Here is a 56,779-nt window from a genome sequence, read left to right as displayed (position 1 = left end):
ACATGCGGGCAGTCATATCGGCCCTTTCCAAGGAGCGGCCGAGCACCATGAACAACCAGCTCTCGTCGTGGCTGACCGTAGTGTCCGCGAGACCGCGGACCATGGCGGTCCGCTCCAAAACCCAGTTGCAGAAACGGTAGGTTCCCACAACGTCCTTGCGGTGTTGGTTGAGGCCGTAATACGTGGTGTTGAGGCTTTCCCAGAGGGACTGGGAGACAGTTTCGCGCGCCCGTCGTGCATTCTCGCGGGCTGCACCCAATGAACCTGCTATGGATGACGCGCTGTGCTTGTCATAGGCCAGGGCGTGCAGGAGCTCGGGAAGGCCGAAGTCTTCGCTTTGCGGCTTGGCGCCCATCACGGCGAGGAGCTCCCGGGCGACGCTGCGCTGTTCCTCCAGGGGCAGGTGGTTCAGGCGTTCAAGGTGCACATCCAAAATCCTGGAAGTACCGTCGGCGCGCTCTACGTAGCGTCCAATCCAGAAGAGTGACTCAGCAATGCGGCTCAGCATGGAACTGCCTCCTTCGCGTGGTGCATGTCGAAGTTCAAGTGTTGGTGGAGCGCGTTCACTGCTGCTGCTCCGTTTGGCGGTCCCGCCAGTTGCTTTCAACCGGCCACACGGATACTTGCTCGCGGACCGTCACGGATTGGCGTGGAATTACTTCGGCCGGCAGTTGCGGGGAATCGGCCAAAACCCAGGTGTCCTTGGAACCGCCGCCTTGGCTGGAGTTCACTATCAACGACCCTTCCTTGAGCGCCACCCGGGTGAGGCCTCCGGGCAGGACCCAGACGTCGTCGCCGTCGTTGACTGCGAAAGGACGCAGGTCCACGTGGCGGGGGCCAAACTTGTCTCCGGAGAGTGTCGGCACCGTGGAGAGCTGCAGGACCGGCTGTGCGATCCATCCGCGGGGATCGGCGATGACCCGTTTGCGCAGGGCGTCGAGTTCGTCCTTCGTGGCGTCCGGCCCGATGACCAATCCCTTACCTCCCGACCCGTCCACGGGCTTGACCACCAGCTCGTCGAGGCGGTCCAGAACATGCTCCCGGGCTTCCTTTTCCTCAAGCCGGAAAGTGTCGACGTTGGCGATGATCGGCTCTTCGTGGAGGTAGTACCGGATGAGGTCAGGCACGTAGCTGTACACGAGCTTGTCGTCGGCTACGCCGTTGCCCACAGCGTTGGCGATGGTCACTCCCCCGGCACGGGCGGCGTTAACCAATCCCGGGCAGCCGAGCATGGAGTCCGAACGGAACTGCAGTGGATCCAGGAAGTCGTCATCGATGCGTTTGTAGATGACATCCACGCGCTGTTCACCCGCTGTGGTTCGCATGTACACGCGGTTGCCACGGCAGATGAGGTCCCGGCCTTCCACCAACTCCACGCCCATGAGCCCTGCAAGGAGTGTGTGCTCAAAGTAAGCGCTGTTGAAGACGCCCGGGGTCAGGACAACAACGGTGGGATCGTCCACGCCTGAGGGAGCGGTCTTGCGCAGTGCAGAGAGGAGCCGGCGGGGGTACTCCTCCACCGGCCGGATGTGCTGCTGGCCGAATGCCTCAGGCAAACCCTTGGCCATGGCCCGGCGGTTCTCCAAAACGTAGCTGACACCAGAAGGTACGCGGACGTTGTCCTCCAGCACGCGGAAGGTTCCAGCTGCATCCCGGACGACGTCAATGCCCGAAACATGGACACGAACACCACCTGAGGGCTCGAAGCCGTGGACCGCGCGGTGGAAATGTGCACTGGTGGTCACAAGCTGCCGCGGAATCACGCCATCGGTGACTACGGCCATCCGCCCATAGACATCGTTCAGGAATGCTTCAAGGGCTTTGACGCGCTGGGCAACGCCGCGTTCCAGTACATCCCACTCGTCGGCGGGAATGACGCGCGGGACAATGTCCAGGGGAAATGGCCGCTCCTCCCCCGCGTAGTCGAACGTCACGCCGCGGTCCAGGAAGGTTCGGGCCATGGAATCCGCCCGGGCGGTGACATCCGCCAGGGAAAGCTCGCGGAGAGCCCCGGAAACCTGACCATAGGATCTTCTGGCAACGTGGCCCTGGGCAAACATCTCGTCATAGGCACCGCTGCGCGCGGCGGCCTCGGAGTAATCCTGAAATAGGTCAGACATGGGATTCAGGTAATCACCTTTTTGAGTCGAGCGCATTTCGCGCTGGTTGTGTGGCCGTTTCCGGGCACTCCCGGTTCGCCTTCCGTGCCCCCATCCGGCAGGGTTGAGGCATGCCCTTCAACAGTCTTGCGCCCCAGTTGTCCCGGCTGGGGCCCGGGTTGCTCCTGAGCATCGTCGCAACGGGTCTTGCCTTCGCCATCCACACTGTCTTTCCGGTGGTTCCGGCCATGACACTTGCTGTTGCCTTGGGCCTGCTTTCAGCCAATATACCGGGCACGGCCGTGTTGACCGCGGGGCGCGCCCGGCCAGGCCTGGACTTCGCTGGAAAGCACCTCATGCGTGCCGGCATCGTGCTTTTGGGCCTCAAGGTCAGCATCGGCGACGTCCTTGGCCTGGGTTGGTTATCCCTGCTGCTGATCGCAGGTGTTGTCCTGGTGAGCTTCGCGGGAACTTATGGGCTGGCGCGTCTGTTGCGCCTCCCCGGAGAAGCCGCCCTCCTTATCGCCACGGGCTTTTCCATCTGCGGAGCCTCCGCGATTGGCGCAATGGCAGCTGTGCGCCGTATCAAGCATCAAGACACCGTGCTCCCCGTAGCGCTGGTGACACTGTGCGGAACCCTTGCCATTGGTGTACTCCCACTTCTCATGCACCCGTTGAACCTTAATCCCGAACAGTTCGGGGCCTGGACCGGCGCATCAGTGCATGACGTCGGCCAGGTGGTGGCCACGGCACAAACCGCAGGTACATCGGCGCTGGCGATCGCCGTCGTCGTGAAATTGACCCGGGTGGTTCTGCTGGCGCCTGTTGCAGCAGCAGCCGGGGTGCACCAGCGAATTCTCCAAGTGAGGGAACGCAGCAACGGTACGCGCGGGGCCGCCAACGGCGTTGACGGGCGGTTCCCGCCGATTGTCCCGCTGTTCGTCATCGGCTTCCTGTCCATGGTGGCCCTCCGATCCTTGGGTTGGGCGCCGGCGGCGGGACTGGAGATCGCTGCGGCTGTTCAGGACATCCTCTTGGCGACGGCGCTGTTCGGGCTTGGTTCGGCGGTGCGGGTCCGCACCCTGATTCACACGGGAGGGCGAGCAATTCTGGTGGCCTTGGGGTCCTGGCTCCTCATCGCATCGTTGGGCCTGGGGGCCGCGTGGATCATGATTAGATAGCTGTGTGTCGAATCACAATCTGTCGCGCGATGAAGCCGCTACCCGTTCAGCCCTGATCACCACCCACAGCTACGACGTCACCCTCGATGTCCGCGACGCAGCAGATCCTGCCGTCGCCGGATACGCGAGCACCAGTACCATCACCTTCTCAGCGGACTCCGGCTCCGCCACTTTCCTGGATTTCATCAGCGGCGGCGTCGATTCCGTGGTGTTGAACGGCCGGTCGCTCGACGTTGGATCAGTGGTGGACCGCGACAGGATCATCCTGGAAGGTCTCGAAGCCGAAAACACGGTGACTGTGACCGGGACGGCGCTCTACAGCCGCTCCGGGGAAGGCATGCACCGCTTTGTGGATCCCGCCGATGGTGAATGCTATCTCTACACGCAATATGAACCGGCGGACAGCCGCCGCGTCTTCGCCAATTTCGAACAGCCCGACCTCAAAGCTGAATTTACGTTCCACGTGATCGCCCCCGCTGCCTGGGAAGTCGCCTCCAACGGAGTGGAAGAGGCCCGCACACCTGTACCGGGCGATCCCCGTGCCGCGCAATGGGATTTCGCCACCACTAAGCGAATGTCCACTTACATCACTACTGTGCTCGCCGGCCCTTACTTCAAGGCCGAAGATCACTGGAGAGCAAAGCTCGACGACGGCACCCGCCTTGACGTCCCGCTGGCACTTTTCTGCCGGGCCTCCTTGGCAGGCTCATTCGACGCCGACGAGTTGTTCCGACTGACCAAGAGTGGACTGGCATTCTTCAACGAGCTCTTCGCCTATCCCTACCCCTGGGGCAAGTATGATCAGGCGTTTGTACCTGAATACAACCTCGGGGCCATGGAGAATCCCGGGCTGGTGACGTTCACGGAGAAGTACGTCTACGCTTCCCGCGCTACGGATGCCCAGTATCAAGCCCGAGCCAATACGCTGATGCACGAGATGGCCCACATGTGGTTCGGCGACCTCGTGACCATGAACTGGTGGGATGATCTCTGGCTCAAGGAGTCATTCGCGGACTACATGGGAACCCTGGGTGTAGACCGGGCTACGGATTGGGACACTGCATGGGTGAATTTCGCCAGCAAGCGCAAAGCCTGGGCTTATGTGCAGGACCAACTGCCTACAACGCACCCGATCGTCGCGGACATCCCTGACCTCGAGGCCGCCAAGCAGAACTTTGACGGCATCACCTATGCCAAGGGCGCCTCTGTTTTGAAACAGTTGGTCGCCTATGTTGGTTTTGATGCTTTCATTGCGGGGTCCCGTCAGTATTTTCGGGATCACGAATTTGCCAATACATCCCTCCAGGACCTCCTCCAGGCGCTCAGCGTTGCCTCGGGCAGGGACCTCGCCCACTGGGCACGCCAATGGTTGCAGACATCGGGCATCTCCACTGTTGCCGCCGAGATCGTGGAAGACGATGGGGTCCTCGGTGCCGTCACCCTCCAACAAGAGGCCATCGATCCCCTGACCGGCCATCAGGAACTCCGTCCGCACCGCATGCGGTTGGGCTTGTATGACACCGACTCCACCGGTGCCTTGGTGAGGACTGAAAGCATCGACGTGGACGTTGCCGGCCCAAGCACGCTGGTGACTGCTTTGAACGGAAAGCGCCAGCCAGCGCTGCTGCTGGTCAATGATGACGATCTGAGCTACGTCAAAGTGCGGCTGGACTCCGGGTCCGAACACACAGTGCGGACGTCCCTGGATAAGATTTCGGATCCCATGGCCCGCGCCCTCTGCTGGACCGCGCTCTGGGATTCGGCCCGGGACGGAGTTACCCCAGCGGCCCGCTACGTGTCCGCCGTCGAGCAGTTCGCGACTTCCGAAACGGGCATAGGTGTCCTGCTGAACGTGTTGGGCAATGCTGCCAGCGCCATCGAGCGTTATGTAGCCTCGGAGACTCGCGAAGCCGTGCGTAAAGAGTTCCTGGCGGTGGCCGCTGAGCAGTTGATGGCTGCTGCTCCCGGCTCAGACTCCCAGCTCGCATGGGCCCGGACCTTGGCCGACGTCTCCAGGCATGGTGATAGCCAGCTGACCCTCGTTCGGGGACTCCTGGAGGGCAGCACCGTGGTGGAGGGCCTTGCCGTGGACGCCGAACTACGATGGAGCCTCTGGCAGGCGCTGGCGGCCCACGGGCAAGCGACCCTGGCCGAGCTGGACCACGAGCTTGAGGCTGATAAGACAGCATCGGGCAGGGAGGGGCATGCCCTTGCCTCAGCAGCCCGACCGGACGCATCAGTCAAGGCAGCTGCCTGGGATTCCGCGGTCAACAGCACAGGCCTTTCCAACGAGATCCTCAGTGCCACGATCGCCGGCTTTGTTACGGCTCCCGGAGACCTGCTGGAACGCTACGTCGAGCCCTACTTCGAGTGCCTTGAGCGTGTTTGGTCCGAACGCAGTATTGAAATCGCGGGCCGGATTGTCCGTGGCCTCTTCCCCGGAGCCCAGGACCTGCCAGAAGGCGTGCGGCCTGCTGATCACCCGGTAGTGGTGCGTGCCGACCATTGGCTTCGTGACCACGATGGAGCTCCCCGCGCCCTGCGCCGCATCGTCGTCGAGCAACGGAGCCATGTGTTGCGGGCGTTGACGGCGCAAGCGGCCGGCTGACCGCGAAGGACTTAGGGAACCCGGTTCAACCATTCCCCGGTGCCGAACTTCGCGTCCACGCGCCGCCTTGCTTCGGCGAGTTCGTTGTCCGTAAGCCGGGTTTCCACAGCTCCGTAACGTTCTGTGAAGACGTCCTGCATGGCCTGGAGGATTGCCGAGCGCGCAAGGCCTGTCTGGCGCCGCAACGGGTCCACGCGCTTCTTGGCACTCCGGGTTCCCTTGTCAGAGAGTTTCTCCTTGCCGATGCGCAGGACCTCTACCATCTTGTCCGCGTCAATGTCGTAGCTCATGGTGACGTGATGGAGCATGCCGCCACTTGCGAGCCGCTTTTGTGCTGCACCACCGATCTTGCCCTGATCGGTGGCAATGTCATTGAGGGGCACGTAGAAGGCGGTAATGCCCAGCTTCTCGAGCGCGGCCATGACCCAGGCATCCAGGAATGCGTATGAGTCAGCGAAGCTGATTCCATCCACCAGCGTCTGCGGGAGGTAGAGCGAATAGGTGATGCAGTTGCCTGCTTCCATGAACATGGCGCCGCCACCACTGATGCGGCGCACCACCGTGATGCCGTGCTTGGAGACGCCGTCCGGGTCCACCTCGTTTCGTACCGACTGGAAACTGCCAATGACAACGGACGGCTCTTCCCAATCCCAGAACCGCAAGGTGGGATTGCGCCGCCCTGCTCCCACTGCCTCCGTGAGGACCTCATCCAACGCCACGTTCACCTGCGTGGGCAGTACCGAAGGTGGAATGACTTCCCATTGGTGGTCCGCCCAGCCCGTCGCCTTGGAGAGCGCACGGCGGACGGTTACAGCCACCGCCTCTGCGGAGAACCCGAACAGTACGGCTTCCGGGGGCAATCCGGCATTGACGGCTGCGGCGATGTCTGCCGCTGTTGAATTCTCCTGGAGGCCGGTGAGTGCCCGATTGATGTCCTCAAGGGCTTCGTCGGGCTCCAGGAAAAAGTCGCCGCTCAGGGATACGTTGGAAAACCGGCCATTGGCCACTTCCAGGTCCACCACCACAAGTTTGCCGCCGGGGACTTTATATTCGCCGTGAAGTCGCGCGTCGTCGTCTTGGGTGTGCGGTTCCTGAGCCGGGTGGGTAGTCATGGTGTCCATCTTGCCGGAAAACACAAAGGCCCGCATTGCCGGAAATCCAGCAATACGGGCCTCGAAAAGCCTTGGGGTGAAGTGGGTTACTTCTTGCCGCCGAAGCCCTTGAAGCGAGCGTTGAAGCGCTCGACGCGGCCAGCGGAGTCCATGATGCGCTGCTTGCCCGTGTAGAACGGGTGGGACTCCGAAGAGATTTCGACGTCGATAACCGGGTAGGTGTTTCCGTCTTCCCACTCGATGGTCTTCGAGGAAGACACGGTGGACTTGGTCAGGAACTGCGTACCGGAAGCCAGGTCGTTGAAAACAACAGCTTCGTACTTCGGGTGGATATCAGACTTCATAATGGGACCTTTTGTTCGCGCAACTGGATTTTGCCAGCTACCAGGTATGAATGGAGGTGGACCTTTGCTGCAATGCGAACATTCCAGCGGCCGGGCCAACAACCAATCATAGCCGAAACGGCCATCCCGTACGAACTCCGCTCAATCGCGTGGGCGGAGTTCCCAAAACGCCACTGCCGAGGCCGCTGCGACGTTGAGTGAATCGACGCCTGCACGCATGGGAATCTTGACGGCGAGATCGACGGCGGTCAACGTCTCCAGACTCATGCCTGCCCCTTCGGTTCCAAGAACCAGAGCCAGTTTGGGGATGTTCCGTGCCGCGAGATCGTCCAGGTCCAAGGCATCATCGGTCAGCTCCATGGCCGCCACTGTGAAGCCCTGTTCCTTCAGTTGCGCCAGGTCGCCCGGCCAGCTCTCCAGGCGCGCCCATGGAACCTGGAACACCGTGCCCATGCTGACGCGGACACTGCGCCTGTACAGCGGGTCCCCGCACCGTGGCGACACGAGGACCGCGTCCACTCCAAGTGCAGCGGCCGAGCGGAAGATGGCACCCACGTTGGTATGGTCCACGATGTCCTCCAGGACGGCGATCCGCTGCGCGTTTGCCAAGAGGTCCGACAACGGGACGGGAGCCGGCCGGTGCATTGCAGCCATGGCTCCGCGGTGCAGGTGGAACCCCGTGATTTCTTCCAGCAAGGAGGCCTTGCCAATGAAGACCGGAACATCAGGATGAGCCCGGAAGACGTCGTCGAGGTCCTCCAGCCACTTCTCAGCAAGGAAGAAGGAACGTGGCTGGTGGCCTGCAGCGAGTGCCCTGCGGAGGACCTTGGAGGATTCGGCGATGTACATGCCCTCCCGGGGCTCGCGCAGCTTCCTCAGGTGTACATCGGTGAGCGTGGTGTAGTCCGTGACGCGGGGATCGTTGGCGGACTCAAGATAATGGAATGTCACCGGGTGATTATTTCAGCAGGTTGGCGACCATGAAGCCCAAGGCCACGATACCGAGGGTGAAGATCACTGCCCGGAGGACCTTGGGAGAGAGCTTCCGGCCTACCTTGGAACCGACGAGTCCGCCAATGGTGGAGCTGACTGCGATGAGCAGGACAACCAGCCAGTTGATGCGGTCGAAGGCGAAGATCAGGTAGGAGATTGCCGCCACCATGTTGACGCCCAGTACCAGGATGTTCTTCATGGCATTGGCATTTTGCATGGTTCCGCTGAGGAATACCCCGAGGATGCCTACCAGGAGAATTCCCTGCGCAGCGACGAAGTAGCCGCCGTACACACCCGCCAAGTACACAAGGACCACCAGCAGGAATCCGTGGCTGCGGTCCCGGATGGCATGTTCCGGATTTTCTTCCCTGCTGCGGACCCATGCCTGCAGTTTGGGCTGGAACACCACCATGAGGAGGGCAAGGACCAGAAGGACGGGGGCTACGTAGTGGAAGACTTTCTCCGGCAGGTGCAGCAGCAGCCACGCGCCGGTGATTCCACCGAGCAAGGAGGCCGGCAGGAGTTTCATCAGCTGCCTGCCACGGCCTGCCAGTTCGCGTCGGTAGCCCCAGGCACCCGCGGCCGTGCCGGCCACGAGTCCCATCGCGTTGCTCATGGAAGCGACCACCGGTGTGACGCCAAGGGCTATGAGCACGGGGAAGGTTACCAGCGTGCCGGAACCGACTACCGCGTTGATGGTGCCGGCCCACAGGCCCGCGAAAAAGACCAGGATGCTGCTAAGGATCTCCATTGTTGACTACGCGACCGGGCTAGCGGCGGGCCGTGGCCGTGTAGCGGCCGGCGTTTTCCGAAACGTCCAGCGCCAGGCCGAAGGTTTTGCTGAGGTGTTCGTCCGTAAGGACTTCCTTGATGGGACCAGCAGCCACCACTCCGCCTTCGCGGAGCAGCATGGCGTGCGTGAATCCAGGCGGTACTTCCTCAAGGTGATGAGTGACAAGGACCATTGCCGGAGCGGCTTCGTCGCTGGCGAGCTTGCCGAGCTTGTGGACCAGTTCTTCACGCCCGCCGAGGTCAAGGCCTGCGGCAGGCTCGTCGAGCAGCAGCAGTTCAGGGTCGGTCATCAGCGCACGGGCAATTTGGACGCGCTTGCGCTCCCCCTCGGAAAGGGTGGCAAAGGTGCGGTTCAACAACGGACCCATCCCCCAGTCATTGAGCAAGCCGAAGGCGCGGCGTTCGTCGTCGCGTTCGTATCCCTCACGCCAACGGCCGGTAACGCCATAAGCTGCCGTGACCACGACGTTCAGGACGTTCTCGTGTTCTGGAATCTGGGTAGCGAGTGCTGCCGAAGAAAGGCCGATGCGGGGACGGAGTTCAAAAACATCAACGCGCCCCAAGGTTTCGTCCAGGATCCCGGCCTTGCCGCTGCTTGGGTGCATGCGGGCGGCAGCTATCTGGAGCAGGGTGGTCTTGCCCGCGCCGTTCGGTCCCAGGATGACCCAGCGTTCGCCTTCGTTGACTTCCCAGTCGACCTTGTCCAGCAGGGTCTTCTTGCCTCGGACAACGCTGACGGAAGCCAATTCCAGAACATCACTCATAGCAGTAGACACTAGGACAAAAGTAGGTGTGACTGATAACCGGGGTATCTCCTGGTTTACGAGGGGAAACGAATTCGGATGGATGTAGCGCCCTCAGTAGGATTGAGGCCATGACTTCGAACTTGGCTGCAGTCAGCTACGGCGTGAACTTGTCCCCCGAATCGCTGGAAAATGTGCTCAAAGTTCTGGCTGACGCCGGAGCCTCAGTGTCGTCGGAATCACAGGGCGGCGACGAGCGCTTCGGTGTGCACACGGCCGATCTTGTGGTGGACGCCGACGCGGAAGCGGGCCTTTTGACAGTGAGGCGGTTGGTGGCCGAAGCTGCCGAGGCAGGAGTGGACACAGCCATTGTTTCCGGGAGCCTGCGCCAAGCCCCCCGGAAGTTCCTGATCATGGATGTGGATTCAACCCTGATCCAGCAGGAGGTCATTGAGCTGCTGGCAGCGCACGCCGGCAAACGGGAGGAAGTCGCTGCCGTCACAGAGGCTGCCATGCGCGGTGAATTGGACTTCGCCCAGAGCTTGCACGCCCGCGTTGCCGTCCTCGCCGGACTTCCTGCCGCCGTCGTTGATGCTGTTCGCCAAGAGGTGCGCCTAAGCCTTGGTGCGGCAGAACTGGTGGCCGCATTCAAGGAGGCGGGGCATGTGGTGGCTGTTGTATCCGGAGGATTCAACCAGATTTTGGGGCCCATTGCTGAAGAGCTTGGCTTGGACTATTGGATTGCCAATGAGCTCGAGATCGTCGACGGCGTGTTGACCGGCAAGGTTCTCGGCTCAGTCATCGATCGGGCTGCAAAGGAGAAGTACTTGCGTGAGTGGGCGGCCGCGGAAGGCATCAGTCTTGAGCACACCATAGCGGTGGGCGACGGCGCCAACGACCTGGACATGCTGAGTGCGGCCGGCCTCGGCGTCGCCTTCAACGCCAAACCAGCAGTGCGCGCAGTGGCGGACGCTGTCATCACCATGCCGTACCTTGACGCAGTTCGGCATATCGCCAACGTCTGAAGGCTGGGAGTCGCTTGCGCGACGCCGTTTCGTGTGACCCTGACCCGGCACCGGTGGAGTTTCTCCACCGGTGCTTTAGTTTGCCCGGAAAGGCACGCTTGAAGGATAAGCGCGACAGTCGAGAAGAAGCATTCGGAGCGAAACAGCAAAACCAATTTCGTGACGCAGAAAACGTCACTATTTATCAAACTGTCATTCTGGCGCGTAATCAATAGCACTTTTCGGTTAATGCGTAAATCTTGTGCTTTGGTGCATAAGTTTTTGTGTAAAGTGAAGACTTCCATCAATATCTCCGCAAAGCAGGCGGCAGGCTGGAACGAGGAAAGTGCGGGGGCAGGAAGTGAACCGTTCGGAGCGCACGTGGAAGTGGTGGAAACGCGACTACGTATTCGAATTGAGTGAACCTGACGACAAAGTTCCGGACGAGCGTTTAACACCCCTCCACGAGATTTTGCAGGCGAATCACTACGACGTCAACGTCACCCGAACTACCAACTTCATGGGCACTGCCGATGACACAACAGAACAGGAACAACCCGATATGAGCACACTTGATGAATCCATAAAGCAACTGCTGGCTATCGAAGGAGCCACTGGCGCGGCCGTGGTGGACTATTCCAGTGGAATGGCCTTGGCCCAGGGTGGGAACCCGGGCTTCGACCTCGGCGTTGCTGCTGCGGGGAACTCAAATGTGGTGAGCGCCAAACTGCGCACTATGGCTGAGCTAAGCGTTGACGGCGACATTGAAGACATCCTCATCACGCTCGGGACCCAGTACCACCTGATCAACGTCCTGAATTCAAGCGGTTCCAGGGGCCTCTTCGTCTACCTCGTACTCGATCGCACGTACGCGAACCTGGCACTGGCCAGGCACAAGCTCAAAAACCTGGCCAAGGACATCACCATCTGATTTCCGGCGGAAGACGAAGGGGACGGTGGCGCATGCGGCACCGTCCCCTTTCGTTGTCTTACACTTCGGATCGTTCTTTCGCAGAAGGAAGAAACAGCGTCAATTTCTCACACGGCGTGCGTCGCCGCCACCGGATTCAAACTTCACACCCAGCATGTGGTGTACCAAAACATCCTCATTGGTGTTGGCATTGGCCTCGATAGTCACAAGTTCGCCGTCCCGCATCACGCCCACCCGGTGGCACCAGCCGATCAGTTCGGACAAGTCGGAAGACAAGAGGATAATGGCAACCCCTGTTTGGCTGAGCTCGCTCAGCATCTTGTAGACCGTCTCCTTGGCGCCAATGTCGATGCCACGGCTGGGATGGCTAAGGATCAGCACATCACAGTCCGAGCCGATCCATTTGGCGAGTTGAATCTTCTGCCTGTCCCCGCCGGAGAGGGTGGCGATGTTGCCGTGGATGTTCGTCGTGCTGATGCGCATACGTCGAATGACCTCAGTTACACCACGGAGCTGCGAAATCTCGTCCCGTAGATTCGCCTCGCCCGCCTCCGGGACAGGCTGAAGGCCGTCCACGATGCTGCCCGTCTCCTCACCACTCTCCGCGGCATCGGACAAGTAGCCGATTTTTAAGCGGGAGGCATCCTGGACTCCTCGGATCTGAACCGGTTGACCGTGCAAAAGGATGTGTCCCGAGGTGCTGGGGTGAACTCCCGCCAGCGCTTCGACCAACTCGTAGACACCTGACCGATGAGTTCCGACCAAGCCAAAAATCTCGCCTTTGGATACATTGAAGGTGACCTCCCGAACCTTGTCTCCCATGCTGAGGTTCACCACCCGCAGTGCCTCTTCACCCGCTGCCGGGTCAGTGGGCCTCGTGCCGTCTTCGAGTTCCTGCTGAAGCAACAGAAAGGCCAATTCGTCGACGTCGGTATGACTGGCTTCAAGTATTTTGTGCACCCGGCCTTCCCGGAGGACGGCTATACGGTCTGCAATGGATCGGACCTCATCCAGTCGATGCGTGATGTAGATGATTGCGCGTCCTTGCCGGACCAGCATTCGCAACACCTGATGCAGGACAGCGACATCGTGATCCGGCAGCGAAGCTGCAACCTCGTCCATGATGACCAACTGGGCTTCTTCGGCAACCATCCGCAGCACCTCCACAAGGGCCTGCTCAGCACGAATCAGCGTTCCGACCTTCATGTCGGGATCCAAGTTGATGCCGATGTCGCGTATTAACTTTCCTGCTTGATCCCGGAGTTCGTGATGAGGCTTATCTGCTTGGAAAGTACCCCGGAAAATGGCCCTTGCAATGGTTAGTTGGGGATCGATCCGGAAGTTCTGCGGGATGAGACCAACCCCGCAGGCCTGCGCTTCCTCTATGGAGTCGGGCACATACTTTTCTCCGGCCAGCGTCATCATTCCGGTGTCGTGCCTATGGGATCCGGCCAGTACGCCCATTAGTGTGGTTTTTCCCGCACCGTTGGTGCCGATCAACCCCAGTATCTCGCCACGTTGTACCGAAAGTCCGACGCCTTTAAGGATGCGCCGATGATCGTACGAGGCATGAATATCATCAGCATGCAGTAACAGGTCCAAAGAAAGCTCCTAAACAAAGGGACAACGGCCGCCCCTGTGAGTCAACCGCGAAGTTTCCACTTGATGTCTGAGTGCGTGAATTGGCATAGAGCCGCCAACCGGGTTCATGCGGCCTGCTTACAAACAAGGACGAGGGCGCCTTGGAGAGTCAATCAGATAAATTCGTTTATTGCAAAGCTAAAGTGGCGAAACAACAATTGCTATTTCGTGACGCGAAATGCTGAATTATTTATTGAACTGTTATTTGCAGAGAGGGGCAGCTGTTAAACAGCAGCGGCCCGGGACGTTGGTCCCGGGCCGCTGACGATTTGCTGCGCTGGCTATTCGGCAGTCTTACCGAAGTAGTCTGCACCACCCACGTATTCGGTATGGCCGGATTCCACATCGGCGGTCACCATCTTCGCAACCTCGGCCGCGAACTCCTCTACGGAGTACAGCTTGCCGGCTTCCGCTCGACGGGCTTCAATGGCTCCCGGGTTGGAACGATCCAGCAAGGTGGCAGTCACGGTGCCTTCGATCATGTCGCCGGATACGACCACAAGTGAGATGCCCTTGTCCGCAAGGTTGGGCAGGAGGGCGCGCAGGGCGTCCTCACCGGCACGCTTGCTCTTGGCAACGGGCTCGTACTCGGGCATGGTGGGCACGGTTTCCACAAAGTGCGCCTGATGGCTGGTGACGAAAACCACGCGCGAACCCTCGGGCATAAGTGGAACGGCTGCGTTGAGCATATTCACCTGGGCATCGCGGTTCAGCTTGAGTGCGTACCCCTCTTCCATGCCCGATTCCATGCCGCCGGAGGCGTTAAGTACCAAGACATCGAGGGAACCGAACTCCTCCATGGCGCTGCTTGCCAGTGCGTGCACGCCTTCGTCAGTGGTGAGGTCTGCCCCAACTGCAGCCGCGCGTCCGCCTGCTGCCTGGATCTCTGCCACTACCTTGTTGGCACGCGGCGCCTTCTGACGGTAGTTGACGACGACGGCGGCACCCTCACCCGCGAGGATCTTGGCAACTTCGGCGCCGATTCCCCGGGAAGACCCCGTGACGATGGCGGTCTTGTTATCCAGCGTTCCCATTCGTGCTCCTTTTGTTCACTTCATCCAAATTCCGTGGGTTCGGATTCCATCATGCCAGCGGCACGAAGGAAATCCGTTGTTGACCCCGGACAAAAACAGCCGTGCAGGCTAGTTTCCTAGTGGCCCATCCCGAGGCCGCCATCAACCGGGATCACGGCGCCGGAGATGTACGCGGCTTCGTCGCTGGCAACCCACCGCACCACGTTGGCTACCTCGGACGCCTCGGCGAAGCGTCCCGCAGGAACGTTGGACAAGTAGGACTTCTGGGTGTCTTCGGGCAGTTCGGCCGTCATATCGGTGTTGATGAAGCCGGGCGCAACAACATTCGCGGTAATGCCGCGGCTGCCAAGTTCGCGGGTCAGGGAGCGTGCGATGCCCACCATGCCGGCCTTGGAAGCGGAGTAGTTGATTTGGCCAGGTGCGCCGTAGAGGCCCGACACCGAGGAGATGAGCACAACGCGGCCCTTCCGCAGGCGGATCATGCCCTTGGACGCCCTCTTGATCACACGGAAGGCTCCGGTCAGGTTGGTGTCGAGAACTGACGTGAAGTCTTCCTCGCTCATCCGCAGCAGTAGCGTGTCCTTGGTGATTCCGGCATTGGCTACCAGCACTTCCACAGGTCCGTGCGCCTCTTCGACGATCTTGAAGGCAGCGTCGATTGATATCTCGTCCGTGACGTCGGCCTTGACGCCCAGGATGCCCTCAGGCAGTTCTGTTTCACTGCGGTAGGTGACGGCCACCTTGTCACCGTTGGCAAGGAACGATTCGGCGATGGCGAGGCCGATGCCCCGGTTGCCGCCGGTAATGAGGACACTGCGGCCGGTGGATACTGCTTCAGACATGCTTTCGCTCCAGGTTCCGCGGCATTCTTTTGCCGCTATGAAGAGGGATTTTCCTGATTCGATCCTATCCGCAGCCCGCTGCAACCCGCGGGTAACCGGCAACCAGCGCGGTTTGGGCGGTTACAGCCTTGGTGAGAGAATTGAGAGAGGCCTTTGGAGCGTGATGATTCAGTTGTGACACGAGAAAACAGTCCCCTGCAGCAAGTGCCCGGGGAACCGGACGCTGTTTCCAGCGACCCCGAGGTCCACAGCATCACCGATGCCGCGGCCGCACACTCCGAAGACATGCGTGACCGCATGATTAAGTATGCGGTGGCCATGGGCATCCGCATGGTCTGTATCATCCTGATTTTCGTGGTTGACGGCTGGTTCAAGATCATCGCCATCGCTGGTGCCGTGTTCCTGCCTTGGATTGCTGTGGTCATAGCAAATGGCAACGACAAAGCGGAGGACCACAGCGAGTCCCTGCTGGATTACGTGGCCGTTCCTGAGATCGAACGTTCCCCGGAGCCGGAAGAAGCTCCTGCGGACGGGCCGACAGTGCTTCAAGGAGAACTGGTGGACGACGAACCACCAAGCAAACAAGCGGGCCCCGCAACGGGCCATGCAAGCGAGGCCGGGCATCCCGGCGACGAACGGGCGGCTTCATGAATATCTTTAATCTTGGCGGCCCGGGTGGGGCCAGCCAGGAGTCCGAACGTGCCACGGGTCCGGCTTTGTGCTCCCGTAAAGGCTGCAGAGCCGGCGCCCAATGGCAACTCCTTTGGAACAATCCCCGTATCCACACGCCGGATCGACGCAAGGTGTGGTTATCGTGCGGTGACCACCGGGACTGGCTGGAGGACTACCTGCAGACGCGTGGCCTGTGGAAAGAAACTGTGCCGTTCACGGCCAGTCAAGAAGCAGCAAATGGGGCCGGCTGAATGTATCGTTTCCTCTTCTCCAGCAAGTGGCTGGGATACTTCGTGCTGGCTGTCATCTTCGCCACAGCCTGCGTTTTCCTGGGCCGCTGGCAGATGGACCGCAGGGCTGAAACGCTGGCCGAGATCAATCGCGTGGTGAGCAACTACTCGGCAACTCCCATTCCCTACATGGAGATTAAAGAGCAGTTCGACGCCCTGGACCCCGAGCGGGAATGGACCCAGGTTGAATTGCGTGGGAGCTACGACGTCGATGGTCAGCGGGTTGTGCGGAACCGGCCGCTGAACGGCCAGCCAGGTTACGACGTCGTGGTTCCTTTTCGGCTGACCACAGGCGAAGCCGTGGTGATCGACCGGGGTTGGCTGCCGATCGGAAACAACACGCCAGGCCGTCCTGACGTCATTCCGGCTCCTCCCACTGGCGAGGTGACAGTGGTAGCGCGGCTAAAGCCCGCCGAACCCAAGCTGGATCGGGGCGCGGTGGACGGTCAGCTGGCCTCTATTGACCTCGCCGGATTCGCCAGTGAACTTCCCTACCCCATCGCCACCGGGGCGTACGGGCAACTGGCCAGCGAAGCCCCCGCAGTGCAGCCGATGCCCACGCCCTTCCCCAAACCTGCCACCGAAGAAGGAACGCACCTTTCCTACTCTTTGCAGTGGTTCGCCTTTGGCGTGCTGATGTTTATCGGGTTCGGATACGCTGCGCGGCAACAAGCCCGGAATGCGGCAATCGATGCTGAAGAGGAAGAGGACGAACAAATCCTCGCCGCCGGTGGCACACCCAAGCAGCGCACCCCTGCTCCCCGTAAAAACAGGCGGCGCACGTCCGAAGAAGAGGAAGACGCCATCCTGGATGCACAAGGCTACTGAGTGATTCCGGATCCCGTACTCAACGTAAAGTCAGCCCTGACCGCGGCCGGCGCTCAGGACACGGTTCGGATTTTCGAGGACAAGGTCCCGACGGCGGCCGCCGCTGCATTGGTCCTGGGATGCGAGGTGGCCGCGATCACCAACAGCCTGGTCTTCGAGCTCAACGGCGCACCTTTGCTCATCCTTGCCAGTGGTGCGGCGAGGGTGGACACGGGGCTCGTGGCGGATCAGTTGGGCACAGGCAAGATCCGTCGCGCCGCACCGGATTTCGTGCTGGCGCACACCGGCCAGGAAGTAGGCGGAGTCGCGCCCGTGGGCCACCCGAAGAAGCTCCGCACAATCCTGGACGTCTCACTCCAAACGCGCCCGGTCCTCTGGGCCGGCGCAGGAGATCACAACTCGATGTTCTCCATCACCTACGAAGAGCTGGCACGCATCACCGCAGCGGAACCCCTGCAGGTCCGCTAGGCAGCGCGAAGGCCCCTTGTCGCCCCAGGGCTTACGCCAGGGTAATGAGGTCCAGGTAGTCTTCGTTCCAGTGGTCTTCAACGCCGTCGGGGAGCAACACAACGCGCTCCGGGTTCAGTGCCGACACGGCACCTTCGTCGTGACTGACCATGACGACGGCGCCGCTATAGTTCTTGAGCGCCCCCAGGATTTCGGCGCGGCTGGCAGGGTCCAGGTTGTTGGTGGGCTCATCAAGGAGCAGCACATTCGCGCTGGAGGCCACGATTGTGGCCAAGGCCAAGCGGGTCTTCTCACCGCCGGAAAGTACGCCTGCGGGCTTGTCGACGTCGTCGCCGGAGAACAGGAATGAACCCAGGATGCCTCGGACTTCGGCGTCTTTCATGTCCGGGGCTGAAGACCGCATATTTTCCAGGACCGTGCGGTCGACGTCGAGCGTTTCATGCTCCTGGGCGTAGTAGCCCACCTTGAGGCCGTGCCCGGGGATGATGTCGCCAGTGTCGGGCTTGTCAACACCGGCCAGCATGCGCAGAAGGGTGGTCTTGCCGGCACCGTTAAGGCCAAGGATGACCACCTTGGAACCGCGGTCAATGGCCAGGTCCACATCCGTGAAAATTTCCAATGAGCCATAGGACTTGCTCAGCCCCTCCGCCGTCAGCGGGGTTTTGCCGCATGGTGAGGGATCCGGGAAACGCAAGGCGGCCACGCGGTCGTTTTCCCGCACGGCCTCCAATCCACTAAGGAGCCTCTCGGCGCGCTTGGCCATGTTCTGGGCGGCCACGGCCTTGGTGGCCTTGGCGCGCATCTTGTTGGCTTGGTCGATCAGGACCTGCGCCTTCTTTTCGGCATTGGCGCGTTCGCGCTTCCGGGCGCGCTCATCCGTTTCGCGCTGCAGCAAGTAGCGCTTCCAGTCCATGTTGTAGAAGTCGATCTGTGCGCGGTTGGCATCCAACAGGAAGACCTTGTTCACCGTTGCTTCGAGCAGGTCCGTGTCGTGACTGATCACGATCAAGCCACCTTGGTGATTCTTCAGGAAGTCGCGCAGCCAAGTAATGGAGTCGGCGTCAAGGTGGTTGGTGGGCTCGTCGAGGAGCAGGGTTTCCGCGTCCGAGTAAAGGATGCGTGCCAACTCGACACGGCGCCGCTGGCCACCTGAGAGGGTCTTCAACGGCTGGTTGAGGAGCCGATCCGGCAGGGCGAGGTTGGAGGAGATCGCAGCGGCTTCGGCTTCAGCAGCGTAGCCGCCACCCGAGAGGAACTCAGCTTCGAGGCGATCGTAGCGGTTCATGGCTTTGCGCTGCACGGCCGCATCATCGCTTGCCATGTCCTCATGGGCCTTCTTGAGCTTGCCTACCACGACGTCCAAGCCGCGGGCGGAAAGGATACGGTCCCGGGCAAGCTGCTCCATGTCCGGCGTCCGCGGGTCCTGCGGCAGGTAGCCGATCTCACCGCTGCGGGTGACTTTGCCGCCTGCCGGAAGGCCTTCGCCGGCAAGGACCCGGGTGAGGGTTGTCTTGCCGGCGCCGTTGCGTCCGACGAGACCAATCTTGTCCCCTTTGTCCACCCTGAAGTTGACCTGGTCCATGAGCAGGCGTGCGCCGGCGCGGAGTTCGAGGTCCTGGACGGTAATCAATTCGGGTGATGCCTTTCAATGGGGAACGCTCGCGGGGACCGGTGGGTCCGATAAGTGCGGCGGGATGTGGCCGTGAGAACAGCCTGTTCAAGTCTACCGGTACCCCGGCCGCAGGCTGACATCGGCCCTCGAAAGAGAAAACTGTGCCAGCGGCCAAACAATTCCCGAAAGACTTTGTGGGAAGGCTCCAAAATACCGCCCCCCGTCCCTCCGTACCCTCGACATCAGGGGAAACAACTTTCATTGCACCGCACCCGATAGGACCGTCATGAGCCAGACCCAACCTGACACTGCTGCCACTTCCGACGCAACAGTGCAACGCACCGCATCCTCCCGTAAACGCTGGACCGCCACCGACCTCGGCCTCATCGCCGTTTTCGCTGCCCTCGTCGCCGCCTCCGCGATCGTCCCCGGCATTCCGGTAGGCGCCCTTGGCGTTCCCATCACCTTGGTGACCCTGACGGTGATGCTCAGCGGGCTGGTGCTGGGCGCCGGGCGCGGTTTCGCCGCCGTCGGGCTCTATGTGCTGCTCGGCTTCGCCGGGCTGCCGATCTTCAGCGGCGGCCGTAGCGGACTGGGGATTCTCGCGACGCCCTCCGCCGGTTACATCATTGCGTTCCCCTTGGCCGCAGCGGCAACCGGATACCTTGCGGGGGTCGTCATCCGTCGGACGGTTAAGTTCCGTGCGCTGTGGCTCTTCGCCGCGGCAATGGTAAGCAGCATCGTGGTCATCCACGCGCTGGGCATCCTTGGAATGATGGTCAATGCCAAATTGGACTTCACCAAGGCTCTCCTCGCAGACCTCCCGTTCGTGCCCGGTGACGTCCTCAAGAACGTCCTGGCTGTGATCATCGCCATGGCGATTCACAAGGCTTTCCCGGACGTCCTGGTGCGTCGGGTCAAATAAAGCAGGAACAATCAGTAGATGAACTCCATCAGTTTCAGCAGTGTCTCGGTGCGCGTCCCGGTTGATGGAAGCGACGTGCCCAAGACGTTGCTGCAGGACATTTCTTTGGACCTGACCGAGCGCAGGATCGGGGTGATCGGCGCTAACGGATCCGGGAAATCCACCCTTCTCCGCCTCCTGAACGGTTTGGTTGTCCCGAGCGAAGGCACTGTTGTGGTCCACGGCGGCGACAGCGTCGCCGACGTCCGTCGCGTTCGCGGCAATGTGGGCTTCGTCTTCACTGATCCCCTGTCCCAGTTGGTGATGCCAACGGGGCGGGAGGACGTTGAGCTCTCCCTGCGCCGTTCCATCAAAAACTCCAAGGAGCGAGCAGCGCGGGCAGAAACAGTACTGGATCGTTTCGGATTGCTGCACCTTGCCGATCAAAGCATCTACGAACTTTCCGGTGGTGAAAGGCAGTTGTTGGCACTGGCTGCAGTCCTGGCCGTTGATCCGGCCGTTCTGGTCCTTGACGAACCGTCCACCCTCCTGGACCTCCGGAACCGTGAACTCCTGCGGCGTACCGTAGTCGAACTGGAGCAACAGGTGGTCATGTCCACGCACGATCTCGACCTCGCGCTAGACATGGACCGGGTGCTGGTCGTGGAGTCCGGACGAATTGTCTTCGACGGCGATGCTGCCGACGGCGTCGCACGTTACCGTGCGCTGTGCGCGGCTGCCTTGCCCAGCGGCCCCTTAGGTGATGTGTCGAGGTGAGGGGCCATGGATTCCTGATTGCGAATTACGTTCGCGGAAACTCGATCATCCACCGAACTCCCCTATGGCTGAAATTTCTGGTGGTAGCCGCCTGCGGAACGGCGTCTTTCCTCATTGTGGATTGGACCGTTTCCCTTGTGGTCTTCGCCATCATGTGCGGCTTGTTCCTCCTGACCGGCGCCGGCCTCCGCCGACTTCTGAGGGCCATCTGGATGGTTACGCCCATCCTGCTGGTCATCGGTCTCTTCCAGTGGTGGCAACTCGGTGGACCCACCGCAGCACGCATCGTACTGAATGTGCTTATTTGTGTGGTGGCAGCGTCCGTGCTGACAGCCACCACCCCCGTGCAGGCGCTGCTGGACGGGGTGGTGGCCTTGGCAAAACCGTTCCGGCGTTTCGGTGCCGATCCTGAACGATTCGCCCTGACCATCGCAGTAATGCTGAGGAGCATTCCGTTCATTGCGGGCACTTTCTCGGACGTACGGGACTCCGCCCGGGCACGTGGACTTGAACGCAATCCCCGAGCGCTGATCCTCCCCGTCTTCATCACTACTGTGGCGTACGCCCGTCAAACCGGCGACGCGTTGGCAGCCCGCGGACTGGGCGAACCGGAAAGGGACTAAAACCTGGTGTACTGCAGCAGTGCTGCGGTTCCCATGCCGCCTGCAATGCTGATCATTGCCAACGCCAACGGAGTCTCTCCATCCATTGCATATCGGCCCCGTGCCTGGGCCATCAACCGCGTCACCAGGACCGCTCCCGAGGCGCCGTAGCCGTGGCCCAAAGCCAGGGCGCCGCCGTCCAGGTTGGCTCGCTCAGGATCTACGCCTAAGTAAGCCAGACATGCAATCGTTTGGGAGGCGAACGCCTCGTTGAACTCAACCAGGTCAAGGTCTCCTGCGGCCACGTCGTGGCGGCTCAAGAGCCGTTCGGCGGCGTGGGCTGCTCCGATACCAAGGAGTTCCGGATCAACCCCCGCCGTGTCGCACCCCAGTACCAATAGTCCGTCCGAGGCTCCCATCTCGCGGGCCCGCTCGAGTGACGTTATGACCACCGCTGAGGCTGCGTCTGCGTCGAAACAGGAGTTGGCCGCCGTGACCGTTCCATCCGGGACGAACGCGGCTGGGAACCTCGACATCAGCGGCGCCCGCAGGGTCGCTTTGGGGCCGTCATCGAAATCCACCAGTTTTTCGTTGCTCTTGAGCGGAACGATCTCCTCCGCAAAGGAGCCCGCACTTGCCGCCTCAACCGCGCGGCGATGGCTCCGGAGTGCGTACTCGTCCTGTTTCTCCCGGGTCACGCCAAACGCGCGGGCCACGTTCTCCGCCGCAACACCCATGTCAGGGTCGCCGAACTGTGGAGGCACAAAGCTGGCCCTTGAGTAAAACTCCAGTTCGCCGTCGTCGGTTCTGTTGGCCCTGGCTGGTGCGGTACTGATGCTCTCAACGCCGCCGGCAAGGTACAGCGGATTACCCCCTGCAGCCACCAGCCGTGACGCCAGAGCAATGGCGTCCAGGCCTGAACCGCACTGCCGGTCAACGGTAAGGCCCGGTACGGTGACGGGCAAGCCGGCCTGGAGTGCGGCAAACCGGGCCACATTCCCTCCCCCGCCCACGGCGTTTCCGATGATGACATCATCCACATCCGCAGGTTCCGCATTTATGTTCTGCAGAAGAGAACCCAGCACGGGTGCCAGGAGATCCGGCGCGCGGAGATGCTTCAGTTGCCCGTTGGCGCGACAAATCGGAGACCGGAGCGCGGCGATGATGACGGGTTGCCGGGATTCGTTGGAGCCGTGTTGCATCTCTTTCGCGCCAGGCTTGCCGCTACCCAAAGGGCTGACGTTACCCAAGGGGCTGTGCCCGGGGGTCATGATTCTTGATCCAGTCCAGCAGGACTTTCCTGCTGACCTTGCCCCGGTCAGTCATGGGCAACTCCGCCAATAAGTAGTACTGCAACGGCCATTTATCCCGTGCCAGCAGACCATCCAGGCCCGTGCGCAGCTGCGTGGCGGTGACCGCACCATACGCAGGCACGACGCCGGCAATCACCTTTTGGCCGCGGATATCGTCAGGTGCCCCGGCGGCAATCGCAACGTCCACGCCGGGCACGGAGGCAACTGCAAGCTCAACCTCATGCGGGTAGACGTTCTTTCCAGAGGTGATAATCATGTCCGAGCGGCGGCCGAGAATGTGAAGGGTGCCGTTTTCCAGGAAGCCCTGATCCCCCACGGTGTACCAGCCGTCAAGGCACCGCAGGGCTTGGCCATCGTCTCCCCAAAGGTAGCCGTTGCTGACCATTCCGCTGCGAACGCTGATATTGCCGTGTTCGCCGTCCGGCACGGGTCTGCCGGTGTCATCGAGGATGCTCAGGTCAACACCCGGGAAAGGTAAGCCAATGCCGGTGCCACCGGCGTCCAGTGGTTCACCAGCGGCAAGGCGGGTGCCGGAAACAAAGCTCAACTCGGAGGCACCGTAGTACTCATAAATGGCCGCATGGGGCGCCCACCGCCGGGCCGCCTCCAAGGTCCGGGCGTCCAACTTGGAACCCGCGCAAATGATGCTGCGGATGCCGGAAGCATCAACGTCGCCGGCGAGTCCTCGTTCGCTGAGTAGACGCAGCGCCGTAGGTGCCAGGACCAGCCGGGTGATTCCGTCGTGACTGATGGCAGCATGGGCGTCGCCGACGTCGAACGACTCAAGCGTGTGGAACGCGGCCCCCGCGTACAGGCATTCCGAGAGGGCATACAGGTTCAGGCTGGCTGACAGGGGCCCCGGCGCCAGGGTGCAATCGTCCTGCGTAAGGCCAAAAAATTCGATGGACGCTTCGAACGACACTTGCCAGGAACGACGCGACCTGGTGAACGCTTTGGGAACCGAAGTAGTGCCGGACGTGAGACCGATGAGGAAGGTACTTGACGGGTTTCCGTCTACCAACCCGGCATCAATGGTGGTGGTGGTCCCGACAACGCGTGATGAAACGTCCTCGATCATGGGAAGCGGCCATTCGGGATCCAGCACCGCACAGCGACGCTCCCCCGCCACCGCGGCCGCGTAGCGCTCAACAAAGCGCACGGAGTTGGGCTCGGCAAGAACAGTAGTGGCAGTCGTGTCGCCCAGCAGCCCTGCTGCAGCGTCGCGAAGTCCCGCCCAGGTGAGCCGGCTGCTGCCCACAACGACGGCGGTGTCGTGGGGGCGCTCTTCGGCCCAGAGCTGAAGTTTGTCCAGGAAAGGCATCCACACAATTTTACGGCAGTGTTCGGCCCCGGGCACCAAAAGTGACGTCTATTCTGACTGTATGAGTTTCAATGACGGCGCGCAGCTTGACCCCTCGCAAGTAGAAGACCGACGTGGCGGCGGCATGGGCCGCGGCACCAAGATCGGCGGTGGCATCGGCGGTGGAATAGTGGTGCTGTTGCTTGCACTTTTCGGTATCAATCCCAACATCCTCGGGGACCTGACAGGTAGCGGAAGCCAGCCACCCGCCGTCGAAAGTGGTGGCGGGGCCGGAGGTGTCCAGGAATGCCAGACAGGCGCCGATGCGGACAAACGGCTGGACTGCCGGATCACAGGGACAGTGAACAGCCTCAATGCCTTTTGGCCTGCCTACCTTGCTGACTACAACGTGCAGTATCCGCGTCCCAAGACCGTCATTTTTAGCCAAGCCACAAACACCGGTTGCGGTGCGGCCACAAGTGCCGTGGGTCCGTTCTACTGCCCTGCGGACACCACCGCATACTTTGATCCTGGATTCTTTGATGACCTGGTAACCCGGTTCGGCTCCTCAGGAGGTCCCCTGGCACAGGAGTATGTAGTGGCCCACGAATTTGGTCACCACGTCCAGAATGTCCTCGGTAACCTTGACCAAGCCCAGCAGGACCCACAAGGTCCCCAGTCCGGCGCCGTCAGGGTGGAGCTCCAGGCTGATTGTTATGCGGGACTTTGGGTCCGGCACGCCACCACCCAAACGGACGCCAGCGGCAAGCCCTTCCTTGATCCCCTGACCCAGCAGGACCTGCAGGATGCGCTCTCGGCCGCTTCCGCCGTTGGTGATGACCGGATCCAGGAGGCGGCTACCGGCAGGGTGTCTCCTGAATCCTGGACCCACGGGTCCAGTGAGCAGCGGCAGAAGTGGTTCTATCAGGGATACACCACGGGCGATATCAACAAGTGCGACACCTTTGGGGTGGCTGCGCCGTAGTGCATTTGACGACATTAAATAAGGAAGGGTTCCGGGCTTGCCGCCCGGAACCCTTCCTTGTGCCCGCCGAAGCGAGCGAAAACTGCTGATCAGATGTTGAAGCCGAGGGCCCGCATCTGGTCCTTGCCGTCGTCGGTGATCCGCTCGGGACCCCATGGCGGCATCCATACCCAGTTCAGGCGCCAATCATCAACCACGCCGTCGAGGGACTTGCCCACCTGCTCTTCAAGCACGTCCGTCAGCGGGCAAGCCGCCGTGGTCAGTGTCATGTCGATCAGGAGTGCGCCGTCTTCGTCGGAGTACTTGAGCCCGTAGAGAAGGCCCAGGTCCACAATGTTGACTCCGAGTTCCGGGTCAATAACGTCCTTGAGCGCTTCTTCGACGTCCTCGAGACTGGTTCGCGCCGTGTTGATTTCGGTCATGGAACGATCCTAACTAGGCCTGCACAGCAGGAGCAACGGCAACGCCCGCGCCTGGAGCATAGCGGTCGTAGCCCTCATCCTCAAGGCGGTCCGCGAGCTCGGGTCCGCCCTCTTCAACAACCTTGCCGTCAACGAACACGTGAACGAAGTCCGGCTTGATGTAGCGCAGGATACGGGTGTAGTGGGTGATGAGCAGGGTGCCCATGTTGCCCTCTTCGTGCGCGCGGTTGACGCCCTCGGAGACAACCTTCAAAGCGTCGACGTCCAGGCCGGAGTCGGTCTCATCAAGGATGGCGAACTTCGGCTTGAAGAGTTCGAGCTGAAGGATTTCAACGCGCTTCTTCTCACCACCGGAGAAGCCTTCGTTGACGTTGCGCTGTGCGAAGTCGGCGTCGATACGGAGCTGCTGCATAGCTGCCTTGACGTCCTTGGTCCACGTGCGAAGGGCCGGTGCTTCGCCGTCGATCGCCGTTTTGGCGGTCCGCAGGAAGTTGGTCATGGTGACGCCGGGAACCTCTACCGGGTACTGCATGGCCAGGAAGACGCCTGCACGGGCGCGCTCGTCGACGCTCATTTCCAGCACGTCTTCGCCATCCAGCGTGATGGTGCCGCTGGTGACGTTGTAGCGCGGGTGGCCGGCGATGGTGGAGGCAAGCGTGGACTTGCCAGAGCCGTTGGGGCCCATGATGGCGTGCGTTTCACCGGTCTTGATGGTGAGGCTGACGCCCTTCAGGATCTCCTTGGTGCCCTGCTCCGTCTCGATGCTGACGTGCAGGTCCTTGATTTCAAGAGTTGACATGCTCTTCTTTCTTTCCGTTCGTAAGTCTGGCGGTACTGGGCGCTCAGTAGTGATCTACCGAGGCGCCGTTCACAACGTTGGTCACGTCCACGTAAACGTCGTCTCCGTCGATGGTGACGGCGAAAACGGGGACGGGGTCGTAAGCAGGCAGCTGGAGGGGCTGTCCGCTGCGGAGGTCGAACTGGGAACCATGTCCCCAGCATTCAATCGCGCAGCCTTCAACCTCACCTTCGGACAACGAGATGTCCGCGTGCGAGCAGGTATCGGCGATGGCGTGGATGTCGCCCATCGAGTCCCTGACGATGGCTACGGGGTAGTCATCAATCAGGACGCGCAGCGCTTGCTTGACCTGGATGTCATTGGCGTTGCATACCAGTTCGCCCTTGGTTTCTTCACTCATTGTTGTTCTGCCTGGCCTGTCTTAGTTGTCGGTCGCGGCGAGTTCGCGCTCAACAGCTGCGGTCAGGCGCTCTTCGATTGCCGGGACCTTGATCTGCTGGATGATCTCGTTGAGGAAGCCTCGGACCACCAGGCGGCGTGCAACCTTTTCCGGAATGCCACGGGCCATGAGGTAGAACAGGTGCTCGTCATCAAAACGGCCGGTGGCGCTGGCGTGGCCTGCACCTTCAATCAAACCGGTTTCGATTTCGAGGTTCGGAACTGAGTCCGCGCGGGCACCATCGGTGAGGACCAGGTTACGGTTGGCCTCGTAAGTATCCGTGCCTTCGGCTTCCTTGCGGATCAGGACGTCGCCGACCCATACGCTGTGGGCGTTGCGGCCCTGAAGGGCGCCCTTGTAGAGCACGCGCGACTTGCAGTTGGCCACCGCGTGGTCAACGAACAGCCGCTGCTCAAGGTGCTGTCCGGCGTCTGCGAAGTACAGGCCGAACATTTCGACGTCGGCACCCGGCGCGGTGAAGCGCGTGGACGGCGTAACGCGCACGAGGTCGCCGCCAAGGCTGACCACGATGTGCTTGAACTTGGCATCGCGGCCGATCTTTGCCTGCTGCGATGACGCGTGGACAGCGTTATCCGCCCATTCCTGCAAGGACACAACGGTCAGTTCAGCGCCGTCTTCAACGATGATTTCCACGTTCTCGGACACAACTGCGGAACCCTGGTGGTCCAGAACCACAACGGCCTTGGAGAAGCGTTCTGCCACAATCACGATGTGCTGGGCAGACGGTGCCTCCCCAGCGCCGGTAATCAGGACAGAAACTTCACTCTCGGCCTGCAGCTCGGCGGGCACCGTGACGACAGTGGCCTCGGCGAAGTTCTCCCACGCGTTGGCAGACACGAGGTCCTCCGGGATGGCCGCCTGGCCAATGCGCTTGTCATCGCGGCCAACGGTTTCAACAACGACGCCGGCCGGTGCAGTGACGCTCACAGCCGGAGCTGCGCCATTGAGGACTTCGGTGTGGAGGCCACGGAGGCGCTTCAGCGGCGTGAACCGCCAGTCTTCCTCGAGGCCGTTAAGCGGCTTGAAGTCCGCCATCTTGTAAGAGGTGAGACGACCCGCACGGGAGCTGTCCGGAATCCCTACGCCGCCACCATGCGAGTGGCTCTTGGCCGAAGCACCGGCGAGCGGACCAGCGGAAGGCTGCTCCGACGTCGTACTCGTGTTCGTTCCGGTGTTGACGGGCGAAAGGTTCTCGCCTTCCTCGGTGAAGCCGTTGATAAACGGCTGGGCCGAGGGCGCGCCGATGCGCGCCTTTTCAGTAGTGATATCAGTCATTGTTAACCGACGGACCCTTCCATCTGCAGTTCAATCAGGCGGTTCAGCTCAAGAGCGTATTCCATGGGCAATTCACGCGCGATCGGCTCGATGAAGCCGCGCACGATCATGGCCATGGCCTCGTCCTCAGGCATGCCGCGGGACATCAGATAGAAGAGCTGCTCTTCGCTGACGCGTGAAACTGTGGCCTCGTGGCCCATCACAACGTCATCCTCGCGGATGTCGATGTACGGGTACGTGTCCGAACGGGAAATGGTGTCCACCAGGAGGGCGTCACAACGAACGGTGTTGGCCGAGTGCTTGGCGCCTTCACGGACCTGTACCAGGCCGCGGTACGCAGCGCGTCCGCCGCCGCGGGCCACGGACTTGGAAATGATGGAGCTCTTGGTGTTCGGTGCGATGTGGACCATCTTGGAGCCGGTGTCCTGGTGCTGGCCCTCGCCGGCGAAAGCGATGGACAGCGTCTCGCCCTTGGCGTGCTCGCCAACGAGGTAGACGGCCGGGTACTTCATGGTCACCTTGGAACCGATATTGCCATCGATCCACTCCATGGTGGCGCCCTCTTCGCAGATGGCGCGCTTGGTAACCAGGTTGTACACGTTGGTGGACCAGTTCTGGATGGTGGTGTAGCGGACGCGGGCGCCCTTCTTCACGATGATCTCCACAACAGCCGAGTGCAGCGAGTCCGAGGTGTAGATCGGAGCCGTGCAGCCTTCGATGTAGTGAACGTAGGAGTCCTCATCGGCGATGATCAGCGTGCGCTCGAACTGGCCCATGTTTTCCGTGTTGATACGGAAGTATGCCTGGAGGGGGATGTCAACGTGCACGCCCTTGGGCACGTACACGAAGGATCCGCCGGACCATACGGCCGTGTTCAGTGACGCGAACTTGTTGTCGCCCACCGGGATGATGGTGCCGAAGTACTCCTGGAAGATCTCCGGGTGCTCCCGCAGGGCGGTGTCAGTGTCCAGGAAGATGACGCCCTGGGCTTCCAGGTCCTCGCGGATCTGGTGGTAGACGACCTCGGACTCATACTGGGCTGCGACGCCGGAAACCAGGCGGCTGCGCTCAGCTTCCGGGATGCCGAGCTTTTCGTAGGTGTTCCGGATGTCTTCCGGAAGGTCTTCCCACGTTGCCGCCTGCTTCTCGGTGGAGCGCACGAAGTACTTGATGTTGTCGAAGTCGATGCCCGAGAGGTCTGCACCCCAGGTAGGCATGGGCTTGCGGTCGAAGTACTTAAGGCCCTTGAGCCGCAGATCGAGCATCCATTCGGGCTCGTTCTTCTTCGAGGAAATGTCGCGGACGACCTCCTCGTTGAGGCCACGACGGGCGTTGGCGCCTACGTCGTTCTTGTCGGCCCAGCCGTACTCGTAGTTTCCGATACCGTGCAGTTCGGGATTCTTCTCCAGAATCTCCGAGATCACAGTGCCGTCAGCTACCGCTTTCTCTGCTATTTGGTCCGTCATCACGGCCTTTCTTGCTGGTTGTTTGATTCCTGGTACGGGTTCCCGGGCTGCTCTGCGACATCTGGGGATGCCGTGGCAGCCGGGCGCCCGGTAGGTATGTGGGTGGTGCAGACGTGTCCGCCCTGCGCGAGCGTGGAGAGGCGCCGGACATCGACACCCACCAAGCGCGAGAAGACCTTGGTCTCCGTGTCGCAGAACACGGGAAACTCTGCGGCAAGCCGCTGAATCGGGCAGTGGCCTTGGCAAAGCTGGACACTGGACAACGCTGCCGGCAGTGGCGCCTTGGCTTCGATGGAGTGGGCTGAGGCAACAAAGCCATCACGACTGAGGGCCTTTGACAGTGCCATGGCGCGGGCCGTGATGTCATCACCGGCGGCTTCCACTTCGGGGGCGTAGCGGCGTTCCATGTCCGAGAAGCGTTCCTCCGCGTACTCCCGGACTGCGTCCTCGCCGGCAAGTTCCTGAAGGCGCCTTAGCGCGGAGCTGGCAATATTCAGGTAGTCGTCGCCGAGCTTGGACTGCCCCTGTGAGCTCAGGACGTAGCGGCGCGCCGGGCGGCCTGCGCCGGAACCGGCTTTGGCTACTCGTTTAACTTCGATAACTCCGCTGCGTTCCAGATGGTCAAGGTGACGTCGAACTGCAGCGGGTGTGAAGCCCAGAAGGTCGCCCAGCTCCGCGGCACTTACCGGACCGTTCTCCAGTACAGCGCTCAGGACCCGGTCCCGTGTACGGTCATCCGCGTCCGGCAGCACAGGAGAAGCACCGATGGCTTCTGCCGCTGCAGCATGCCGCGTTGCGGGCATGGAAGTTGGACTGCTCATGGAATACACAACACAATCATGTCGTAATTTGTTTCATGCATCCAGTAAGGCAAGACTGACCTTAGCCAGCCGCCAAGTGTGACCGTACTACTTCCCGTAGAATACTCTGGTGCGATCCCCCGATTCCCCTGTCCTCACTATAGATGGACTCATTAAGGATGTAGGCCCCCTGGCCTCCCTTGACGGCAAAATGCTCAGGGTGGTCAGTGGGCTGTCCCTTGTGGCCGAACGCGGCCAGGTAACCGCCCTGTTGGGGGCGAACGGCGCTGGTAAAACCACCACCCTGGAGTGCGCCCAAGGCCTGCAAAAGCGGACGAGTGGACGTATTTCCCTGCTGGGAGCGGACCCCGACACGGCAGGTGCCGACCTGAGGTCCCGTGTAGGTGTGATGCTCCAGGACGGCGGCCTCCCGCCGTCGGCCCGTCCCATCCCGCTGTTGCGGCACGTCGCTGGCATGTACCAAAAGCCCATGAACGTTGACGCCCTGGTGGAACGGCTGGGAATCAGCCAGTTCAGCAGGACCAGCGTGCGCCGTCTTTCCGGGGGCCAGAAGCAGCGGCTGGCACTAGCGGCCGCCCTCGTGGGCAATCCTGAAATCCTGTTTCTCGACGAACCCAGCGCAGGGCTGGATCCGCAGTCGCGGCAAATGGTTTTCGAGCTCATTGCCGAACTGAGGGACGCCGGGATGGGCATCGTGCTGACAACGCACCTGATGGATGACGCTGAGCGCCTGGCCGACTACGTATACATCATCGACGGCGGTCACAACGTGGTGGAGGGAACGGTAGCCGAGCTGCTCCGGCACGATCACGCCGCAGACTCGGCCATCACGGATCGGACGCTCTACTTCGATGCCCCCGGAGGACTAAATTTCAACGGTGCTGTCGGTGCGGGCCTGCAGATCACCGAAACCCGCTCCGGGAGTTACTCAATCACCGGTGCCATCACGCCCAAGGACCTTGCATCATTGACGGCATGGTGGGCCGAACGGAACATCATGCCCGCCTCGCTGCGGTTGGAAGCACGTAGCCTGGAAGACGTGTTCCTGGACATTTCCGGAAGGGACCTCCGATGAGCAAGCTCCTCTCCCCCAACGCCGGACCGGCATCCCTGCCGCGCAGGATCATGCAGCAGGGCCGCTACGAAACCATCACCATGCTGCGGAACGGTGAGCAACTCATCCTCGCTGTCGTCCTGCCCCTGATGGCCCTCGTGGGCTTGGTTGTTACCCCGCTACTTGACGGCCTCGGCGGTTCCCGCGTGGACGTGGCCACGCCCGGGATTCTGGCGCTGTGCGCCATGTCCACGGCTTTCACCGGCCAGGGCATCGCCACCGGTTTTGATCGCCGCTACGGAGTACTCCGCTTCCTGTCCACTACTCCCCTTGGCAGGGGCGGGCTCATCGCGGGCAAGATTCTAGCCGTGCTGGTGGTCCTGTTCCTTCAAGTACTGGTAGTCGGTGCTGTTGCCGGACTGCTGGGATGGCAACCTCGGCTCGAGGCCTGGCTTCCCGGCGCGGGGCTTCTGGTTCTTGGCGCTGCTGCCTTCACCGCCTTGGGCTTGCTGGTGGCGGGCACCGTGCGGCCGGAAGCTACCCTGGCGATTACCAACCTGCTGTGGATCCTCCTCGGGGCATTGGGCGGCATTGTGGTGCCTGCTGAGCGATTGCCGTCGTTGCTTCAGGGGATCGTTCAATTCCTTCCCTCCGGGGCCCTGGGCCAAGCACTTCGGGACGCCTTCCTGTTGGGCGCTGTCCCCTTCCCCGCCGTAGCAGTCCTCCTCCTGTGGACCGTACTGGCCGGCGCCGCGGCCATCCGCTGGTTCAAATGGAACTAACCCGTCCAGGCACCAACCACCAACGCAGAACTGAGAAGTGAGAAAACTGTGAGCACGGCATCGCGCCTACCAAAAACCGTCCAGCGATTGACCTCCAAGTTGCCAACCGAGGTCAACAAGGCCGTGCGCCGCCTGGCATTGTTGTCGCTCATTGGGCAGACCGTTCTGGTGGTAACCGGTGGTGCCGTACGACTCACAGCTTCCGGCCTGGGTTGCCCGACATGGCCGCGCTGCACCAGCGATTCGTTGGTTAACACGCCGGAGATGGGCATTCACGGGTTCATTGAATTCGGCAACCGCCTGCTCACCTTCGCCCTCGCCGCAGTGGCCGCCATGATGTTGGTGTACTTGTGGAACCTCCGCAAGGAACGCCGCGACCTCTTCATGCTTGCATTGGGACTCCTTGCCAGCATCCCGGCACAGGCAGTGATCGGTGGAATCACCGTACTGTCCGGCCTCAACCCCTGGGTTGTTGGCCTGCACTTCCTCGTGTCCATGGCCTTGGTGGTTTTTGCCACGCTGCTGGTCAACCGGGCTTACGGGCGGACCGGCCGCTTCATGAACCGCACCCTCCCGGACCTCCCCCCGCTTGCTCGCCCCGTGATGCTTGCTGTCGCAGTTTTCTCCGCGCTCTCTGTCATGCTGGGAGTCGTAGTTACAGGAGCCGGGCCCCACGCCGGAGATGCAGACGCTCCCCGCAACGACCTCGACTGGGACCTCTTCTCGCACATCCACGCGGTCCCTGCGTACCTCATCACTGCCGGAACGCTCTTCGCGGTGTACCTGGTGATCCGGCACAAGATCGGCGGTCCGTTCCGATCGGCGTCGTATCTTCTGCTGGGTGTCACATTGCTGCAGGCTGTCATCGGCTTCACCCAGTACTACAACGGAATCCCAGCTCTCCTGGTTGGTGCACACATGTTCGGCGCAGCCGTGCTGATGAGCGCGGCCACCAACGCCGCCGACCTGGCGAAACACAGCCCCGCCAACTAGCTTTTTCTATGCCCGGATGAGCCGGGCGGGGTTGGATCGCGAAGCCACCAGGGCCGGGTACAGCGCGGACAGAGTTCCGCTGGCCAGCCCGGCTCCGATTCCCCACAGCGCTGCATACCAAGGGATCACGGCCGCCCAACCTTCAGTGGACGCGTATAACAGGACTGCCCCCATGCCCACTGCCGCTCCGGCAGTGCCGCCTAACACTCCCACCACCGCGCCTTCCAGCAGGAACATCCCGGCCAGTGGTCCCCTCCGCATGCCCAGTGCCAGTCGAAGGGCTATTTCGCTCGACCGGGCCAGGACACCGAGGTACATCGTGGTTCCGGCACTCAAACAGGCGATGGCCAGGAGCACAATGGAGACAATGCCCACCAGCCTCCCCAGATCAGCGTCAATCCCGTGCTTGAGGTCCCGTAGGTCGGCCACGGTCTGCACCGTCACGGCGCCTGTCTCAGCGGGACTCAGCTTCTTAGGCAGCGCCTCCGCGATGGCCGCCGGCATGCCCGGATCTGTCCGTAAGACCAGGCTGGCTGCGACTCTGCTGGTCACGGGATATGAACCGACTCCCACTACCACCGACCCTGGAAGCATCGGATCCCTCCCCGGATTCTCGATGATGCCCACCACCGGAACCGGCTCACCATACAGCCAGATGACAACGCCGGGACCTGGCCTTGCGATACCCAGTTGGATGGCGGCATCCTGACCAAGGACCGCGACCGGGCCACCGAAAGATTGATCAAGCAGGCTGGCATCGCCGAAGGAAATGGTGGCCCCTTGGAGTCGGAGATAGGCCGAATCAGCCACCCGGACAGCTCCGGTGAAGACAGGCTGTTCGGGATAGGACCCAGGGCGGAAGGACGAGGGCTGGACTATCGACGCCGATAGCTCAGCAAGAACTCCGGCTTCGAGGACGCTGGAGAGCTCCTTTGACCGCTGAAGATCCTCTGTCACGGCGTCCCACGAGGCGTATCCGCCCTCACGCGTAGCCCGCACTTCGTCGCTGGCGGCTGCGTCGATCCTTGCGGACACCTTGACGGCTGCACTCTCGCTCAGCCCCATGGCGGCTACAAGCCCGCCGCTCCCCAGCAGGAATGCCAGTACCAGCAGAAGGGCCTTGGCCGGGCGGACCGTCAGCGCAGACAACGCATCCGCAACCACGTCTGCAGCTTCATGGTGGATGGGCCGGGCAAGGTGATAGGAAGCGGAACTGTCGCCTGGTGTTACTGGCGCGTCGCTGTGGACCGTAGCGGAGCCGGTGTCACCCACGATCAGCCCGTCCCGCATTGTGATGACCCGATCAGCAGCAGCAGCGATGCCTGGGTCATGGGTGACCAGGACGACGGTGGTTCCTGTGGCGTGAAGCTCGCGGAGATGGACCAGGACCAGCCCGCCATTGACGGTGTCCAGGCTGCCTGTCGGTTCATCAGCGAGCACGATTCCCGGGGCTCCGATGACGGCACGTGCAATTGCCAGCCGCTGTCGTTCGCCGCCGGAGAGCAAGGAAGCGGGGGTGGCCGCCTTATGCGCAAGGCCAAACTTGTGAAGTGCGGGCATCACTAGTCGCTTTTGGACGGACAGGGCAATCCCCCTTGCACGCAGTCCGAGGACGGCATTGCGCGCGGCAGCATCGCGTCCCACCATGTGCGAGTCCTGGAAGACGAAACCGAAGAGACTGGCGCGCAGCTCGGCTCTCTGTCGCTCGCTGAGGCCCGACACGTCCGTACCCTGCACCAAGTACGTTCCTGCCGAAGCTGTGTCCAAAAGGCCGAGGACGTTGAGAAGCGTCGACTTTCCCGAGCCGGAGGGGCCAACGATAGCCACGAACTCGCCCTGATGGATGTCGAGGCGCAAACCGGCCAGGGCGGGCGCGCCGGAAAAGTCTCGCCGGACGTCCCGCATGCTAAGTATCGGACGGTGTGGTGGCGGATCGGTCGCTTCCGGGACATGCCAGTGTGAAGTCATTGCAACTTGACCTCGTCGCCTGGAGCCAACCCGTCCACGTCGGCAATGGCCGCCCACCCGTCCGCCTGTGCCATGACCTTTACGTTCACCCGCCGCGGCTCACCGTTCTTTTCCAGCAGCACGTAAGGGACACCTTCCTCCTGGCGAACCGCGATCAGGGGTACGGCCAAGGACTCCGCGGCGGCGCTGCCAGCAGTTACAGTCACGGACTGGTCCGCGGCGAATCCTTGCGTTCCGGGTGGCACGGCAAACGTGATGTCCTTTCCGGGGATTTCGTTCTTGCTTTGGTCACCCTCCAAAAAGTGGCTGACAAGCCCTACCTTGGTTTCGAGGACTGCGGAGCCGGCGCGAACAGTAACGGCCCCACCCACGGGAAAACTCTCGGACTGGACAACGTCCGCCCGGGCAACAATGGAGTCGTCAGCAATCTTTACCTGGGCAACGATGCCATCCTCACCGAGAACCGATCCGTTGCCGGCCATGGCGGCGATTGTCCCCGTGTCTCCGGGAACTTGAACGAATTCCTTCCACCGAAAAACCACCGCGTCGGGGGCCTGCTTGGTCGAAAGGGGGTGGGAGTCCACGTCCCCTGGTTTAGTCGCTTTCGGCGAAGGTGTTGAGGTTGGGGCTTCGTAACCGGCTGCCTTGTACCAGTCGATCAAGGCGCGTTGCGTGCCGGTTTCGAAGGTATCCGCCGAAGAAACGGCGTAGCCAAAGCCAGCCAATGCGCCGTGCAACGCCGCGACGTCGGGGCCCGAATCACCCAGTTCGATATCGCGGTACAGGGGCACACCGCTGGGGAGTACGAGTAACGGCCTCCCGGACACAGCGGCCAGCAGTTCACCTGGAACCACCACGCTTCCCACCGTTTTAGCCGCTGCCGTCAAAACCAGCCTGTCAATACCTTCAGTGGAACTCGCTTTGATCGCGTGTTGTGCACCTGCCACGACTTTGCCGGAGAGCACCACCTGTTTGATGACGGCGCGACGCTCCACGGTTGCCGAAACAGGGATTACCGCGGGCGTTGACGACGAGGGCCCTGCGCTGGCAACGCTGCTGGCACCAGTCCAGTAGGCGGCGCCCAGGCCTGCCAACACCATCACCAGCAGCGCTGGAATGAGCCACCACCGGGGAACGCGCCTCATGGCACGACCCGCCGGGATCACCTCAGAGTCGTGCATCAGCCACACCGTGGTCCCTCAGTATCTGCCTGGCTCGTTCAACGGCGGCCGCCTTCTCTTCTGCCAAGGCGTTGAGCTCAGCCTGATGGTCCTTCATCTGTGCTGCTTGGTACTGAGCAAGGATGTCATAGGGTTTCCTGGCACCGCCGCCCGCGTCCTTGCAGTCAAGAGCCAGCAGGGCAACTCGGATTTCGTCTTCTTTTAACCCTGTTGATTGCAGGTTCCAGGAACCTGCTTCAGTGAGCTTCAGGCCTCTTCCTGCCAAGCAGTCTTCCCAGCCCTGGCGGAAGGCAACGAACTCCGGGTCACGCTCTGTCAGCCCCACCGCGATGTCGGAGATCTGGTTCTGGATGGACGTATCGCCGACAAGTCCCTCCAGAAGTTCAGGTAAGCCAGCGCGCCCTACAGACTTGGTGCACTGGGATTCCGCTTCTTGTTGCTTGGAGCTAAGTGCCGGGCGCTCCGGCTGCTCCTCCATCACACCAGGAATCTTCCGGATTTCCGGTAGGGCACCATTCTTTGCGGCCAAGGCACGTGACCACTGACCATACCTGCTGTCCTGAAGTGCCTTGCCGCCGCCTCCCCAAGGAGCCACAGTGAATCCAGCTTCTTCAACGCAGTCGAAAATGAGAAACGCGACCGCCGAATTGACCATGACGTTTTCCCTGTCGGAGTACCAGTAGGCGCTCATGGGCAGCACAATCTCTCCGGTCATCTCATTGAGGGAGGCCCGCGCGTTCGCTCCGGCGCTCCGATCAATCGCAGGCAAACTGAGGGTGGGCCCGGGTTCCGACGGACGGGCGGGTTCGCTGGAGCACGACGTGCCGGCGATAGCAACCAGCATCGCCAGCGCGCCAACTGCCGCGGACGGCATCCTTTGGATCTTGAACGCCAAGAGACTAGCCCCAGACGCTCGTGATTTCGTCGTCCCAGTTCCGGGTGGACGTCATGTAGAGTCCGCGCAGATCATTTGAGGCATTGCCGGCCCGAAAAACCACATTGTGGCCAACAAAATTGCTGTCAACATAGAAATAGACATAAGGCGAAGCTGGATCTGCGGCAGGTCCAACTACTAAGGAACTCCCCTTATCATTGGCGTCCACGCCCACGTTGTACGTGACCCAGCCAAAGGACCTGGAGGTCCCCGTGAACCAGTAGTTGTCGTATAGGCATACTCGTGCGGTGGAGCACGCCGGTGCGGCCTGGGCTGCAGATACCCCGGTCAATACAGAGGCTGAAACAACTGCAAGCACCCCGGCGGTGCGCAGGATGTTTTTCATGAGAATCCCCAATGCTCGTGTGAAGTGGAACAACTCTGTTCCATCTCGAACGGTAAGTAGCCTTGAGCACCACCTAGGCTGCTTTTCGAGGATCTAGGTGGCGTTCAGGCAAAAGATAAGTGTTCAGGGGGTCCAAACTAGGTGCTGCAATGCGGCTTCTAGGTGTTGATCTCTTGGTTTGCGCTGGTTAAAGGAGTTGCCACCCTTGTCCGCCATACTGGTCATGTGCTGGAGACGACTGTGTTGGTGGAGGGCGAGAGCGACCGGCTGGCAGTGGAAATGCTGGCTAAAAGGCTTGGCCACGACCTAAGGATGGAACGCGTTTCGGTTGTGCCCATGAATGGCGCCACGAGCATCGTGCGCTTCCTCGACCGCTATGGCCCGCATGGGGCGGGCCACCGATTGTTGGGTCTCTGCGATTTCGGCGAGGCCGTGGGCATTGGCCGTGCCCTCATGCGGGCTGGCATGGGGGCAGGCCCGCTGGAAGACCATGGCTTCCAGGTCTGTAACGCCGATTTGGAGGATGAACTCATCCGGTGCCTTGGCGTGGATGCCGTGCTCGACGTCATCGCGGACCAAGGGGAGCTCGCGTCCTTTGAGCTCCTTCAACGCCAGCCCTCGTTGCGGGACCGGTCTGTGGAAGGGCAGTTACGGCGGTTCTTCGGGGGGCGCAGCGGGAATAAGATCCGATACGCGCCTCTGCTTGTCAACGCGCTACCGGAAGGACAGGCGCCTCCTCCGCTGGCTCGACTGGTTGCATCTTTCGAGTCGTGATGTGAGCGGGCCTTGGCCTCAAGCCAGTGGGACTTGAGAGAGCGTTGGCCTCAAGCCAGTGGGACGTGAGAGAGCGTTGGTGGGCTAGCCGCCGACGATCGCTGAGCCGATGAACGGATCAACGGCCAGCGCGATGAAGAGCAACGTCAGGTAGCTGATGGAGCCATGGAACACCTTCATGGCCCCCTTGTTGGAAACGTCGCCACCCTGCGCACGCTTGTACAATGCGTGGCTCTCGTAGAGGAACCAGGCTCCGGCAGCAACAGCCACGATCGTGTAGACCCACCCGGCCCCGCCCACCGGGATCATCAGCAGCGAGCAGGCAACCATGGCCCACGCGTAAAGAACTACCTGTACGGAGACCACCTTCGCGCCGGCAATGGCGCCGAGCATGGGAACCTTGGCGTTGCGGTAGTCCTCGCCGTAACGCATGGACAGCGGCCAGTAGTGAGGAGGCGTCCAGAGGAAAATCACCATGAAGAGCACGATGGCGGGCCATTCGACAGTGTTGGTGACGGCCGCCCAGGCGATGAGCACCGGGAAGCAACCGGCAGCGCCGCCCCAGACGATGTTCTGGGCAGTGCGGCGTTTGAGGATCATGGTGTAGATCACCACGTAGAAGACGATTGCACCGAGGCCCAACCAAGCAGACAGCGGGTTGGCGCCAAACCACAGGATTGCGATGGAGGCGGCACCAAGGATCCAAGCGAAGATCAGAGCTTCGCGGGGAGTCACTTCACCGGTGACCAGCGGACGTTTCTCCGTGCGGTGCATCAATTTGTCGATGTCGCGGTCGATGTAGCAGTTGAAGACGCCGGCGCTGCCCGCAGCGAACGCGCCACCAACGAGAGTGGCAAGGATCAGGCCGATGGACGGGAAGCCGCGCTGCGCAAAGATCATGGTGGGAAGCGTGCTGACCAAGAGCAACTCAATGACACGGGGCTTCGTCAGAGCCAGATACGCCTTGAACTTACGGGACATTCCGATGCTTCCCCGTGCCGGGGACGCGTTAAGGGGCGTATCAGTTGTGCTCACGGCGGCAGTCACTCTGTTCTATGCTCTGGGGTTCTCGCAGCGGCTGCCGTCCCTCAAACCGGGCGCATGAACCGCTGCTGGCCTCCAAATATCATACCGTGGCGGAAAGCGGCCCGATGTCCGCAAAATACGCCAATGTTTCCGAATCTTCACTCCTCCGCCGGGCCATAGTGATTCATATAAGGGAAATTCTGTCCAGTTAGTGGGATTCCCTGAGTTCCATGACACGTTTAGGGCTAAGCTGTTGAGCAGATCAGCACACGTTGACGATCCGGGAAACCGTATTCTTGGATATTCGTGCGTCTGGATGAGAGATCAACGTTTCAATGGTGAACGGCTGGTAGACACATTGCAGCGGGCGCCATCCTGTGCTTCCTGCGTGCCGTGTCCATACGCCTGCCGTCAGCACAGAGAGGGGCTCGGTTTTCGTGCCACATTTGGAAGAGCAAGAACTGTCATGGACCGATCTGGACAAGAAGGCTGTTGACACCGTTCGTGTGTTGGCCGCTGACGCCGTGGAGAAGGTCGGCAATGGCCACCCTGGTACGGCGATGAGCTTGGCTCCGGCAGCGTACCTGCTGTTCCAGAAGCTGATGCGTCATGACCCGAAGAACCCGGACTGGCTCGGCCGCGACCGGTTCGTCCTGTCCCCCGGCCACACTTCGCTGACCCTTTACATCCAGTTGTTCCTCTCCGGTTACGGCCTGGAACTGAAGGACCTCGAGGCACTGCGTACCTGGGGTTCGCTGACCCCGGGCCACCCGGAGTACAAGCACACCGCCGGTGTGGAAATCACCACCGGCCCGCTGGGCCAGGGCCTGGCCTCGGCTGTTGGTTTCGCTTACTCCCAGCGTCGCCAACGTGGCCTGTTCGACGCCGATGCTCCCGCCGGCGAATCGCCGTTCGACCACACCATCTGGGTCATCGCTTCCGACGGTGACCTCCAGGAGGGCGTAACGTCCGAGGCTTCCTCGCTCGCCGGCCACCAGGAACTGGGCAACCTCGTAGTGATCTACGACGAGAACCATATCTCCATCGAAGATGACACCGACATCGCCTTCACCGAGGACGTCCTCAAGCGCTACGAGGCCTACGGCTGGCACACCCAGCGCGTTGACTGGACCAAGACCGGCGACTACGTCGAAGACGTCCAGGAACTCTACGCAGCCCTGCTCGCTGCCAAGGCTGAGACGAACAAGCCGTCCATCATCTCGCTGCGCACCATCATCGGATACCCGGCACCGAAGAAGCAGAACACCGGCAAGATCCACGGCTCCGCCCTGGGCGCCGAGGAAGTCGCAGCACTGAAGACCGTACTCGGCTTCGATCCGGCCAACTCCTTTGACGTTGACGAAGAAGTTCTGGCACACGCCCGCAAGGTCCTGGACCGCGGCGCTGAGTCCCGCGCTGCCTGGCAGAGCTCGTTCGAGGCATGGCAGTCCGCCAACCCGGACGCCGCTGCCCTGCTGGAACGCGTCGAAGCCAAGAAGCTCCCCGTTGGCATCGACTCTGCCCTCCCCGTGTTCGAAGCAGGCAAGGATGTTTCCACCCGTGCAGCCTCGGGCAAGGTCCTGAACGCCATCGGACCGGTACTTCCGGAGCTGTGGGGCGGCTCGGCCGACCTCGCGGAGTCCAACAACACCACCATTGAAGGCTCGCCGTCGTTCATCCCGACGTCCCGCTCAACGGACGCCTGGAAGGGCAACCCGTACGGTCGTGTGCTGCACTTCGGTATCCGTGAGCACGCTGCCGCGTCGATCGTGAACGGTATTTCCCTCCACGGCCGCACCCGCGCATTCTCCGGCACGTTCCTGATCTTCAGCGACTACCAGCGCCCGGCCATCCGCCTCGGCGCGCTGATGGGTGTCCCGTCCCTGTACGTATGGACACACGACTCCATCGGCCTGGGCGAAGACGGCCCCACCCACCAGCCGGTGGAACAGCTCGCCTCCCTGCGTGCCATCCCGGGCCTGGATGTTGTCCGTCCCGGCGACGCGAACGAGGTCGCCGCGGCATGGAAGGTCATGCTGGAGAACCACGAGAACCCGGCGGGCATTGTCCTGACCCGACAGAACATCCCCACCTACGCCCGCGGCGAAGGTGAAGCAAGCGGCGACACGTTCGGTTCCACCGCTGGTGTGGCCAAGGGCGGTTACGTCCTGGCTGAGGCCTCCAAGGACGGCGAAACCGTTGACGCGCAGGTCATCCTGATCGGCACCGGCTCCGAAGTCCAGCTCGCAGTCCAGGCCCGCGAAGCCCTCCAGGCTGAAGGCATCGCAGCGCGTGTCGTGTCCATGCCGTGCGTTGAATGGTTCAACAAGCAGGACGAGGCTTACCGCGAGTCCGTACTCCCGGCCTCCGTGAAGGCCCGTGTTTCGGTTGAAGCCGGCCTCGCACTGGGTTGGCGCGAATTCGTCGGCGACGCCGGCCGTTCCATCTCACTGGAGCACTTCGGCGCCTCGGCTGACTACAAGCGGCTCTTCAACGAATTCGGCATCACTGCCGAAGCTGTTGCCGCCGCAGCAAAAGACTCCCTCGCAGACTCCAACGCATAACAGTCTGCTTCCCTCTCACAAGGAGAAAAACACATGTCTACAACTCCCACACAGCAGCTCTCAGACGCCGGCGTCTCCATCTGGCTTGATGACCTTTCCCGCAACCGCTTGGAGACGGGCACCCTGCAGAAGCTCATCGAAGAGAAGAACGTTGTTGGTGTGACCACCAACCCGTCGATCTTCCACGCCGCCATCACTGCCGGCACGGATTACGACGCCACCATCGCAGCGCAGGCCGCGGCCGGTGCCAGCGTCGAAGAAACGATCTTCGAAATCACCACCACGGACGTCGCTGACGCCTGCGATCTCTTCGCTCCCATCGCCGCCGCCACCAAGGGTGTGGATGGCCGCGTCTCCATCGAGGTTGACCCCCGCCTTGCTTGGGATACCGCAGGAACAATCGCCGAGGCCAAGCACCTCTACGCCAAGGTCAACAAGGACAACGTCCACATCAAGATCCCGGCAACGATTGAAGGCCTCGAAGCCATCACGGCTACGCTGGCCGAGGGCATCAGCGTCAACGTGACCTTGATCTTCTCCCTTGAGCGCTACCGCGCGGTCATCAACGCTTTCCAGTCCGGCCTTGAGCAGGCCAAGGAGAATGGCCACGACCTCTCCAAGATCCACTCAGTGGCCTCGTTCTTCGTGTCCCGCGTGGACTCCGAGATCGACAAGCGCCTTGACGCCATCGGCACCGATGAAGCCAAGGCACTCAAGGGCAAAGCCGGCGTCGCGAACGCACGCCTCGCGTACCAGGTCTACGAAGAGCTCTTCTCCACAGAGCGCTGGGCAGTGCTGGCCGAGGCCGGCGCGCTCCCCCAGCGTCCTCTGTGGGCCTCCACTGGCGTGAAGGACCCGGCCTACCCGGACACCCTCTACGTGACCGAGCTCGTCGCAGCAGGCGTGGTCAACACCATGCCGGAAAAGACCCTCGACGCCACGTTCGATCACGGCGTCGTTACCGGTGACACCATCACCGGCACCTACGACGAAGCAAACGAGACCCTCAACGCCCTCGAAGCCCTCGGCGTCTCCTACAACGACGTCGTCACCCTCCTCGAGACCGAAGGCCTCGAGAAGTTCGTAGGCTCCTGGAAGGAACTCCTCGCCGACGTCGAAGGCGCACTCGTCACCGCACGGAAGGCTTCCTAACCCACCATGAGCACAATCAGCTACGACGCCAGCGGTGCTGCCCAAGAGGCCATCGCCCAGCACATTGACAGCCTGGTCGAGGAAAAGATCGCAACCCGGATTTTCGCGAAAGACCACACTCTATGGGGTCCTGAAGCGGAGTCTGAGTCGGCGATTCGTCTCGGCTGGGTAGAGGCTGCCACCGTGTCCCAACCTTTGGTCGAAGGCATTCTGGAACTTCGCGATGCCCTCCGCGCCGACGGTGTCTCACGCATTGTCCTGTGCGGCATGGGTGGGTCTTCGTTGGCTCCCGAGGTCATTGCCGGCACTGCCGGCGTCGAGCTGACTGTTTTGGACAGCACTGATCCTGAACAGGTCAGTGCGGCCTTGGCGGACCGCTTGGCGGAAACAGCCATCGTCGTTTCTTCCAAGTCCGGCTCCACCGTGGAAACTGACTCCCAGCGCCGCGTGTTCGAGAAGGCGTTCAATGATGCCGGTATCGACGCCAAGAGCAGGATCATCATTGTCACCGACCCGGGTTCTCCGCTGGATAAGTCTTCCCGCGAAGCCGGCTACCGTGCAGTGTTCAACGCCGACCCCAACGTTGGCGGCCGTTTCTCGGCGCTGACCGCATTTGGCTTGGTGCCTTGCGGGCTGGCCGGCGTGGACATCCAGGCGTTCCTGGACGAAGCAGAAGAGGCTGCTGAGATCCTCAACGAGGACTCAGCTGACAACATCGGTCTGGCGCTCGGCATCGCCCTCGGTGGTACCACCCCGCTGCGCAACAAGATCGTCATCGCCGAGGACGGATCAGGCATAGTCGGTTTCGCCGACTGGGCCGAACAGCTTATCGCTGAATCCACAGGCAAGCTGGGCACCGGCGTGCTGCCGGTCGTAGCAGGCCCGGAATCCCCGGAAGCCTTGAACGGTGCCGAAGACATCCTGGTGGTCCGGCTGGTGGACGCCGATGCGGACGTAGAACTTCGTGAAAACGAGGTTGCCATTGCCGGTGGACTGGCCTCGCAGATGTTTGTGTGGGAGTTCGCCACCGCCGTGGCGGGTCGCCTGCTGGGCATCAACCCGTTTGACCAGCCCGACGTCGAGGCCGCCAAGGTGGCCGCGCGTGGCTTGCTGGACGCACGCCCCGAACCCACTCCAGCGGCCTTCACGGACGGCGCAGTGGAAGTACGCGGCGGCGAATGGCTCGGTAGCGCCTCGACGGCAAGCGAAGCCGTGCAGGCGCTCCTTGACCAGCTCGGCACGGACGGTTACTTGAGCGTTCAGGCCTATCTTGACCGCATTTCCCATGCACCGCTTGAAGGCATCCGCGACGAACTCGCCGCCGTCAGCGGGCGTCCGGTGACGTTCGGTTGGGGCCCGCGGTTCCTGCACTCCACTGGCCAGTTCCACAAGGGTGGACCGGCCATCGGGGTGTTCCTCCAGATCACTGCAGCATCCTCCACTGATCTTGAGATCCCGGAGCGGCCCTTCACGTTCGGTCAGCTCATTGCTGCCCAGGCCTCGGGCGACGCCCAGGTCCTGGAAGGCCATGGCCGCCCGGTATTGCGCCTGCACCTCACTGAGCGCGCTGCGGGCGTAGCCCAACTCCAGGAAGTCGTCGCTGCGTTGGCCAACCAGGCTAGCGCACTCGAAAGCTAAGGCACAGAACCAAACATGCCAGAAACTGAAAACGGCAGGAAGAACGCCGGTCTCCGGAATCCTTTGCGGGATCCGCGGGATCGGCGCCTGAATCGTATTGCCGGGCCGTCGTCGTTGGTGTTCTTCGGAGTCACTGGTGATCTTGCCCGTAAGAAGCTGATGCCAGCGGTCTATGACCTTGCTAATCGTGGCCTGTTGCCTCCCAGCTTTGCTTTGGTGGGTTTCGGCCGTCGCGAGTGGGATAACGCGGATTTCGCGGCCGAGGTCAAGGAAAACGTCAAGGCCCACGCCCGGACGAAGTTCGACGAAGCGGTGTGGGAGCAGTTGGCTTCGGGTATTCGTTTTGTTCGGGGCGAGTTCGACGACGATGACGCTTTCGAGCGTCTCGGTGATGTGCTCGATGAGCTGGATGAGACCCGTGGCACCCGCGGGAATCATGGTTTCTACCTGTCGATCCCGCCCAAGGCCTTTGAACAGGTCTGCCGGCAGTTGTCCAAGCACGGTTTGGCGCAGGCCAAGCCGGGTCAGTGGCGTCGTGTGGTGATCGAGAAGCCGTTCGGGCACGACCTCGAGTCGGCCCGGCAGCTCAACGACATTGTCGAGTCGGTGTTCCCGGCTGATGCGGTGTTCCGGATTGACCATTATTTGGGGAAGGAAACGGTGCAGAACATCCTGGCGTTGCGTTTCGCGAACCAGTTGTTCGAACCGCTCTGGAACGCCAACTACGTGGATCATGTCCAGATCACCATGGCAGAGGACATCGGCACGGGCGGACGTGCAGGCTATTACGACGGTGTGGGTGCTGCCCGTGACGTGATCCAGAACCACTTGCTGCAGTTGCTGGCGTTGACGGCGATGGAAGAGCCGATCTCGTTTAATGCCGATGATTTGCGGGCGGAGAAGGAAAAGGTCCTCGCGGCGGTCAAACTGCCCGAGGACCTCTCCACCCATTCGGCCCGGGGTCAGTTCACCGGCGGGTGGCAGGGCGGGGAGGAAGTCCTCGGGTATTTGGATGAGGACGGGATCCCGGCCGATTCGAAGACCGAAACTTATGCTGCGATCCGGGTGGATATCAATACCCGCCGTTGGAATGGTGTGCCGTTCTACCTGCGGGCCGGTAAGCGCCTGGGCCGGCGGGTGACCGAGATCGCGGTGGTGTTCAAGCGGGCACCGAACCTGCTCTTCCGTGACCACAACGATGATGACTTCGGTCAGAACGCCGTGGTGATCCGTGTCCAGCCCGACGAGGGCGCCACGATCCGGTTCGGTTCCAAGGTCCCGGGCACGCAGATGGAAGTCCGTGATGTGACCATGGACTTCGGCTACGGGCACTCCTTTACCGAGTCCAGCCCCGAAGCCTACGAACGGCTCATCCTGGACGTGCTCCTGGGCGAACCCCCTTTGTTCCCGCGGCACCAGGAAGTGGAACTGTCCTGGAAGATCCTGGACCCGTTCGAGGAATACTGGGCCGGGCTCGATGAACAACCGCAACCCTACGCACCGGGCAGTTGGGGGCCGGCCTCGGCCGATGCCCTGCTGGCCCGTGACGGACGAACCTGGAGAAGGCCATGATCGTAGATCTTCCCGATACCACCACCTCCAAGATCTCCAAGAAGATCATGTCGCTGCGCGAACAAGGCGGCGTGATCGCTCTGGGGCGTGTGCTGACGTTGGTGGTGGTGACGAAGTCCGGGCAGGAAGAAGACGCCATCGAGGCAGCCAACGAAGCCAGCCGGGAACACCCCTGCCGGATCATCGTCCTGGCCGATGCCGGCGTTGAAGGACCGGACCGGCTCGACGCGCAAATCCGGGTCGGTGGCGACGCCGGCGCGTCCGAAGTCATCGTCCTGCGCGGGCACGGGCACATGGCCCACGAAAGCGAATCCCTCGTCGCGGCCCTGCTCCTCCCGGACGCACCGATCGTGGCCTGGTGGCCGCACGGCGCCCCGGAAAGCGCCTGCGAGACATCCATCGGCCGGATCGCCCACCGCCGCATCACCGACTCAGCCAACGAACCCGACCCCCGCCGGGCGCTGGAGAACATCCGGGCCACCTACAAAGCCGGCGACACCGACCTCGCCTGGACCCGCCTGACCAACTGGCGCATGCAACTCGCCGCCGTCTTCGACCAAGTGGATGGCGACCCAGTCTCCGCAGTGGCCGTCGAGGGCGCCTCGGACTCCCCGAGTACGCTCCTGCTGGCCGCCTGGCTCAGCCTCGCGCTGCAGGCCCCTGTCACGATCGTTGCCGATCCGGCAGGGACCGGAATCCGCCGCGTGCGCCTCACGCGCGCCAGTGGCGACGTCCAGCTCTTCCGTCCCGGCTTGTCCGTGGCCGAGTTGACCCAACCGGGACAGCCGGCGCAGCGTATCACTCTCCCCCGCAGAAGCCTCAAAGACTGCCTTGCTGAGGAACTCCGACGGCTGGATCCGGACGAAGTCTTCGGAGAAGTGATTACGATGGGACTTCCACTTACCAGCCAGAGGAGAGTCCAGACCAGTGCACGCTGATCCAAGAGTAAGCATCCACCCCGACTCCAAGGTTTTGATGGCCGCCATAGCGGCGCGCCTCATCACCAAGCTTGTGGATGTCCAGGACAAGCACGGCGAGGCCACGGTGGTCCTCACCGGCGGAACCGTTGGCATTGGGACCCTGAGGGCTGTGGCTGACTCCGCGGCAGCACCCGCCGTCGATTGGTCAAGGGTTAACTTCTGGTGGGGTGACGAGCGATTCGTCGGCGCCGACAGCGATGACAGGAACACGCGCCAAGCACACCAGGCTTTGCTCGCCCACTTGGCCGTCGACCCCGCCCGGGTTCACGAACCCGGCTCCGCCGATCAGTACGCCACCGCGGACGAAGCCGCGGCAGCCTACGCGGAAGAGCTCAAGGCAGCGGCCGAGGCCGAGCATACAGCGGACACGTCGGACAACAGGCCCGAAAAGCCCGGCATCCTGCCGCGCTTTGACATCCTGCTCCTGGGTGTCGGACCCGATGCGCACGTTGCCTCGCTTTTTCCCGAGCAGGCCGGCATTCGCGAGAAGTCACGAACCGTAGTGGGCGTCGAGAACTCACCCAAGCCGCCGTCGGCGCGCATTTCACTGACACTTCCGGCCATCAACACCGCGCAGGAAATCTGGATGGTTGTTGCCGGCGAGGATAAGGCCGGCGCCGTGGGTCTGGCCCTGGCAGGCGCCAATCCCGTGCAGGTCCCTGCAGCAGGCCCTGCGGGGCGTGCAAGGACACTGTGGCTTATCGATGAGAACGCAGCGTCACGAGTCCCCCAGCAGCTGGTCCGGAAGGACCCCGCGGGCGCGTAGGCGCTCCAGCGCTCCGGCCAAGACCACTTCGGCGTCTTGGCTGGAGCGTCTTTCTTTAACGTAATCCAGGTGCGATTTGAAGATTTCATCCTCAGGTCTTGTTGGGGCCGCATGACCGGGATCCCGGGTGGCGGGCGAACCACATTTGGGACAGTCCCACATCCTGGGAATCTGTTCGTCCGGCAGCTTAAGAAAAACAAGCCGTGTTTCGTGTCCCTTGGCGCACCAATAGGGGACACGAATACGCGGTAGTTGTTCTCCTGCTCCGTGGTCGCTTTGATGTCGAGGAGCTGAACCTTGAGTTACACCTACGCGGGTGCCCCGGTAACCAGACGTGCCATGAACCATTTTCGAACCCCTAGCGACTCGGTGGTCGGCCGTCACGGCCTGTGGGCCTTACGGCCAACAGGGCCAGTCTAGTGCGAGGTGCTCGACGGCGGCACTACCGGTGGGTGTCACAGCCAAAGAAAAAGGGAGGCTCCTATGAAGGAGCCTCCCTTTTTGGGAAGAACTAGGAGTCGCCACCCGAGGTAAAGCGCATGATCAGGCCCAGGCCAATGATCACAACGCCCCATGTGATGCCAAGAATGATGGTGAAGCGGTTCAGGTTACGCTCGGCTACGCCGGACGAACTCAATCCGGAGCTCATTCCGCCACCGAACATGTCGGACAAACCGCCGCCACGTCCCTTGTGCAAGAGGATGAGCAGCGTCAGCAGAAGGCTGGTGATACCCAGCAGGATCTGCAGAATGACTTGAAGAACGTCCACGACGGCCTTTCGAAGAAGCGGAAAACGGGAGCCGGACTAGTCCGTGACGAGGTGGCTCTCGAACCTGACAATGTTAGCAAACTCAGCGGGGTCCAAGCTGGCGCCACCCACAAGCAATCCGTCAACGTCGCTTTCGGCCATGATGGCGGCAGCATTGTTGGCCTTGACGGAGCCCCCATAAAGAAGGCGCGTCTTGGCTGCGACGGCCTCGTCGAAGAGACCGGCAAGCTCGGTACGAATTGCTGCACACATTTCCTGTGCGTCTTCCGGGCCGGCTACTTCGCCGGTGCCGATGGCCCAGACGGGCTCATACGCCACAACGAGTTCAGCTGCCTGCTCGGCTGTGAGTCCTTCGACGCCGGCGCGCAGTTGGGCCAGGGTGTGCTCCACGTGTGTGCCGGACTGACGGACTTCTAGGCCCTCGCCGACGCACAGAACGGGCGTGACTCCGTGACGGAAGCCGGCCTTGACCTTCGCGTTCAAGACTTCATCGGACTCGTTGTGGATGGTGCGGCGCTCACTGTGGCCCACCAGGACGTAGGCACATCCCAGTTTGCTGAGGAACTGACCTGAGATGTCGCCGGTGTAGGCGCCGGAGTCGAACTGGGACAGGTCCTGGCCGCCGTAAACAACTTCCAGTTCGTCACCCTGAACCAGCGTCTGGACACCGCGGAGGTCGGTGAACGGAGGAAACACTGCGACCTCGGCGCGGCTGTAGTCATGCTTGGCATCGGACAGTGTCCAGGCGAGCTTCTGCAGCAAGGTGATGCCCTGGACGTGGTCCATGTTCATCTTCCAGTTGCCGGCGATGAAGGGCTTGCGGACGAAGTTGCCGTTGGCAGAGGTAGTCACATGAACTCCAAAGAATGCGTTGAGATATGGAACGACCGGCAGGACGCGGTAACGTCCTGCCGGTCGGTTGATGCTTAGCGGTCGAGGACGCTCAAACCCGGAAGTTCCTTACCTTCAAGGTATTCCAAGCTGGCGCCGCCGCCGGTCGAAATATGGCCGAACTGCGAGTCCTCGAAGCCGAGGGTGCGAACGGCTGCTGCCGAGTCGCCACCGCCGACAACGGTGAACGCAACCGTATCCGTCAGGGCCTGTGCAATGGCACGCGTGCCACTGGAGAAGGCTTCGAATTCGAAGACACCCATGGGGCCGTTCCAGAACACGGTCTTGGCCCCTTCGATCTGGGCCGCGAATGCCGATGCCGATTCCGGACCAATGTCCAGGCCAATGCCGGAAGCACCGAAAGTGCTGTCCTCAATGGCGGCTGCCTTAACGACCTCGTGCTCAGCATCCGCAGCGAAGCGGCTGGCGACTACGACGTCCGTGGGAATCACGAACGACGTTCCGGCATCGGAGGCCCGCTTAAGGTAGTCCTGGACTACCGGAATCTGGTCTTCCTCGAGGAGGCTGCCCGCAACCTTGTGCCCGGCTGCTGCCAGGAAGGTGAAGAGCATGCCGCCGCCAACAAGGATGGTGTCCGCTTTGCCAAGCAGGTTGTCAATGACCGCCAGCTTGTCTGAGACCTTGGAGCCGCCAAGAACCACGACGTATGGACGTTGTGTATCCGTGGTGAGCTTCCGAAGAACCTCTACTTCGGTGTGCACAAGATCGCCCAAGTAGGACGGCAACCGCGTGGCTACATCGAAGACACTCGCGTGCTTGCGGTGGACGGCACCAAAAGCGTCGTCCACGAACGCCCCGTTGCTTCCCGTAAGGGCGACCAACTCGTCAGCGAAGGCGCCGCGCTCGGCGTCGTCCTTGCTGGTTTCACGCGCGTCGAAGCGAACATTTTCCAAGATGAGAACTTCGCCATCCTGGAGTCCGGATGCGAGCTCCTTGGCGGAGTCCCCCACAGTATCGTTGGCCAACTGAACCTTGAAGTCTGCGAGCTCCGCGAGGCGGGTCGCAGCGGGCTTCAGTGAGTACTTATCCTCCGGAGCGCCCTTGGGGCGTCCGAGGTGGGCGGTTACGAGCACACGGGCACCGGCGTCCGAGAGCTTCTTGAGGACCGGAAGGGAGGCCTTGATGCGGCCGTCGTCGGTCACTGCAGAGCCGTCGAGCGGCACATTGAGGTCACTTCTGACCAGAATGTACCGCCCGCGGACACCTTCAGCGATGAGTTCGTTGAGGGTGTGAGATGTCATGTGTCTACCCTAGCCCAGCTTGGATGCGACAAGCTCCGTGAGGTCTACGAGGCGGTTGGAGTAACCCCACTCGTTGTCATACCAGGAAACAACCTTGACCTGGTTGCCGATGACCTTGGTGAGGCCGGAATCGAAGATGGAGGACGCAGGGTCTCCGACGATGTCCGAGGAGACGATGGGGGCATCCGTGTAGCTGAGGATTCCGGCGAACTGGTCGGACTCAGCGGCGGCCTTGACGGCAGCGTTGACTTCCTCCACAGTGACTTCGCGGGAAACAGTGACCGTGAGGTCAGTAGCGGAACCCGTGGGGACGGGAACGCGGATGGCGTAACCATCCAGCTTGCCCTTGAGCTCCGGCAGGACCAGGCCGATTGCCTTGGCAGCACCAGTAGACGTGGGGACCATGTTGATGGCAGCAGCGCGGGCACGGCGGAGATCGCCGTGCGGGCCGTCCTGCAGGTTCTGGTCGGCCGTGTAGGCGTGGACCGTGGTCATCAGGCCACGCTCGATGCCGAAGGCGTCATTGACAACCTTGGCCAGCGGGCCGAGGCAGTTGGTAGTGCAGGACGCGTTGGAGATGATGTGGTGCGCTGCGGGATCGTAGAGGTCCTGGTTGACGCCCATGACGATGGTGATGTCTTCGTCGCTGGCAGGTGCCGAAATGAGGACCTTCTTGGCGCCGGCGTCAATGTGCTTCTGGGCGGCTGCTGCCTTGGTGAAGAAGCCTGTGGACTCGATGACGATGTCCACGCCCAGTTCACCCCAGGGGAGGTTGGCGGGATCGCGTTCTGCCAGCACGGTGATGGACTTGCCATCGACTACCAGGTTGCCATCAACAACCTCCACGGACTGCGTGAGGCGGCCACCAACGGAGTCGTACTTCAGGAGGTGGGCGAGGGTCTCGGGGCTGGTGAGGTCGTTGACTGCCACGATCTCAAGGTCTGCGCCCTGGGCCAGTGCTGCGCGGAAGTAGTTACGGCCGATGCGGCCGAAGCCGTTGATACCAATACGGGTGGTCACTATGTGTCAATCTCCTTGGTGCTCTTGCAAGCACGCCTAGTGAGTCGGATCAAATATTTCCAACTAACAGACCCCGCACGTCTTTGGGCAGAGGTGATTATCAGATCGGAGGGCGACCAGCCACGTTGCTGAAGGCTAACCGCCTTCCGTGATCCATCTTACGTTTAACTAAGCCTGCCCCCGCAACTGCGGAGGCAGGCTTTCCAGCATTTGGCCCCAATTCACGCCAAAAGTGACTTTTGTTACATCGGCGTGAACCGGAACTCACCAACTAGAGGACGATGAGGCCCGTGGCGTTGGCGCGGGCGGCTTCGAAGCGCTTGGCGACGTCTGCCCAGTTGACGATGTTCCAGAACGCCTTGACGTAGTCAGCCTTGACGTTGACGTAGTCCAGGTAGAAAGCGTGCTCCCACATGTCCAGCATCAACAGCGGGGTGGTTCCTACTGCAACGTTGCCCTGCTGATCGTAGAGCTGCTCGATGAGCAGGTTCCCGCCGATGGGCTCGTAGGCGAGGAAAGCCCAGCCGGAACCCTGGAGGCCCAACGCGGCAGCGCTGAACTGGGCACGGAAGGCATCGAAGGAACCGAAGGCGTCATCGATGGCAGCAGCCAGTTCGCCTTCGGGCTTGTCGCCGCCGTCCGGGGAGATGTTGTTCCAGAACACGGAGTGGTTGATGTGTCCGCCGGTGTGGAACGCGAGGTCCTTGGAGAGGCGGTTGATGTTGGCGAAATCATTCTTCTCGCGCGCGTCGGCCAGCTGGGAGAGGGCGTTGTTGGCGCCTGCAACGTATGCCGCATGGTGCTTGCTGTGGTGCAGCTCCATGATTTTTGCCGAAATGTGCGGCTCGAGTGCTGCGTAGTCGTAGCCGAGCTCGGGCAGAACGTACTCTGTCACGAAATCCTCCAATGTAATGGACTCACGTCCGGGTTGGTAACTCTCGTTATTTCATCCGGCCAGCGGACCGGCCGGAAATCCTTGGCGAAGAAAGCCTGCTCTTGCCTCCACCGGGAACAACCCGCGGTGCCTTCGCAGTATTTCCTCCGCACTTTGTCGATTCTATGGGTGCGGCCTACTCGTCCATCATTTCCGGAGTCACATTTGCCTCAGTGCCCGGGATGCCCAAATCCAAGGCCCGCTTATCTGCCATGGCCAGGAGCCGGCGGATACGGCCGGCTATGGCGTCTTTGGTCATGGGCGGATCAGCCAGGCGTCCGAGTTCATCCAGGCTTGCCTGCTTGTGCGCCACCCGGAGCTCTCCTGCGTACTTGAGGTGGTCCGGAACGTCATCTCCCAGAATCTCCAATGCACGGTCCACCCTGGCGCCCGCAGCTACTGCGGCTTGGGCTGAGCGGCGCAGGTTGGCGTCGTCGAAGTTGGCGAGCCTGTTGGCGGTGGCGCGGACTTCCTTTCGCATGCGCCGTTCTTCCCAAACCATCAGGGCGTCATGGGCGCCCATGCGGGTGAGGAGAGCAGCGATGGTGTCGCCGTCACGAATGACCACGCGGTCAACGCCGCGAACTTCGCGCGCCTTGGCCTGGATTCCGAGGCGGCGGGCTGCGCCGACCAATGCCAACGCGGACTCGGGGCCGGGGCACGTCACCTCAAGGGACGATGATCGCCCCGGTTCCGTGAGTGAACCATGGGCCAGGAAAGCGCCCCGCCACACTGCCTCAGCATCGGCCGCTGAACCGTTGACGACGGCGGAGGGAAGGCCCCGCACAGGTCGCCCCCGGCCATCCAGCAAGCCCGTTTGGCGGGCTAGTGCCTCCCCGTCGCGCACAACGCGGACGACGTAACGGCTCCCCCGCCGCAGGCCTCCACCGGATACGACGATGATTTCGCTCTGATGTCCGTAGACTTCCGCGATCGCTGCCCGGAGACGGCGGGCGGTGGAAGCGAGGTCGACTTCGGCCTCGATAACGATCCGCCCCGAAATAATGTGCAAGCCGCCTGCAAAACGCAGCATTGCCGAAACCTCCGCCTTGCGGACCGAAGATTTCTTGATGTCCAGCCGGGACAGTTCGTCCTTGACCGACGCAGTAAGTGCCATCGCGTGTTCCTAACTGTTCCCGAAAATATCGTGGTACGCCGCTGCCAACAGCAGTGGATCATGGACGGGGCGGCGCCTCGACGCCCCTACTCTACCCAACACCACTTCGGCGCCGATCATCGCTGCCGCCTTCTCGAAGGCCTTGCGGTCCTGCACCGCTGCGGGATCCGCCAGGACGACGTCCACAGTGAACTCAGGTGCATAGCGGCGCAGGACATCCAAGTGGTCCGCTGCCGTCATGCCGGACGTTTCCTTGGTTTCCACATCCAGGTTCATGGTGAGGCAACGTTTGGCAGCCGTATCACCGAGGGCCCGCCGAAGCTCAGGCAGCAGCAAATGCGGCAGGACCGAGGTGTACCAGGAACCAGGGCCCAGAATGACCCAATCAGCCAGCTCAATCGCAGTGAGCGCCTCGGTGCAGGCAGGGGCGGCTTCGGGCAAGAGCCTGACTTCTTCCAGCTTCCCGGCCACAGCACACTTTGCCTGTCCCCGAACCGTCCGCAGTTCATGGCCGCCGCCCGGTAATTCCACCTGCGCCTTGCCCTCAATGGTGAGGGGGACGCTGGACATGGGCAGTACCTGTCCGCGGGCACCCAACAACGCTCCAGCCCACTTGAGGCCTGCAACGGTGTCGCCCAGTAGTTCCCACAGTGTGACGATCAGCAGGTTGCCCATGGCGTGATTGTCCAGTGACCCCCCTTTCGCCGAACCGGCTTCGAAGCGGTGCTGCATGACATCGCGCCAGGTCCGGCCCCAATCCGTGTCGTCGCAAAGAGCGCTCAGGGCCATCCGCAGGTCTCCCGGCGGGAGGACGCCGTACTCGTCGCGGAGACGCCCGGAACTGCCGCCGTCGTCCGCTACCGTGACGATTGCCGTCAGCTCGGATGTGAGCAAACGAAGGGCAGACAGCGAAGCTGCCAGTCCGTGACCGCCTCCCAAGGCGACCACGGAGGGGCTCTTCTTTTGCTGGCTACCGGGAACGCCTTTGGGTGGTATGAGTGGCAGCGGGCCCGTCAGGACCCCCACTACTCGCGTCCCAGGTCGCGGTGGGTGGTGGTCACGGTGACACGGGGGTACTGCGCAAGGCGCTTGGAAAGTTCCACCGTAACCGCCACCGAACGGTGCTTGCCGCCGGTGCAACCGACCGCCAGCGTGGCGTAGTGCTTGTTCTCCTGGCGGTAGCCGTCCAGGACAGGCTCCAACGCCCTAACGTAACGGTCCACGAACTCCTGAACACCCTCCGCGCCCAGGACGTAGTCGCTGACGTCCTGGTCCAAGCCGGTGTGGGGCCGGAGCTGGGGTACCCAGTGCGGGTTGGGGATAAAACGGGCATCGGCCACGAAGTTGGCGTCCACGGGCAATCCGTATTTGAAGCCAAAGCTCATGACGTTCAGGCGGAGCGTCACAGGCCCGGTATCACTGAACAGCTCTGTAATGGCTGTAGCCAAGCCGTGGACGTTGAAGTCGGAGGTGTCCAGAACGACGTCGGCGTGCTCACGAAGTTCCCGGAGGACCTCACGCTCGATGCCGATGCCGTCAAGGATCCTTCCACCGCCCTGGAGCGGATGCGGGCGACGTCCCTGCTCGAAACGGCGGACCAGGACGTCGTCGTTGGCGTCCAGGAAGAGTACCCGGAAGGTGATGCCGCTGGCGCTCAAAGCTCCCAGCGCAGTCTGAATATCGGTGAAGAGGTCCTTGCTCCGGACGTCCACCACTACAGCCAGCTTGGGTATCGACTTTGGCGCATGCGAGACGATTTCGGCCAGAGTGCCCAACATTTGCGGAGGAAGGTTGTCAACGACGTACCAGCCGTGATCCTCCAGAGCATCTGAGGCGGTGCTGCGTCCGGCACCCGACATGCCGGTTACCACCAGCAACTCCGCCTCAGGCGGCTTGACGGGCGTCAGGCCGTCCTGCTCCGTGCCGGACTCTGCCGTAGCCTCATCCATCTGTTGTCCCCGTTTCGTCGGAAGTGGTCATTCGAAAGCTTGTGGTAGCCGCCTGGGGCAGCATGGCCCATGTGGCCGCATCTCAGGCGTCCGGCAGCACTCTTGCGCCGACCGGCCAAGTTCTTACCCTAGCTAAGATTCAAGGATTTCGCCGGTGGTCATGTTCACCGCAGGTGCCGTTTCACCGGTGACCGCAGCAGAACCAAGGTGCTGGACCACCGCGGCAGCCAGAGCCGGCCCGATGCCCTTGGCAGAGGTGAGCTCCTCCACGGATGCGGCCTTGATCTTCTTGAGCGATCCGAAGTGTGCCACCAGGGCCTTCCGTTTCGCCTCCCCCAGGCCGGGCACGCCGTCCAGGACGGACACTGTCATGGCCTTGCCGCGCTTCTGGCGGTGGAAGCTGATGGCAAAGCGGTGGGCCTCGTCACGGATCCGCTGCAGGAGGTACAAACCTTGCGACGTCCGGGGCAGGATCACGGGGAAGTCGCTGTCAGGCAGCCAGACTTCCTCGAGCCGTTTGGCCAGACCCACCACGTAAACGTCATCAATGCCCAATTCCCCCAGGGCGCGGGCCGCCGCGTTGACCTGCGGCTGACCTCCGTCCACCACCACCAGGTTGGGCGGGTAGGCGAACTTGGCCTTCGGAGCGGGCAAAGAAGGGTCCGACGGCGGCACGTCAGTGCTGCTCTTGTCCCTGGTACTTTGTGCACTGCTACGTGTCGGGTTGATGATTTCGCCGGAAACGATCGGGACCTGGGCGGCCTTGTCCGTGAGATAGTGCCTGAAGCG

The 56,779-nt window shown here is 61.8% G+C and carries 56 protein-coding genes (2 of these 56 only partly in view); 22 read left to right on the top strand and 34 right to left on the bottom strand.

The features are described from left to right. Together ACNAOT_RS11335 and ACNAOT_RS11330 are read right to left on the bottom strand one after the other, a co-directional pair. Positions 1-508, bottom strand: the 5' portion of a protein-coding gene (locus ACNAOT_RS11335; protein WP_014921898.1) for an alpha-E domain-containing protein. It extends 419 nt beyond the left edge of the window; 508 of the gene's 927 nt are visible here — the first part of the coding sequence; its start codon is at positions 506-508; its stop codon lies off the left edge, out of view. Positions 509-563: 55 nt separating this feature from the next. Continuing rightward, entirely contained in the window at positions 564-2,120 is a 1,557-nt protein-coding gene (locus ACNAOT_RS11330) for a circularly permuted type 2 ATP-grasp protein (protein WP_091470688.1), read from the bottom strand. A gap of 110 nt (positions 2,121-2,230) precedes the next feature. Between ACNAOT_RS11330 and ACNAOT_RS11325 the strand changes: the two genes are divergently transcribed. Next, the gene (locus ACNAOT_RS11325) at positions 2,231-3,280 is read left to right on the top strand and encodes a YeiH family protein (protein ID WP_420178102.1); all 1,050 of its coding nucleotides are present in this window, start codon (positions 2,231-2,233) and stop codon (positions 3,278-3,280) included. Positions 3,281-3,284: 4 nt separating this feature from the next. After that, on the top strand, positions 3,285-5,888 hold the full coding sequence (gene pepN, locus ACNAOT_RS11320) for an aminopeptidase N (RefSeq protein ID WP_420178101.1): 2,604 nt from the start codon (positions 3,285-3,287) through the stop codon (positions 5,886-5,888). An 11-nt stretch (positions 5,889-5,899) separates the two neighbouring features. Here pepN and ACNAOT_RS11315 read toward each other — a convergent pair whose 3' ends face one another. The 5 genes from ACNAOT_RS11315 to ACNAOT_RS11295 all read right to left on the bottom strand — a co-directional run bounded on the left by ACNAOT_RS11315 (position 5,900) and on the right by ACNAOT_RS11295 (position 9,893). Further along, on the bottom strand, positions 5,900-7,000 hold the full coding sequence (locus ACNAOT_RS11315; RefSeq protein WP_420178100.1) for a lipoyl protein ligase domain-containing protein: 1,101 nt from the start codon (positions 6,998-7,000) through the stop codon (positions 5,900-5,902). A gap of 86 nt (positions 7,001-7,086) precedes the next feature. Beyond that, the gene (locus tag ACNAOT_RS11310; RefSeq protein ID WP_017200906.1) at positions 7,087-7,344 is read right to left on the bottom strand and encodes a type B 50S ribosomal protein L31; all 258 of its coding nucleotides are present in this window, start codon (positions 7,342-7,344) and stop codon (positions 7,087-7,089) included. Between the two features lie 141 nt (positions 7,345-7,485). Next, positions 7,486-8,295, bottom strand: coding sequence for a TrmH family RNA methyltransferase (locus ACNAOT_RS11305; protein ID WP_420178099.1), 810 nt, complete (start codon positions 8,293-8,295; stop codon positions 7,486-7,488). A 7-nt stretch (positions 8,296-8,302) separates the two neighbouring features. Beyond that, a complete protein-coding gene (locus tag ACNAOT_RS11300; RefSeq protein ID WP_091470680.1) occupies positions 8,303-9,088 on the bottom strand; it encodes a sulfite exporter TauE/SafE family protein in 786 nt (261 codons plus the stop codon). Between the two features lie 19 nt (positions 9,089-9,107). Next, positions 9,108-9,893, bottom strand: coding sequence for an ABC transporter ATP-binding protein (locus tag ACNAOT_RS11295; protein WP_091470679.1), 786 nt, complete (start codon positions 9,891-9,893; stop codon positions 9,108-9,110). Positions 9,894-10,003: 110 nt separating this feature from the next. Here ACNAOT_RS11295 and serB point away from each other — a divergent pair, with 110 nt between their 5' ends. Next, positions 10,004-10,897, top strand: coding sequence for a phosphoserine phosphatase SerB (gene serB, locus ACNAOT_RS11290; RefSeq protein WP_420181102.1), 894 nt, complete (start codon positions 10,004-10,006; stop codon positions 10,895-10,897). 325 nt (positions 10,898-11,222) lie between these two features. Beyond that, a complete protein-coding gene (locus tag ACNAOT_RS11285) occupies positions 11,223-11,807 on the top strand; it encodes a hypothetical protein (protein ID WP_420181101.1) in 585 nt (194 codons plus the stop codon). Positions 11,808-11,906: 99 nt separating this feature from the next. Here the strand turns inward: ACNAOT_RS11285 and ACNAOT_RS11280 are convergent, their stop codons facing one another. The 3 genes from ACNAOT_RS11280 to ACNAOT_RS11270 all read right to left on the bottom strand — a co-directional run bounded on the left by ACNAOT_RS11280 (position 11,907) and on the right by ACNAOT_RS11270 (position 15,324). Then, positions 11,907-13,409, bottom strand: a complete 1,503-nt coding sequence (locus ACNAOT_RS11280) for a sugar ABC transporter ATP-binding protein (protein ID WP_420181100.1) — start codon at positions 13,407-13,409, stop codon at positions 11,907-11,909. A 320-nt stretch (positions 13,410-13,729) separates the two neighbouring features. Beyond that, complete coding sequence (locus ACNAOT_RS11275; RefSeq protein WP_420181099.1) at positions 13,730-14,482, bottom strand: SDR family oxidoreductase; 753 nt, start codon at positions 14,480-14,482, stop codon at positions 13,730-13,732. Positions 14,483-14,598: 116 nt separating this feature from the next. Continuing rightward, a complete protein-coding gene (locus ACNAOT_RS11270; protein ID WP_420181098.1) occupies positions 14,599-15,324 on the bottom strand; it encodes a beta-ketoacyl-ACP reductase in 726 nt (241 codons plus the stop codon). Positions 15,325-15,477: 153 nt separating this feature from the next. Between ACNAOT_RS11270 and ACNAOT_RS11265 the strand changes: the two genes are divergently transcribed. The 4 genes from ACNAOT_RS11265 to ACNAOT_RS11250 are packed head-to-tail and all read left to right on the top strand — an operon-like array spanning position 15,478 to position 17,582. Further along, positions 15,478-15,975, top strand: a complete 498-nt coding sequence (locus ACNAOT_RS11265; protein ID WP_178992784.1) for a DUF3099 domain-containing protein — start codon at positions 15,478-15,480, stop codon at positions 15,973-15,975. Continuing rightward, the gene (locus ACNAOT_RS11260; RefSeq protein WP_420181097.1) at positions 15,972-16,247 is read left to right on the top strand and encodes a hypothetical protein; all 276 of its coding nucleotides are present in this window, start codon (positions 15,972-15,974) and stop codon (positions 16,245-16,247) included. The genes ACNAOT_RS11265 and ACNAOT_RS11260 overlap by 4 nt, the downstream gene beginning before the upstream one ends. Continuing rightward, positions 16,248-17,114, top strand: a complete 867-nt coding sequence (locus tag ACNAOT_RS11255) for an SURF1 family protein (RefSeq protein WP_420181096.1) — start codon at positions 16,248-16,250, stop codon at positions 17,112-17,114. After that, positions 17,115-17,582 carry a YbaK/EbsC family protein gene (locus ACNAOT_RS11250; RefSeq protein WP_420181095.1) on the top strand — a complete coding sequence of 156 codons (468 nt, stop codon included), beginning with the start codon at positions 17,115-17,117 and terminating at the stop codon, positions 17,580-17,582. 31 nt (positions 17,583-17,613) lie between these two features. On the opposite strand, the gene ACNAOT_RS11245 is transcribed toward ACNAOT_RS11250, so the two are convergent. Then, complete coding sequence (locus tag ACNAOT_RS11245; RefSeq protein ID WP_011774803.1) at positions 17,614-19,212, bottom strand: ABC-F family ATP-binding cassette domain-containing protein; 1,599 nt, start codon at positions 19,210-19,212, stop codon at positions 17,614-17,616. Between the two features lie 268 nt (positions 19,213-19,480). Here ACNAOT_RS11245 and ACNAOT_RS11240 point away from each other — a divergent pair, with 268 nt between their 5' ends. Genes ACNAOT_RS11240 through ACNAOT_RS11230 form a run of 3 tightly spaced genes read left to right on the top strand, consistent with a single transcriptional unit; the run spans position 19,481 to position 21,498 of the window. Further along, the gene (locus ACNAOT_RS11240) at positions 19,481-20,119 is read left to right on the top strand and encodes a biotin transporter BioY (protein ID WP_091470666.1); all 639 of its coding nucleotides are present in this window, start codon (positions 19,481-19,483) and stop codon (positions 20,117-20,119) included. Between the two features lie 18 nt (positions 20,120-20,137). Further along, a complete protein-coding gene (locus ACNAOT_RS11235; RefSeq protein ID WP_420181094.1) occupies positions 20,138-20,875 on the top strand; it encodes an energy-coupling factor ABC transporter ATP-binding protein in 738 nt (245 codons plus the stop codon). Then, positions 20,872-21,498 (top strand): energy-coupling factor transporter transmembrane component T family protein, encoded by a 627-nt coding sequence (locus ACNAOT_RS11230; protein WP_364305098.1) that lies wholly within the window; start codon positions 20,872-20,874, stop codon positions 21,496-21,498. Before ACNAOT_RS11235 ends, ACNAOT_RS11230 begins: the two co-directional genes overlap by 4 nt. Here the strand turns inward: ACNAOT_RS11230 and ACNAOT_RS11225 are convergent. Both ACNAOT_RS11225 and ACNAOT_RS11220 read right to left on the bottom strand, forming a co-directional pair. Next, positions 21,495-22,748 (bottom strand): thiolase family protein, encoded by a 1,254-nt coding sequence (locus tag ACNAOT_RS11225; protein ID WP_420181093.1) that lies wholly within the window; start codon positions 22,746-22,748, stop codon positions 21,495-21,497. The genes ACNAOT_RS11230 and ACNAOT_RS11225 overlap by 4 nt on opposite strands. Continuing rightward, the gene (locus tag ACNAOT_RS11220; RefSeq protein WP_420181092.1) at positions 22,720-24,111 is read right to left on the bottom strand and encodes a class I adenylate-forming enzyme family protein; all 1,392 of its coding nucleotides are present in this window, start codon (positions 24,109-24,111) and stop codon (positions 22,720-22,722) included. Before ACNAOT_RS11220 ends, ACNAOT_RS11225 begins: the two co-directional genes overlap by 29 nt. A gap of 61 nt (positions 24,112-24,172) precedes the next feature. Here ACNAOT_RS11220 and ACNAOT_RS11215 point away from each other — a divergent pair, with 61 nt between their 5' ends. Then, on the top strand, positions 24,173-25,075 hold the full coding sequence (locus tag ACNAOT_RS11215) for a neutral zinc metallopeptidase (RefSeq protein ID WP_420181091.1): 903 nt from the start codon (positions 24,173-24,175) through the stop codon (positions 25,073-25,075). Positions 25,076-25,164: 89 nt separating this feature from the next. On the opposite strand, the gene ACNAOT_RS11210 is transcribed toward ACNAOT_RS11215, so the two are convergent. Genes ACNAOT_RS11210 through ACNAOT_RS11185 form a run of 6 tightly spaced genes read right to left on the bottom strand, consistent with a single transcriptional unit; the run spans position 25,165 to position 30,318 of the window. After that, positions 25,165-25,497 carry a metal-sulfur cluster assembly factor gene (locus tag ACNAOT_RS11210; RefSeq protein WP_054808115.1) on the bottom strand — a complete coding sequence of 111 codons (333 nt, stop codon included), beginning with the start codon at positions 25,495-25,497 and terminating at the stop codon, positions 25,165-25,167. A 13-nt stretch (positions 25,498-25,510) separates the two neighbouring features. Further along, entirely contained in the window at positions 25,511-26,296 is a 786-nt protein-coding gene (gene sufC, locus ACNAOT_RS11205) for a Fe-S cluster assembly ATPase SufC (RefSeq protein WP_014921882.1), read from the bottom strand. 43 nt (positions 26,297-26,339) lie between these two features. After that, positions 26,340-26,696 (bottom strand): non-heme iron oxygenase ferredoxin subunit, encoded by a 357-nt coding sequence (locus ACNAOT_RS11200; protein WP_091470659.1) that lies wholly within the window; start codon positions 26,694-26,696, stop codon positions 26,340-26,342. 21 nt (positions 26,697-26,717) lie between these two features. Next, entirely contained in the window at positions 26,718-28,031 is a 1,314-nt protein-coding gene (gene sufD / locus ACNAOT_RS11195; RefSeq protein WP_420181090.1) for a Fe-S cluster assembly protein SufD, read from the bottom strand. A gap of 2 nt (positions 28,032-28,033) precedes the next feature. Continuing rightward, positions 28,034-29,497, bottom strand: a complete 1,464-nt coding sequence (gene sufB / locus ACNAOT_RS11190) for a Fe-S cluster assembly protein SufB (protein ID WP_011774792.1) — start codon at positions 29,495-29,497, stop codon at positions 28,034-28,036. Beyond that, complete coding sequence (locus ACNAOT_RS11185; RefSeq protein WP_420181089.1) at positions 29,497-30,318, bottom strand: helix-turn-helix transcriptional regulator; 822 nt, start codon at positions 30,316-30,318, stop codon at positions 29,497-29,499. Before ACNAOT_RS11185 ends, sufB begins: the two co-directional genes overlap by 1 nt. 109 nt (positions 30,319-30,427) lie before the next feature. Between ACNAOT_RS11185 and ACNAOT_RS11180 the strand changes: the two genes are divergently transcribed. The 3 genes from ACNAOT_RS11180 to ACNAOT_RS11170 are packed head-to-tail and all read left to right on the top strand — an operon-like array spanning position 30,428 to position 33,147. Then, on the top strand, positions 30,428-31,393 hold the full coding sequence (locus ACNAOT_RS11180) for an ABC transporter ATP-binding protein (RefSeq protein WP_420181088.1): 966 nt from the start codon (positions 30,428-30,430) through the stop codon (positions 31,391-31,393). Continuing rightward, entirely contained in the window at positions 31,390-32,154 is a 765-nt protein-coding gene (locus ACNAOT_RS11175; protein WP_091470653.1) for an ABC transporter permease, read from the top strand. The genes ACNAOT_RS11180 and ACNAOT_RS11175 overlap by 4 nt, the downstream gene beginning before the upstream one ends. Positions 32,155-32,202: 48 nt before the next feature. After that, a complete protein-coding gene (locus tag ACNAOT_RS11170) occupies positions 32,203-33,147 on the top strand; it encodes a COX15/CtaA family protein (protein WP_091470651.1) in 945 nt (314 codons plus the stop codon). A 6-nt stretch (positions 33,148-33,153) separates the two neighbouring features. Here the strand turns inward: ACNAOT_RS11170 and ACNAOT_RS11165 are convergent, their stop codons facing one another. From ACNAOT_RS11165 to ACNAOT_RS11150, 4 genes are read right to left on the bottom strand one after another with little or no spacing between them, the layout of a single operon-like run. Beyond that, positions 33,154-35,052, bottom strand: a complete 1,899-nt coding sequence (locus tag ACNAOT_RS11165) for an ATP-binding cassette domain-containing protein (protein ID WP_420181087.1) — start codon at positions 35,050-35,052, stop codon at positions 33,154-33,156. Positions 35,053-35,111: 59 nt separating this feature from the next. Continuing rightward, entirely contained in the window at positions 35,112-36,296 is a 1,185-nt protein-coding gene (locus ACNAOT_RS11160) for a hypothetical protein (RefSeq protein ID WP_420181086.1), read from the bottom strand. Further along, the gene (locus tag ACNAOT_RS11155; protein WP_420181085.1) at positions 36,283-37,170 is read right to left on the bottom strand and encodes a hypothetical protein; all 888 of its coding nucleotides are present in this window, start codon (positions 37,168-37,170) and stop codon (positions 36,283-36,285) included. The genes ACNAOT_RS11160 and ACNAOT_RS11155 overlap by 14 nt, the downstream gene beginning before the upstream one ends. 25 nt (positions 37,171-37,195) lie before the next feature. Beyond that, entirely contained in the window at positions 37,196-37,576 is a 381-nt protein-coding gene (locus ACNAOT_RS11150; protein ID WP_420181084.1) for a peptidase inhibitor family I36 protein, read from the bottom strand. Positions 37,577-37,801: 225 nt separating this feature from the next. Between ACNAOT_RS11150 and ACNAOT_RS11145 the strand changes: the two genes are divergently transcribed. After that, positions 37,802-38,350, top strand: a complete 549-nt coding sequence (locus ACNAOT_RS11145; protein ID WP_420181083.1) for a TOPRIM nucleotidyl transferase/hydrolase domain-containing protein — start codon at positions 37,802-37,804, stop codon at positions 38,348-38,350. Positions 38,351-38,434: 84 nt separating this feature from the next. Here ACNAOT_RS11145 and ACNAOT_RS11140 read toward each other — a convergent pair whose 3' ends face one another. Then, positions 38,435-39,397 carry a heme o synthase gene (locus ACNAOT_RS11140; protein ID WP_091470646.1) on the bottom strand — a complete coding sequence of 321 codons (963 nt, stop codon included), beginning with the start codon at positions 39,395-39,397 and terminating at the stop codon, positions 38,435-38,437. 416 nt (positions 39,398-39,813) lie between these two features. Between ACNAOT_RS11140 and tkt the strand changes: the two genes are divergently transcribed. The 6 genes from tkt to pgl are packed head-to-tail and all read left to right on the top strand — an operon-like array spanning position 39,814 to position 48,048. Next, positions 39,814-41,940, top strand: coding sequence for a transketolase (gene tkt / locus ACNAOT_RS11135; RefSeq protein WP_420181082.1), 2,127 nt, complete (start codon positions 39,814-39,816; stop codon positions 41,938-41,940). 33 nt (positions 41,941-41,973) lie between these two features. Continuing rightward, positions 41,974-43,092, top strand: a complete 1,119-nt coding sequence (gene tal / locus ACNAOT_RS11130) for a transaldolase (RefSeq protein WP_420181081.1) — start codon at positions 41,974-41,976, stop codon at positions 43,090-43,092. Between the two features lie 6 nt (positions 43,093-43,098). Further along, positions 43,099-44,730, top strand: a complete 1,632-nt coding sequence (locus ACNAOT_RS11125) for a glucose-6-phosphate isomerase (RefSeq protein WP_420181080.1) — start codon at positions 43,099-43,101, stop codon at positions 44,728-44,730. 15 nt (positions 44,731-44,745) lie between these two features. Then, entirely contained in the window at positions 44,746-46,302 is a 1,557-nt protein-coding gene (gene zwf / locus ACNAOT_RS11120; protein ID WP_179016634.1) for a glucose-6-phosphate dehydrogenase, read from the top strand. After that, positions 46,299-47,240: a glucose-6-phosphate dehydrogenase assembly protein OpcA gene (locus ACNAOT_RS11115; RefSeq protein ID WP_178993038.1), complete on the top strand. Its 942-nt coding sequence runs from the start codon at positions 46,299-46,301 to the stop codon at positions 47,238-47,240. Before zwf ends, ACNAOT_RS11115 begins: the two co-directional genes overlap by 4 nt. Beyond that, entirely contained in the window at positions 47,230-48,048 is an 819-nt protein-coding gene (pgl, locus tag ACNAOT_RS11110; protein ID WP_091467354.1) for a 6-phosphogluconolactonase, read from the top strand. Before ACNAOT_RS11115 ends, pgl begins: the two co-directional genes overlap by 11 nt. On the opposite strand, the gene ACNAOT_RS11105 is transcribed toward pgl, so the two are convergent. The 10 genes from ACNAOT_RS11105 to uvrC all read right to left on the bottom strand — a co-directional run. Continuing rightward, positions 48,001-48,396 (bottom strand): RNA polymerase-binding protein RbpA, encoded by a 396-nt coding sequence (locus ACNAOT_RS11105; protein WP_091467352.1) that lies wholly within the window; start codon positions 48,394-48,396, stop codon positions 48,001-48,003. The genes pgl and ACNAOT_RS11105 overlap by 48 nt on opposite strands. 163 nt (positions 48,397-48,559) lie before the next feature. Then, positions 48,560-48,817 (bottom strand): preprotein translocase subunit SecG, encoded by a 258-nt coding sequence (gene secG / locus ACNAOT_RS11100; RefSeq protein ID WP_017198454.1) that lies wholly within the window; start codon positions 48,815-48,817, stop codon positions 48,560-48,562. Positions 48,818-48,853: 36 nt separating this feature from the next. Continuing rightward, positions 48,854-49,669 carry a triose-phosphate isomerase gene (gene tpiA, locus ACNAOT_RS11095; protein WP_178993035.1) on the bottom strand — a complete coding sequence of 272 codons (816 nt, stop codon included), beginning with the start codon at positions 49,667-49,669 and terminating at the stop codon, positions 48,854-48,856. Between the two features lie 74 nt (positions 49,670-49,743). After that, entirely contained in the window at positions 49,744-50,970 is a 1,227-nt protein-coding gene (locus ACNAOT_RS11090; RefSeq protein ID WP_420181079.1) for a phosphoglycerate kinase, read from the bottom strand. 9 nt (positions 50,971-50,979) lie between these two features. Beyond that, a complete protein-coding gene (gene gap / locus ACNAOT_RS11085; protein ID WP_420181078.1) occupies positions 50,980-51,990 on the bottom strand; it encodes a type I glyceraldehyde-3-phosphate dehydrogenase in 1,011 nt (336 codons plus the stop codon). Between the two features lie 271 nt (positions 51,991-52,261). After that, the gene (locus ACNAOT_RS11080) at positions 52,262-52,885 is read right to left on the bottom strand and encodes a superoxide dismutase (RefSeq protein WP_091467344.1); all 624 of its coding nucleotides are present in this window, start codon (positions 52,883-52,885) and stop codon (positions 52,262-52,264) included. A gap of 175 nt (positions 52,886-53,060) precedes the next feature. After that, positions 53,061-54,041, bottom strand: coding sequence for a DNA-binding protein WhiA (gene whiA / locus ACNAOT_RS11075; RefSeq protein WP_017198459.1), 981 nt, complete (start codon positions 54,039-54,041; stop codon positions 53,061-53,063). 9 nt (positions 54,042-54,050) lie between these two features. Next, a complete protein-coding gene (locus ACNAOT_RS11070) occupies positions 54,051-55,067 on the bottom strand; it encodes a gluconeogenesis factor YvcK family protein (protein ID WP_017198460.1) in 1,017 nt (338 codons plus the stop codon). Next, the gene (rapZ, locus tag ACNAOT_RS11065) at positions 55,067-55,990 is read right to left on the bottom strand and encodes an RNase adapter RapZ (protein WP_420181077.1); all 924 of its coding nucleotides are present in this window, start codon (positions 55,988-55,990) and stop codon (positions 55,067-55,069) included. The genes ACNAOT_RS11070 and rapZ overlap by 1 nt, the downstream gene beginning before the upstream one ends. Positions 55,991-56,122: 132 nt before the next feature. Further along, a protein-coding gene (uvrC, locus tag ACNAOT_RS11060; RefSeq protein ID WP_420181076.1) for an excinuclease ABC subunit UvrC crosses the window boundary here: on the bottom strand, positions 56,123-56,779 show its final stretch. 1,374 nt of this gene lie beyond the right edge of the window; 657 of the gene's 2,031 nt are visible here — the last part of the coding sequence; its start codon lies beyond the right edge, outside the window — the gene reads right to left on this strand; the stop codon is at positions 56,123-56,125.

The organism is Paenarthrobacter sp. TA1.8, from assembly GCF_048595705.1.
GTDB lineage: Bacteria > Actinomycetota > Actinomycetes > Actinomycetales > Micrococcaceae > Arthrobacter > Arthrobacter nitroguajacolicus.
Note: the sequence above shows the minus strand (reverse complement) of the source record. Positions and strands in the feature narration are given on the sequence as shown.

Coding starts and splice junctions, on each gene's coding strand:
- ACNAOT_RS11310 (WP_017200906.1), bottom strand. CDS start 7,344: ATGAAGTCTGATATCCACCCGAAGTACGAAGCTGTTGTTTTCAACGAC.
- ACNAOT_RS11185 (WP_420181089.1), bottom strand. CDS start 30,318: ATGAGCAGTCCAACTTCCATGCCCGCAACGCGGCATGCTGCAGCGGCA.
- ACNAOT_RS11315 (WP_420178100.1), bottom strand. CDS start 7,000: ATGACTACCCACCCGGCTCAGGAACCGCACACCCAAGACGACGACGCG.
- sufB (WP_011774792.1), bottom strand. CDS start 29,497: ATGACGGACCAAATAGCAGAGAAAGCGGTAGCTGACGGCACTGTGATC.
- ACNAOT_RS11215 (WP_420181091.1), top strand. CDS start 24,173: ATGAGTTTCAATGACGGCGCGCAGCTTGACCCCTCGCAAGTAGAAGAC.
- serB (WP_420181102.1), top strand. CDS start 10,004: ATGACTTCGAACTTGGCTGCAGTCAGCTACGGCGTGAACTTGTCCCCC.
- ACNAOT_RS11300 (WP_091470680.1), bottom strand. CDS start 9,088: ATGGAGATCCTTAGCAGCATCCTGGTCTTTTTCGCGGGCCTGTGGGCC.
- sufC (WP_014921882.1), bottom strand. CDS start 26,296: ATGTCAACTCTTGAAATCAAGGACCTGCACGTCAGCATCGAGACGGAG.
- ACNAOT_RS11155 (WP_420181085.1), bottom strand. CDS start 37,170: ATGCCGTCCGCGGCAGTTGGCGCGCTGGCGATGCTGGTTGCTATCGCC.
- ACNAOT_RS11325 (WP_420178102.1), top strand. CDS start 2,231: ATGCCCTTCAACAGTCTTGCGCCCCAGTTGTCCCGGCTGGGGCCCGGG.
- ACNAOT_RS11235 (WP_420181094.1), top strand. CDS start 20,138: ATGAACTCCATCAGTTTCAGCAGTGTCTCGGTGCGCGTCCCGGTTGAT.
- ACNAOT_RS11115 (WP_178993038.1), top strand. CDS start 46,299: ATGATCGTAGATCTTCCCGATACCACCACCTCCAAGATCTCCAAGAAG.
- rapZ (WP_420181077.1), bottom strand. CDS start 55,990: ATGGATGAGGCTACGGCAGAGTCCGGCACGGAGCAGGACGGCCTGACG.
- ACNAOT_RS11260 (WP_420181097.1), top strand. CDS start 15,972: ATGAATATCTTTAATCTTGGCGGCCCGGGTGGGGCCAGCCAGGAGTCC.
- ACNAOT_RS11210 (WP_054808115.1), bottom strand. CDS start 25,497: ATGACCGAAATCAACACGGCGCGAACCAGTCTCGAGGACGTCGAAGAA.
- ACNAOT_RS11090 (WP_420181079.1), bottom strand. CDS start 50,970: ATGACATCTCACACCCTCAACGAACTCATCGCTGAAGGTGTCCGCGGG.
- ACNAOT_RS11240 (WP_091470666.1), top strand. CDS start 19,481: ATGAGCCAGACCCAACCTGACACTGCTGCCACTTCCGACGCAACAGTG.
- ACNAOT_RS11220 (WP_420181092.1), bottom strand. CDS start 24,111: ATGCCTTTCCTGGACAAACTTCAGCTCTGGGCCGAAGAGCGCCCCCAC.
- ACNAOT_RS11175 (WP_091470653.1), top strand. CDS start 31,390: ATGAGCAAGCTCCTCTCCCCCAACGCCGGACCGGCATCCCTGCCGCGC.
- ACNAOT_RS11160 (WP_420181086.1), bottom strand. CDS start 36,296: ATGCACGACTCTGAGGTGATCCCGGCGGGTCGTGCCATGAGGCGCGTT.
- zwf (WP_179016634.1), top strand. CDS start 44,746: ATGCCAGAAACTGAAAACGGCAGGAAGAACGCCGGTCTCCGGAATCCT.
- ACNAOT_RS11255 (WP_420181096.1), top strand. CDS start 16,248: ATGTATCGTTTCCTCTTCTCCAGCAAGTGGCTGGGATACTTCGTGCTG.
- ACNAOT_RS11295 (WP_091470679.1), bottom strand. CDS start 9,893: ATGAGTGATGTTCTGGAATTGGCTTCCGTCAGCGTTGTCCGAGGCAAG.
- whiA (WP_017198459.1), bottom strand. CDS start 54,041: ATGGCACTTACTGCGTCGGTCAAGGACGAACTGTCCCGGCTGGACATC.
- ACNAOT_RS11270 (WP_420181098.1), bottom strand. CDS start 15,324: ATGTCTGAAGCAGTATCCACCGGCCGCAGTGTCCTCATTACCGGCGGC.
- ACNAOT_RS11275 (WP_420181099.1), bottom strand. CDS start 14,482: ATGGGAACGCTGGATAACAAGACCGCCATCGTCACGGGGTCTTCCCGG.
- ACNAOT_RS11165 (WP_420181087.1), bottom strand. CDS start 35,052: ATGCGGGACGTCCGGCGAGACTTTTCCGGCGCGCCCGCCCTGGCCGGT.
- ACNAOT_RS11330 (WP_091470688.1), bottom strand. CDS start 2,120: ATGTCTGACCTATTTCAGGATTACTCCGAGGCCGCCGCGCGCAGCGGT.
- ACNAOT_RS11105 (WP_091467352.1), bottom strand. CDS start 48,396: ATGGTTCATGGCACGTCTGGTTACCGGGGCACCCGCGTAGGTGTAACT.
- sufD (WP_420181090.1), bottom strand. CDS start 28,031: ATGACTGATATCACTACTGAAAAGGCGCGCATCGGCGCGCCCTCGGCC.
- ACNAOT_RS11125 (WP_420181080.1), top strand. CDS start 43,099: ATGAGCACAATCAGCTACGACGCCAGCGGTGCTGCCCAAGAGGCCATC.
- ACNAOT_RS11150 (WP_420181084.1), bottom strand. CDS start 37,576: ATGAAAAACATCCTGCGCACCGCCGGGGTGCTTGCAGTTGTTTCAGCC.
- ACNAOT_RS11200 (WP_091470659.1), bottom strand. CDS start 26,696: ATGAGTGAAGAAACCAAGGGCGAACTGGTATGCAACGCCAATGACATC.
- ACNAOT_RS11225 (WP_420181093.1), bottom strand. CDS start 22,748: ATGACCCCCGGGCACAGCCCCTTGGGTAACGTCAGCCCTTTGGGTAGC.
- tal (WP_420181081.1), top strand. CDS start 41,974: ATGTCTACAACTCCCACACAGCAGCTCTCAGACGCCGGCGTCTCCATC.